Raw genomic sequence first — 49367 nt, 5'->3', positions numbered from 1 at the left:
CTCGTAGCGCATCGTCAGGGTGAGCGTGACCGGTTCGCCGCCGTGCTCAGGTAGCTGGTCGGCGCGCAGCATCAGGTCGACCAGCTCGGCCAGGGCGTCGCCTTCGCGTTCGGTGCGCGAGCGCAGGTCCGGGCCTTCCCCTGGCGTGTCCGGGCGGGGCTTGGCCAGCGGGTCGAGCAGCGCCTCGTACTTGGCGCCGGTGACCGTGTCCAGCAACGCCCGGATCTCCAGCAGACCGTCCTTGCGCCACCGCTTCACGTGCTGGTTGACCAGCGGCACGGGCTCGGGGTCACGCGGCTCGGGGTCGTTCTGGTAGAGGCCGTACACGAGCGCCCGGCCCAGCTTGCGCACCGCGGCGGGCTCGAACTCCCGTGCGTAGCCCACGACCATGGCCTCGTGTTCGGCGGGCAGGTCCCGCATGACCTCGGCGACCACCGCGACATGCTCGACCGACAACACGCCCTCGGCCACCGCCTCAGCGGTCACCGGAAGCTCCGGGGCAAGCTCACTGCCGGTCGGCGTGATCTCCCGACCCAGCAACCCCGCGTTCGCCACCCACCGCTGAGCGGTCTTCAGATCCCACCGCACCACGTGCCGCAGCACCTGAGCCAGATTCTTGTAACCCAGCTCGGAAGCGGCACCGCGCCGATCCAACTCGGCAATTTTCTGCATCACCGAAGATTCGCGAACCCGGATTTCCATCACCTCGTCGACGATGCCGCGCAGCAGCACGTCGGTCGAGAGGAGTCGGGTTTCGATCACGTGTTCTACTCTACCGCAAGATCACGAAACAATAACGGCCCAGGACGAACACGACCGAGTGAACCGAGCCGGGACAGGCAATACCGACGCGGGAAACCGGTAATGACCGCACGCTAAACAACCCAACGCAACCACGCACGCCTGCGATTGGGGCTTGACTTTGGGATCGAGGTGCTACCCTTTCTGGATCAGGCGGGTGCGAAGCATCCGACCTTTTCCGCCCGACCAGCGCCTCGCAAGGGCCCCGAAGTCAAGCCCCAATCGCAATCGTCGCGCAGCGGCGATGACGCAACCCAAGCCCGTCCGGCCACCCACGCAAGGCGACCAGACGGTCCTGACTAGCTCTTGGCCACCAACGTCAAAACGTCGTAGCGAGCCACCGACTCGCCCTTCTGGTTCACCACGTCGGCGTCCCAGCGGACCTCGCCGTACTCCTGGTCCTCGCGCGGCGTGATCTGCTTGACCGTCAACGTCACGGTCAGCGTGTCGCCGGGGAACGTCGGCGTGAGGAAGCGCAGGTTCTCCAGCCCGTAGTTGGCCAGCACCGGACCGGGCTCCGGCGACACGAACAGGCCCGCCGCGAACGACACCACGAGGTAGCCGTGCGCGACCCGTCCGCCGAAGAACGGGTTGGCAGCCGCGGCTTCCTCGTCCATGTGCGCGTAGAAGGTGTCGCCGGTGAACGACGCGAAGTGCTCGATGTCCTCGAGCGTCACCTCGCGCGGCCCGGCCACCACCGTGTCGCCCAGTTGCAGTTCGGCCAGCGTCTTGCGGAACGGGTGCACGGCGTCGTCACGGCGCGGCGCACCGGTGACCCAGCGGTTCGTGACGGCGGCCAACACGCGCGGGCTGCCCTGCACGGCCGTGCGCTGCATGTGGTGCAGCACGCCGCGCATGCCGCCCATTTCCTCGCCGCCACCGGCCCGGCCAGGTCCGCCGTGCACCAGCATCGGCAGCGGCGAGCCGTGCCCGGTCGACTCGCCGGCGTCCTCGCGGTCCAGCACGAGCAACCGGCCGTGCCACGGCGCCACCCCGATGACGACATCACGCACGAAGTCGGTGTCCGCGGAAACCACAGAACCCACCAGGGATCCAGCGCCGCGAGCGGCCAGCTCCACCGCGTCGGAAACCGACGAGTAAGGCATCAGCGTCGACACCGGGCCGAACGCCTCGACCTCGTGCGGCTGCACCGCGTCAGCAGCAGCGCGCAGCAGCATCGGGGACATGAACGCCCCACGCGAAGCGTCAGCGTCCACAAGAGACAGAGGGCCGTCGCCGTAGACGACCGAAGCGTTCTCCTGCAACGCCTTCAGCGACCGGCGAACCTCCTCGCGCTGCTCCAGACCCGCCAGCGCACCCATGCGCACCGACTTGTCCGCCGGGTTGCCGATCACCACCTCGGCCAACCGGGCAGCGGTCGCCTCTGCCACCGCGTCCATCAGCGCCGCGGGCACCAGCGCACGCCGGATCGCGGTGCACTTCTGGCCGGCCTTGGTCGTCATCTCCGTCACCAGCTGACCCACGAAGAGGTCGAACTCGGGTGTGCCCGCGACGGCGTCCGGCCCGAGGATCGAGCAGTTCAGCGAGTCCGCCTCGGCGTTGAACCGCACGGACGACCGGATCACGGCCTGGTGCGTGCGCAGGTGCTGCGCGGTGGACGCGGAACCGGTGAACCCGACCAGGTCCTGCGGCGTGAGGTGGTCCAGCAGGTCGCCGGCGGAACCGCAGACCAGCTGCAGCGACCCCTCGGGCAGCAATCCCGAGGCGAGCATCAACGAGACCAGCTTCTCGGTCACGTACGCGGTCTGGGACGCGGGCTTGATCAGCGACGGCACCCCGGCGATGAACGCGGGCGCGAACTTCTCCAGCGGCCCCCACATGGGGAAGTTGAACGCGTTGATCTGCACGGCGACACCCTGAAGTGGCGTGCAGATGTGCTGGCCGACGAACGTGCCACCACGCCCCAACGGCTCCACGGGGCCGTCGACGAACACGCGGTCGTTCGGCAGCTCGCGCTTGGCCTTGGACGCGTAGCCCAGCAGCACGCCGAAGCCGCCGTCGACGTCGATCCACGAGTCGGAGCGAGTAGCCCCAGTGCGCGCGGACAACGCGTACAGCTCGGCCTTGTGCTCCTTCAGATAGAGCCCGAGCGCCTTCAAGATCTGCGCGCGCTGGTGGAACGTGAGCTCGCGCAACGCGGGCCCGCCGACCGAGCGCCCGTACGCCAGCGCCGCGCCCATGTCGATGCCCGCGGACGAGATCCGCGCGATTTCCTCGCCGGTGACGGCGTCGTGCAACGGCGCGCCCTCCGCGGAAGGCGTGTGCCACCGACCCGACACGTAACTGCGCAGCAAGCTCATCGAGCCAACCCCTTCTCACGAGGCCGACGGATCCTCATCGACCCTTCTACCGGCAACGTATCAGCCGACGTCGTGGCCGCGACCCGGCCGACGAGCCAGGAGCACGGGTGTGGCCGCCCGTCGACCGTGGTAGCCCGAGGCGTCACGAGATGATGCGGAGGAGACCGATGAGCGACACGACCACTGTTGACCGGTTGCGCATGGTGCTGGCGGACGTGACCTACCCCGCGGCCAAGGGGCAGCTGGTGGATCACGCCTCGCGCAACAACGCCGACGAGGACACCGTCCACGCGCTGCATGCCATCCCGGATCGGCCGTACGAGTCGTTCGAGGACGTGCTCGGCGTGGTCGCCCTCGACCAGAGCCGCGAGGCTTGAAAAACGTCCTGGTGGAACTCGAAGCCGGGATCACCTTCCGCGTTGGTGATCATGCGCCGCAGCACTTTCACCATCAGCACGCAGTCGTCCGTGCTCACCCGTCGTACACGTCGCCAACGCCTCCCCCACCGGCAGGCACGATCCCGGTAGGCGACGCGGTGCTGACCGTGGAGCGCTCGGCCAACCGCACCACTGCCTCGGCTCGGCGCTGGCACGGCGGGAACTCGCCACGGCGTTGACCGGGCTGCTCGGACGCTTTCCCCGCCTGCCGAACCGCGTGCTCTACACCGTGCCGGCCCTGCCGGTGACGTGGTGAGCCCCTTGCGCGCTGAACAGGGTGGTGCAGTGCTCGGCGAACGCTTGCGCCGTGCGCGTCAGCGGCCCGCCACCGGCCCAACCCAGCACGACCGGGGTGGTGGGCACCGCGTCGCGCACCGGCAGCGCGAGCACCTCCAGTCCCTCGTACGAAGAACTCACCACCGGTTGCTGCACGGTCATCGAATAACCGATGCCGCGGGCCACGAGTGACCGGGCTAGCTCAAAGCTGCGCGCCCGATGGGTCACGACCATGTCGACGCCCGCTGCCGCGAACACCGACCGGAAGTAGCGCTCGCTCGGCGGGACGTCCAACAGCACGAACGGGTCACCAGCAAGCTCCCGCAACGAGATGGCGCGCCGCCGCCGAAACCGATGTCCAGCAGGCAGCAGCACTTTCGGTGCCTGGTCGTACAACGTGCGCACGGCGATCCCCGGCAGGACGTCCTGGTCGTAGAGGAACGCGATCTCGCAGCGTCCGGCGAGCAGGTCCTCTTGGATCTCCGGCAGGCTGCCCTCGACGAACCGGACGGACACCGACGGGTGCTCGCGTTCGAACGTGGCGATCGCGGCCGGCAGGTGGAACGGCGCGATCGGGGCGTAGCAGCCGACGGTCAGCACGCCGCTGACGGTCTGGCTCAGGCCGCGTGCCTCCGCGCCGAGCTCGCCCATCGCGCTGACGACGCGGCGGGCATCGGCGAGAACCTGTGTGCCCGCCGCCGTCAGCGCGGCGCCCCGGCGTGGCGACCGGACGACCAGCCGGAGGTCCAGCGCGCTCTCCAACTCGCTCAACGCCAACGAGATCGCCGACTGCGAGACGTGGCACCGAGCGGCCGCACCCGTCAACGACCCGGCCTCGGCCACCGCGATCAGGTACTCGAGCTGCCGCACCGTCACGTTGGGCAGGTTCATCAGTTCAGCTTATGGCTCACACCAGAAACTTGAGCTGGTCAGAAGAGTGGAGAGACGGGCATCGTCGGTGACCGTGACCAGGACGCACCACCACCCGTTCCTTCCGTACACCCCGCCACGTCTGCCGATCGAGGAAGCACTCGACCGGGGCAGAGCCTTCCTCCAACTGCTCGACGGACGCCGTTCCGTGCGCTGGTTCTCTCCCGACGACGTGCCCGCCGAGGCGATCGAACTGGCAGTCCAGGCCGCGAACACCGCTCCGAGCGGCGCGCACCAGCAGCCGTGGCGGTTCGTCGCCACGAGGGACCCGGAGCTCAAACGCCGCGTCCGCACGGCGGCCGAGCAGGAGGAGCAGCGCTTCTACCACGAGCGCGACCTCCCGGACTGGCACGCGGCACTGGCGCGGCTGGAGACCGACGCGACCAAGGAGTTCCTGACCACCGCCCCCTGGCTGGTCGTAGCGTTCGCGCAGAAGCAGCAGAACGGCAAGAAAACCTACTACACCAACGAAAGCGTCGGCATCGCGTGCGGCTTCTTCATCGCGGCGCTGCACCAGATGGGCCTCGCGACGCTCACGCACACGCCGAATCCGATGACGTTCCTGAGCGATCTGTTCGGTCGTCCCGGTGAACGGCCGTACATCCTGTTCCCAGTCGGCTACCCAGCCGACGACTGCGAGGTACCGGACCTGCGCCGCAAACCGCTCGACGAAGCGCTCACGTTCGTCCTCTGACCTCCAGGTACACCGCGCGCACTTCCAGCGTCCGCTCGACCTTCTCCAGCACTGGCGCGAAGAACTGGCGGCGGTGCTCGGCGTCGCTCATCGAGATGACCGAGAAGTACATGCTGCCGAACGCCGCGAACAACGTGGCGTTGCGCAACATCGCCGACGGCACCCCGGGGATCATCGACTCCTTCGCCGGCTCCCCGATCCACTGCGCGGCGATCTCGGGCGTGACGACGATCAGGCCGAGCAGCACGAAGAACGCGAACAGCGCGAGCCCGACCACCGCGGCCTGCACGAGCTGCCGGATCGCGAGCATCACCAGCAGGTTGCGCAGCTGCCGACCGGTCAACCGCTTGGGCGCCAGCGGTTCGGCGATCTCGACCCCGGCCAGCGGTGTGCCCTTGCAGGCCGCGGACAGGATCTCCGGCCGCAGGTCCTGCTCGACCCGGCCGATCTCGTCGCGCAACCGGGCCGCCGCCGCCAGCACGGTGACCGCGGCGAACAGCAGCACGATCAGGCTGACCCGCGGCCACTTCAGCTTGTCCATCGCCTGCCACAGCTCACCGGTGAAGAACAGGAACAGCGTCACGAACAACATCGGCGGCAGCGCGCGGCCGAGCAGGTGCACGCTGTTGCGCAGGTCGGCGAGCACGTGCCGGATGGCGGCCTTCAGCAGCGCACCCAGGCCGTACGTGGTGGCCAGCATCGTGGCCACGAAAGCCAGGCCGAAGAAGGCGATGAACCAGAGCGCGTTGATCCACAACTCCGCCTTGGGATTCTCGGCTCCCGGCGTGATGATCTTGTCGTTCACCGCGTACTGCAGCAGCGGCACGATCACCGGCATCGCCGCGTACATGGTCAACAACACGATGGTCGTCTGACGCGAGAAACTCGGCAGCCGCCGCACGAACAACGAGAGCACGATCCACGCGGACACCGTCACCGCGACGATCACGCCGAGCAGCACCCACTTCGACAGCCCGGTGGACTGCAGCAACACGAGCCACGCGAGGCTGCCGACCGCGACGAACGTCAGTGCCGGCAACATCCGCGGCAGCACGTGCGAGCGGAAGCCGTAACCCTCGATCATCGTCGGCGCACCCTGCCGCACGAACCACTGTTCGGTTCGCCGCACCAACGTCTCCGGAGCCATGCCGGAGATCATCCCTCACCGTTCGAAGAGCCGCGCCATCACACTGAAGTAGTGCGTCGGAGCGATGCGGGCGAGCGCGTCGAACACGTACGCGTCCGGGCCGACCAGGATGCGCGACTTGCCCCGTTCGACGCCCCGGTGGATGACCTCGGCGGCCTTGTCCGGGGTGGTCAGCGCGACCTTGTCGAAGTCGGCCGCGATCTGCTCCAGCGACCTGCCCTGCTCGTCGAGCTCGGCGTGGATGCGGCCGTTGCGGACGATGTTGGTCTTGATGCCGCCGGGGTGCACGGTGACCGCCGAGACGCCGGTACCGCGCAGCTCCTGTCGCAACGAGTCGGTGAACCCGCGGACGGCGAACTTCGCGGCGCAGTACGCGCTGTTCTTCGGCATCCCGACCAGCCCGTACACGCTGGAGGTGTTCACGATGACGCCGTAGTTCTGCTTGACCAGCTTCGGCAGGAACGCCCGCGTGCCGTTCACCACGCCCCAGTAGTTGATGTCGAACAGCCAGGTGTCGTCCTCCGGGCGCGAGTTCAACACGGTCGTGGACGTGGCCACACCGGCGTTGTTGAACACCGCCGCGATCGGCAGGTCCAGCCAGTCCTGGACCTCGTCGGCGAACAGGTGGACGTCGTCCGCGTCCCGCACGTCGAGCACCCGGCTGAGCACCGGGCCGTGCAACGACTTGGCGGTCTCCTCCAGCCCCGTCCCGTCGACGTCGGCGATGACCACCGGTGAGCCGTGCCGGGACAGCCGCTGCGCGAGGCTGCGGCCGATGCCCGAGGCAGCCCCGGTGATCACCGCCGGGCGGCCCGCGATCTTTCGCACCATGTGACCAGTAGATCACCATGGGCAAGCGCCCTACTGGCGCAGTTCGGGGAACTGGTCGTCCCGCCAGTCGTCCGCGGCGCCGCCGGCCTCCTCGCGGGTGCGCAGGTCGACGCGGCGGATCTTGCCGGAGACGGTCTTGGGCAGCTCGAAGAACTCCAGCCGCCGGATCCGCTGGAACGGCGCCAAGTTCTCGCGGGCGTGCTTCAGGATTGCGAGCGCGGTGTCTCGACTGGGTTCCCAGCCCGCGCTCAACGCCACGTACGCCTTGGGCACGGCGAGCCGGAGCGGGTCCGGTGCCGGCACGACCGCCGCCTCGGTGACCGCCGGGTGCTCGATCAGCACGCTCTCCAGCTCGAACGGCGAGATCTTGTAGTCGGACGCTTTGAACACGTCGTCCGTCCGTCCGATGTAGAACAAGTAGCCGTCGTCGTCGCGCGAGGCGATGTCGCCCGTGTGGTAGTAACCGCCGGACATCGCCTCGGCATTGCGTTCGGGATCGCCGTGGTAGCCGACCATGAGCGACATGGGCCGTTCGTTCAAGTCGATGCAGATCTCGCCTTCTTCGGCCAGTTCGCCGCTGATCGGGTCGACGAGCACGACCGGCACGCCGGGAATCGGCTGTCCCATCGAGCCGAGTTTGACCGGCGCACCCGGCACGTTGCCGACCGACAGCGTGGTCTCGGTCTGGCCGAAGCCGTCCCGCAGCGTGAGGCCCCACTGCTGCCGGACCTGCTCGATCACCTCGGGGTTGAGCGGCTCACCGGCGGCCACGACCTCCCGCAGCGCACCGGGCCCGCCGCTCAGATCCGCCTTGATCAGCATCCGCCACACGGTCGGCGGCGCGCAGAACGTGGTGACGCCCTTGTCGCGGATCTGGCCGAGCAACGCGGCCGCGTCGAACCGGCCGTAGTTGTAGACGAAGATCGTCGCTTCCGCGATCCACGGTGCGAAGAAACAGCTCCACGCGTGCTTGGCCCAGCCGGGCGAGCTGATGTTGAGGTGCACGTCGCCCGGCCGGACGCCGATCCAGCGCATGGTCGTCAGGTGCCCGACCGGGTACGAGACCTGGGTGTGCTCGACGAGCTTCGGCCGGCTGGTCGTGCCGGACGTGAAGTAGAGCAGCAGCCGGTCGTCCGCCCTCGTCTTCGGGTGCGGCAACGCGTTGTCCGGCGCCTCCGCGGTCTCGGCGTAGTCCAGCCGGCCCGCGGTGGCGCCACCGACCGCGATCAGCACAGTGCTGTGCTCTTTGTTGGTCACGTCCTCGAACTTGTCGGCGTCCTCGGTGCGCGCGATGACGTGCCGGACGTTGCCGCGCTTGAGCCGGTCCGCGAGATCCGCCGGTCCCAGCGCGGTGGTGGTCGGCATGATCACGGCGCCGAGCTTCATGACGGCGAGCATCGACTCCCACAGCTCGACCTGGTTGCCGAGCATGATCATGACGCTGTCGCCCTTGCCGACGCCGTGCCAGGCGAGCCAGCGCGCGACCCGGTTCGACCGGGTGCGCAGCTCGTCGTAGGAGTAGGCGCGCTCGGACCCGTCCTGCTCGACGATGTGCAACGCCGTCGCGGAGTTGCCCTCGGCGATGACGTCGAACCAGTCGTGCGCCCAGTTGAAGCTGCTGTCGAAGCTCGGCCAGCGGAAGGACGCGGGGTCGCTGAGCATCAGGTCGCGGGCCGCGCGGTAGGTGTCGTGACTGGACATTCCCAGAGCGTGCGGAGACTCCGGGCGCCGGTATACCCCCGAAAAGGGGTGCACCCCTTTTCGAGGGTGCGCGGAGTGGGTGACACTGCGAGACGTGCTGCCAGACCGTTTCCAGGCACTGCTGCCGCAACGCCTGGACATGCTCCGCCGAGCCACCGGGTTGCCCGTCGTGTTCGGCGGCGCCGTCACGCCCGGCCGCGACCTGTTGCTCACCAGCTTCTTCGGCACGCACGGCACCTCGTTGTACGGCCTGCGCATCGGTGCCGGACGCGGCCTCGGCGGCACGGCGATCGCGATGCGCACGCCGGTGCGGGTGAACGACTACGCCTCGACCCGTGCGATCACCCACGAGTTCGACCAGATGGTGGTCGTGAACGAACGCCTGACCTCGGTGTTCGCCTACCCGGTCACGGTCCGCGGCACCGTGCACGGCGTGCTCTACGGCGCGGTGCGCGGGCAGACGACCGTCGGTGACCGGGCGATCAGGATGGCCGGCGCCGTCGCGCAGGGCTTCGCGGGGGACTTGGAAATGCCGTCACTGCACACTCAAGCCGCTCTGCGCGAGCTCGCCGAGGTCACCCGGCTCGTCGGCGATCCGGCGTTGCGCGAGCGGTTGCGCCGGGTCCACCAGGATCTCGGCGGCGAAGCTCCCGTCACCGTCCCCAGCGGACTGACTCCGCGCGAACTCGATACGCTTCGCCTGGCCGCGGTCGGTGCGTCCAACCGGGAGATCGCCGCCGAGCTCGGGTTGGGCACCGAAACCGTCAAGGCCTACCTCCGGGGCGCGATGCGCAAGCTGGGGGTGCACAACAGAACCGCCGCGGTCCACGCGGCGAGGTCGACGGGAGCGCTCTGAGTGTCGTGGTTCGAGAAGGCCGTGATCGGCACCGACCGACTGTTGTACAAGCTGACCGGCGGCAAGCTGATGACCGTGTCGTTCAGCAAGCAGACCGGCCTCACTCTGATCACCGTGGGCGCCAAGTCCGGTGAGCGGCGCGAGAACCAGGTCCAGTACGTGGCCGACGGCTCCTCGATGCTGGTCGTCGGGTCGAACTGGGGCAAGCCGCACCACCCCGGCTGGACCGCGAACATCCTCAAGAACCCGGACATCCAGGTGAACGTCCGCGGCGACGTTCGGGACGTGCGCGGCACGCTGCTGGCCGGTGCCGAGCGCGAGGCCGCCTGGCGCAAGATGGTGGCGGCCTGGCCGGCGTTCGAGGACTACGTCAAGCGGTCAGGCGGCCGCGAGCTGCGGGTCTTTCGCCTCACGCCGCGCTGAGTCCCAGGCGAGCCAGACGCAGCCGACGATCATGAGCACGCCGTGCGCGATCCGGACGGCGGGCGGCGTGAAGAACTGCGGCAGGAACAACGCGAACCCGGCGGCGAACAGGATCGCCGCGGTGGTGCGGAGCTTGACCGCGACCATGATCGCCGCGGCGCCCATGGTGAGCAGTCCGACGGCGAAAGCCGTGACAGCGAACGGGTTGTAGCGCACGGACTCGGCCAGTTCGAGGACGTTCGGCTGCGCGGCGATCTCGTGCAGGCCGAAGTCCTCGGCGCCGTAGTACGGCAACGTCAGTCCCGCGCCGACCCAGAACGTGATCGCGGCCGTGCGGTGGATCTCCAGCAGCGCGATCGGCACGAGGATGAAGCCGATCATGGCGAACAGGTGCGACCAGACCCACGCCGGGGAGCCCATCGCGGCAGCGGCTCCTGCCGTTGTCGTCTCGTCCTCCCACGGTCTGGTCACGGGGTACAGCAGGAAGAGCAGGCCGGCGGCGGTGAGCGTCCACTTCATGATTGCCCCCTGAGATCGGTGAGGTACATCCGGACGAGCTGGTCGTAGGTGTCGTCGAGTCCTTCCGGCAGGCCGAACCCGCCGCCGGACTCGATCGACGCGAAGCCGTGCACGATCACCCGCAGCCGCCGCGTGGCGTGGATGGCCTCCGAGCCCTCCAGGCCGTAACTGCGCAGCGTCGCGAGCATGACCTCGATGAGCTTCAGGCCGGCCGCCTGCTGCAGTTCGTCGTGCAACGGGTCCATCGGCATGGCCGCGTAGCGCTTCGGGTGCTTTTTGACGTACGCGCGGTAGGCGTGCATCAGCGCTGTCACGGCCTCGTCGCCTGCCCGGCCCAGCACCGCCTCGGTGAACCAGGCGGTCATCTCCTCCAGCAACCGCACGCCGACGTGAGCGCGCAACTCGCCGAGGCTCGCGATGTGCTTGTACAGCGAAGGCGTGGCGACGCCGGTACGGGCGGCGACGGCAGCGAGCGTCAGTCCCTCGACGCCCTGCTCGTCGATCAGCTCCAGTGCGGCGTCCACGACCTTGGCGGTGGTGAGACGTGGTCGAACAGCCATAGCTCAAAAGCTAATGCCATTAGCTCTTCACGTCAAGGTGCCTGACCACGACGATGTGGCGTGCGAGGGCAGCTGCGGCCATGAGGGCGACGAGTCCGCACACGCCGCGCCAACTGAACTGGGCGTACGCGCGCACTCCCAACCACGACCCGACCGCGCCGCCGAGGTACGCGCACGTCATGTAGGCGGTGTTGAGCCGACCGCGGTGGGTGTCGCTCAACGCGTACATCCGGATCGAGTTCGCGACCATCCCGCACTGCATGGCCACGTCGAGCACGAGCGTGCCGATCACCAACGCGACCAGCCCGGCGGGGCCACCTGCGGACCCGCCCACCAGCACGGCCGCCGACGCGATCACCGCGAGCATGCACACCAGGTTGACCGGATCCGACCCGCGGCGGTCCACGATCCGCCCGGCCAACGGGGTCGCGAGCATCGTCGCGGCGTTGACCAGCGCCAGCAGCCCAACAGCTTGCGCGCCATAGCCGTACGTCGGTCCGGCGAGCAACAACGCGACACTCCCCCACACCGCGCTGAACGCCCCGAAGATCATGGCTTGGTACCAACAGGAACGCCGCAGCTCAGGCTCACTTCGCAGCAGCCGCAACGGTTCCAGCAACAGGTCCGGATAGGACTGCCGGGTGTGCGGCTCCGTGCGCGGCAAGGCCCGCCACAGCGCCACGGCCATCACGAACGCGAGCCCGGCCGCCGCCAGGTACGGCGCCCGCCAGTCCAGCCGCTCACCGAGCACCCCGCTGAACGTGCGGGCGAGCAGCATCCCGCCGATCGAGCCGGCCAGCATGGTCCCGCTGGCCGCGCCCCTGTTCTCCGGTGCCACCATCCCGGCGACCATCGGCCCGATGATCGGTGCGATCACCGTGGTCACGCCGACCGCGACCCCGGCGGCGAACAACGGCCCGAGCGACGGCGCGAACCCGGCCACGGCGAGCCCCAGTCCCGTGACGGTGAACAGGGTGGCGATCAGCGGCCGGTACGGCACCCGGTCCCCCAGCGGCACCAGCAGGAAGATCCCGCAGGCGTACCCGATCTGGGCGGCGGTGACCACGAGCGCCGCCCGGTCCACGGGGATCCGCAGGCCGTCCGCGACCAGCGGCGTGACCGCCTGCGGGAAGTAGACGTTGCCGACCGCCACACCGCACGCGACCGCCAGCAACCAGAGCATCCCCCGAGTCATGGTCTGAACCTCCAACGCAGCCCGTTGAGCCGCAACTCGATTTCTTCGGCGAGGAAAGCGCTGGTACCGCCGTAGATCACTTGAGAGCGCTCTCATCTGCCAACAACGTGAAAAGGTTTACACGTTGACCGAGAGTCACGGGGTGACAACACTTCCGAACCACTGGGCGCACAACTAAATCCCGGAAAGGTCGGTTCGATGCATCGACGCATCGGGACGGCCCTCGCTGCCGCCGCTCTGGTCGCCGCGGGGATCACCGTCGCCACCACCAGCCAAGCTCCCCCTGCCAACGCGGCGGTGACCTGGGCCGACGAGTTCAACGCCCCCGCCGGCACAGGTGTCGACGGGAGCAAGTGGCAAATGGAAGTCGGCAACAACAACGGCAACAACCGAGAGTCTCAGTGGTACCAGGCCGGCACCTCGAACGCGGTGCACGACGGCCAGGGCAACCTCGTGATCACCGCCAAGCGCGAGAACCCCGGCAACTACCAGTGCTGGTACGGCCGGTGCGAGTACACGTCCGCCCGCATCAACACCGCGGGCAAGTTCACCCAGACCTACGGCCGGTTCGAAGCGCGCATGAAGATGCCGCGCGGCAAGGGCATCTGGCCGGCCTTCTGGATGCTGGGTGCGGACATCAACACCGGCAACCCGTGGCCGGGCTCCGGCGAGATCGACGTCATGGAGTTCCTGGGACACCAGCAGAACACCGTGTACGGCACCATCCACGGCCCCGGCTACTCCGGCTCGGGCGGCCTGCTGCACCAGTACAACGGCCCGAACTTCGCCGACGGCTTCCACAACTTCGCCGTCGACTGGCGTCCCGGTGAGATCGTGTGGTCCGTCGACGGCCAGGTCTACGGCCGCAAGACGCCCGCCGACCTCGGCGGCCGCCAGTGGGTGTTCAACAAGCCGTTCTTCATCATCATCAACCTCGCGGTCGGTGGTGAGTGGCCGGGCTACCCGGACGGCAGCACGACGTTCCCGCAGCAGCTCGTGGTCGACTGGGTCCGCGTCTCGAACGACAGCCCGCCGCCCAGCGGTGGCACGGAGATCCGCGGCATCGGCGGCAAGTGCGTCGACGTGCCCTGGGCGAACACCGCCAACGGCACACCCATCCAGATCACCGGCTGCAACGGCAACGCAGCCCAGAAGTGGAGCCGTCCAGGCGACGGCACCATCCGCGCGCTGGGCAAGTGCCTCGACGTCAACGCCGGCGGTGTCGCGAACGGCACCGTGGTCCAACTGTGGGACTGCAACGGAACCGCTGCCCAGCAGTGGGCCGTCAGCGGCGCACAGGACATCGTGAACCCGCAAGCCAACAAGTGCCTGGACACCGTGGGAGGTTCCTCGGCCGACGGCACCAGACTCCACATCTGGGACTGCCTCGGCGTCGCCAGCCAGAAGTGGCAGGTGTGAGACTTCGCGCTGGACGTTCGAACCCTTGCGGCGGAAGGGTTCGAACGTCCAGCGCGTTCTTCACGCCAGCAGCCTCGCCACGGCCCAGTCCTGCACGGCCACGCCGACCGACTTGAACACGGTCCGGCCTTGCTTGAGCGGCGGATTCCCCAGCGCCGCACCGAGCTCGACGAGCGACTCCAGCCGGAGCACCCCTGACTGCACCGCCCGGATGATCTCCCCCGCCTCGCTCAACGCGGCCTCGACCTGGTCCACCACCACGACTTCGGCGCACTTGAGCAGCTCTTCCGGCAGCTCCCGCATCACCGGCCGGTACGACCCGATCGCGTTGACGTGCACCCGTTCCTTGAGCGCATCGCAGGAGAACAGCGGCACCGTCGACGCCGTCGCGCAACACACGACGTCCGCGTCTTGAACGGCTTCCTCCGCGTCGACCGAGATGTCCAGCACGGTGTCCGGCAGCTCGTCCTTCAGGCTCTCCAACAACGCCTCCGCACGACGCGCGTTGCGGTTGAACACCACGAGCTTCTTCAACGGCCGCACCGCGTGCACGGCCCGCACCTGGTCCGCGGCCTGCGCCCCGGCCCCGAGCAACGCGAGGTGCGACGCGTCCTCGTCGGCCAGCAGATCCGTCGCCACCCCGACCACCGCGCCGGTTCTGAGCGTGGTCAGCGGCACCGCGTCCGTGACGAACTGCCCGCCCGGATGCGAGTAGACGACCGTGCCGGTGATCACCGGGTCGCGCTCGACCTCGATGCTGATCACCTTGACCGCCGTGGACGCCGTCGGCAGGTGGTGCACCGTCATCACGAGCGACCGGCTCTCGCTGAACGCCTGCCGCGGCGGCAGCTCGAACTCCCCCGCCGCCAGCCCGGCGAACGCGGCGCGGACGGCTTCGATCGCTGCGGGCATGGTCATGGTTCGGATCATAACGAGCTGGCCGTGCCGGGTTCCCCGGTAACGTTGCCCGTCGACACTTCGGCCGGCCCCGATGCGCGACGAGAACAGGTGGCCGATCTGGGACCACGTCGAAAACGGCATGTACGACGCCGGGTTCACGAACGCCGAGTTGGCCCTGCGCTCGATGCCGACCGTAGGTGCGTTGACCGCCGCGGACCCGCACTACAGCCTCGTCTGGTACGACCACTGGAACCTGAACCCGAAGAGCACCGTCCGCCTGACGATCGCGGCCGCACTGCACCTGGACGAGTACCGCGCTGTGGCCGACAACTTCATCGATGCTCTTCAGGCACTCGTCCGGAAGGCCGCGCAACACCGGACATCGCCCTTCGAGGTCACCGAACCCGAGTTCACCTCAGCCGAGCTGAAAATGGTGAACATCCACTTCACCGACGAGTTCATCCGAGCGTTCCCACGGCTCGTGCGCTACGAGCCGTTCGGGCTGGCGCGCGCGACGTGGATGCCGCCGGGCAGCGAGGAGTGGTTCATGCCGCTCAAGCGGCGCGTCCTGCGGAAATACGCCGGCATCACCACGGTTGAGGAGTACGTGCGGAAGGTCGTGGAACTCGTCGGACTCTGCACCACCGCAGCTGCACCGGCGACGTCGCCCATCGGTGTCACCGGCTTGAACGAGCTGACGGGGCCGGTCAGCGGAACTGCCGTTCAGGTGAACTCGGTGCACGGCGACGTGATCATCCATCCGGTCGCATCCCCACCGAGCGACGATTCTCAGTGATCTCGCTTCACCGAAGTCAGGAACGCGGTCCACGCCCCGTCGCCCACCTCGACACATGTGGCCGGCGCCTTGCTGTCGCGGATACCGGTGCCCGTGGCGACCTCCACGCAATTGCCGGCGTTCCCGCTCCGGGAGCTCCTGCGCCACTCGGCCATCGGTCTCTCCTCATGTCAGCAGCCGCTTGATCAGCTCCTTCGATTGTTCCGCATCCAAGGCGATCTCCTCGAGCGCCTCCAGCACGCGCTCGTACGACTTCACCGCGTACGGCGCCTCGATGATCAGACTCGAGTTCTCGCTGTCCAGGAACACGACAGGCTCGTACTTGTCGAACGCCAACATGTCGAACGCCCCGGCAAGTCCCGCATGGGCGCCGACCCCGAACGGCACGATCCGGAGCTCGACGTACGACCGCGCGGCCATCTTCAGCAGGTGCTCCAGCTGCGCCCGCATCGCCTCGTCGCCACCGATCGGCGCCAGCAGCGCCGCCTCGTGGAGGTAGAAGAGACACTTCAAGCCCTTGCCCAGCACCACTTGCCGCGCGATGCGGACCTGCACGCGCTCCTCGACCTCGTCGTCGGGCACGTTCGCACACGACGCGATGACCGCCCGCGCGTACTCCGGCAACTGGACCAGCGCGTGCACGAGCGAGACCTGCCAGCTGATCAGCTTGTTCGCGGCGCGCTCGTGCTCGATCAACGTGCGGGGCCGGATCGGCGTGCACGCCCCGTGTTCCTGCCACCAGCCCTTGAGGTTGGCCTCGTTGAACAGCGCCAGCAGGTGGTCGCGTTCGGCCGGCGGCGTCCGGCAAGCCCCCAGCAACATCGCCACTTCGAGCTCGGTCGCCCCGCCCTTGCCGTTCACGAGGTCCGACAACTTCGCCTCCTGCCAGCCCACGAGCTCGGCGACAGCGCGCGAGGTCATGCCGGTGTTCGCGATGGCCGCACGCAGGCCGTCGCCGAACTCCCGCCCCCTTGCTGTGGAGAATCTTTTTGGCATGACGAGAACGGTAGACCCATTCCTGAGCATTCCAGAACGTTTGGTGACGACACAACCCGAAAGGGCGTTAGCTTGGAGGTCTTCCAAGTCGCACAATAATTCTGTGAGGTTCAGATGGGCACCCCACGGGGGACTCAGGCACGCCATCCCCGACGAGCTGGCCAGAGGGCAGCTCGTCGAGACGCTGTGCGGCGATCCCTTTGTGCCGCAAGAGTTCAGCCTGTGGCGAGACAAGATCTGCTGGCCGACGTGCTGGGAGTGCGACGGCGTCTGGCGAGAGAGCGAGGGGATCCTGCCATGGCCGCGGAAATCCTGACGGAGGACCTGCTCCGCATATCTCTTCAACGGCTCTCGCGTGAGGTGGTGAAAACTTATCCACAGTTCGGGGAGATGCTCGCACAAAATATGTTGCGCACGTGCGGCCTGATTCCCGACGTACAGCGCGCGGAGCACTATCGGGAGCTTGGGACGCTTCTCATCGACCTCGGCCGCCTGTACCTGGCCGAGGCCGACGTGCTGTCGACGGTCGAGATGCCGCCGACTTGAAGGACTAGGACATCACGACGGCGCGGCCGTTCGTGTCGAACTCGTGGGCGAGCACGGTCAGGGCCTGCCCACCGGCGGCCCACGCCGCCGTCCAGGTGAGGCACTCCGCCGCACCGTTGCCACCGCGCTCGACCAGGTCAACGCCGATCTCGTCGAGCCATTCCCACGACGTCCCGCCGACACCGGCCAGGAAGGCCTCGTCCCACGTGCGCACCAGCTCGCGGATCGTGCCTTCCGCACGCGCTCGTTCGTTGACCGACTTGATCCACGCCTGGCGCTCCTCCTCCGTGAGCACCTCGCCCGTCTCGGGCTCGCGGAAGCCCGGCAGGTCGTGCGCCAGGCCGCCCGAACCCACGTACAACACGCGACGATCAGCGAAGAACTCGCCGACGCGGCGTCCCAGTGACGCCGCGCGGCGGAAGGTCGCGTGCGGCGGCGAGGCGCAGTTGATGAAGACGGGCAGCACGGGCTTCGCGGAGATCGAACCCAGCAGGTCGCGGGCCGTGTGGCCGAACGCGTGGTCAAGCGCCACCGAGTAAGCCGTCGCGATGTCGAACTCCCCGGCCACCAGGTCCGCCACCAGCTCGCGGCCGAGTGAGGAAGGGACGTCGTAGGAACCGGACGGCCCGGCGACGTCGCCCTGAGCGGTGGCCGACAGCACCACCGCGAAGGTCGGCACGACGGAGCGGAACGCACGGCGGTGGTCCGTGCCGAAGAAGACCACGAGCTCCGGGTCGAAGGCCGAGACCGCGTCGCGTGCCACCTCGACCGCCGCGCGGACCGGGCCGAAAGGTGCGCTCGGCAACGTGATCAGGTGCGAGGCGCAGACCGTCAGGCTTTTCTTCACCGGACCAGTTTAGGTTCCGGCGCGTCACGAGGCGTGCACTTGCGGTGATCATCCCTGGCAACGGTATCTCCGAGTCCACGGCGGACCCCTGTGCAAGCAAGGAGGTCCGTTATGGACCAGAACACGGGCGTCGAGGCCATGCGCAGAGGGGCGGGAGTCCGATGAACAACACACCCGAATGGAAGCCGTCAACCAAGATCGTGGGCGGTGGCGTGGCCGGCGCGGTCACGACGATCGTGCTGTGGCTCGTCGACGAGCTCACGCCGCTGTCGCCGCCGGCGGTTGTCGCCGGCGCGATCAGCCTTCTCGTCACCACCGGTATCGCCTACCTCATCCCGAGCAGTCCGGCCGCCGATTGATCCGAAGCTCCACAGTGGACTGCAATCCAGTCCACTGTGGACGCAAAGGAAACCGCCTGCGAACCAGGGTTCGGGGTAACTCACCCGCGTGCTGTGGGAAGGGTCACCCCTGTCTGCACGTGGTCAGCGATAAGGCCAGGTCAGCTCGAGATCCAACGGCGAGACGAGCAGCGCCGACGTGCAGGGCGGCCTCCACGAGGTGCCGTGACGTGGTCTGAGTGAGTGCGATGTCGGGCGGTGGGGGAAGATACTCCCCATGACCACCGCCGACAACGGTTTCGCCGACCTGGGGCTGCGGCCCGACATCCTCAACGCGCTCACCACGCTGGGCTACGAGGAGCCGACGCCGATCCAGAGCGAAGCGATCCCGCCGCTGCTCGCGGGCAACGACCTGCTCGGGCAGGCCGCCACGGGCACGGGCAAGACGGCGGCGTTCGCGCTCCCGCTGCTCGAACGCATCGCCGACCGGATCGGCAAGGGCGAGAAGCCTCTCGCCCTCGTGCTCGCGCCGACCCGTGAACTGGCGGTGCAGGTGTGCGAGGCCGTGCACCGCTACGGCCGGCACATGGGCGCTCGGGTGCTGCCGATCTACGGCGGCCAGCCGATCGGCCGTCAGCTGCGCGAGCTGTCCCGCGGCGTCGACGTGGTGGTCGCGACCCCCGGCCGTGCGATCGACCACCTGCAGCGCGGCACGCTGCAGCTCAGCGAGCTGCAGATCGTCGTGCTCGACGAAGCCGACGAGATGCTCGACATGGGCTTCGCGGAGGACATCGACGCGATCCTCGCCGAGGCGCCGGCCGAGCGGCAGACCGTGCTGTTCTCGGCCACGATGCCGCCGCGCATCAACCGCATGGCCAAGAGCCACCTGCGCGAGCCGGTGCTGATCCAGATCGAGCGCGAGAAGACCGAGCCGGGCGAGGCCCCGCGCGTCCGCCAGACCGCATACCTGGTGCGCCGCGAACACAAGCCCGCCGCCCTCGGCCGCGTGCTGGACGTCGAGGCGCCGACCGCCGCCGTCGTCTTCTGCCGCACCCGTGACGAGGTCGACCAGCTCACCGAGACGCTGAACGGCCGCGGCTACCGCGCCGAGTCGTTGCACGGCGGCATCAGCCAGGAGCAGCGCGACCGAGTGATGGCCCGCCTGCGCGGCGGCACCGCCGACCTGCTGGTGGCCACCGACGTCGCGGCCCGCGGCCTCGACATCGAGCAGCTCACGCACGTCGTCAACTACAACGTGCCGTCCGCGCCGGAGGCCTACACCCACCGCATCGGCCGCGTCGGTCGCGCGGGCCGCGAGGGCGTCGCGATCACCCTGGTCGAGCCGCGCGAGAACTCGATGCTCAAGACGATCGAGCGCGTCACCAAGACCAAGATCCCGATGGAGAAGGTGCCGACGGTCGCCGACCTGCGCGCCCGGCAGCTGGAGCTGACCCGCTCGTCGCTGCAGGAGTCGCTGATGGAGGACGACCTCAGCCGGTTCCGCGTCGTCGTCGAGACGCTCGCCGACGAGTTCGACGTCATGGACATCGCGCTGGCCGCCGTGAAGCTCGCCCACGAGGCCTCCGGTGCCGCCGCGGACGAGGAGGAGATCCCGGAGGTCCGTCCGCGTGAGGACCGCCCGCGCCGCGACGGTGCCCCCGCGGGTCCGCGCCGCGAGCGCCGTGGCCCGTCCGAGGGCATGACGAGGCTGTTCCTGGGTGCGGGCCGTTCGTCCGGCATCCGCCCGCAGGACATCGTCGGCGCCATCACCGGCGAGACGAACCTGAAGGGCCGCGACATCGGCGCGATCGAGATCGCGGACCGGTTCTCGCTGGTCGAGGTTCCCGGCCCGGCCGCGAACGACGTGATCGACCAGCTGCGGGACGCCACCATCAAGGGCAAGCGCATCACGATCCGCCGCGAGCGCCAGCCCCGCTAGCCAGACGATGAACGGCGCTTTTGTTCACCTCAGGTGCACAAAAGCGCCGTTCATCGCTTCAGGAACGCGCAGGGCAGGCCCATCTCCCAGCCCTCCGTCACCGGCTCCTGGGCGATCCGGCCGACCGACTCGCCCCGCGCACAGCTCTCCCTGGCCTTGGCCACGCCCGGAGCCCACGCCGGCCCGTCGAGGCGGCCACCCAACGCCGTTCCGTGCACGCGCCCCGCGGGAGCCGTGGTGTGCAGGTAGATGCTCGCCAGCACCGACAACGTGACCAGGACCCTGGTCGTAAGCACGGTGCCGCGAGCCCACCGGGGCCGGCGCACGGTGTCGAGCCCCACCGCCAGTGCGGCGAAGAGGAACAGGCACGGCGCGATGCTGTACCGCTGCCCGAACATGACCGCCCAGACGTAGTGCACCTCCAGCCCGCCCATCCAGTTCGCGACGAGGCTCGCTCCCAGAACCAGCCCGTGCAGGGTGACGGCGCTGACCGCGACGAAGCGGTGCGCCGGGCTGCCCCAGACCAACGCGAACACGATCGGCACCAGGAACACCAGCACGGCCGCCAGCGCCGGCCAGAAGCCGAACCGCGGGAAGAACTTCGCGACCCCCTCCGACCCCGTGAGGGCCACCAGGGGACCGCGGAACGCCGCGGCCAGCACCAGCTGCAGCGGGTCGACCGCTTCCTTCGAGTAGGCCCTGCCCTCCGACAACAGCACGGCGCAGGCCTGCGCCGCCGACCCGAGGAAGAACCCGATGGTGATCATCCGGCCCGGCAGCACCAGCCGCAGCAACGCGATGGGCGCCAGGAAGACGACCATCGGCGTCGACGCGGCCGCCAGCGCGACGAACACCGCGCCCGCGACGTTCTGCCACCGCGCCGCCGGGCGCCACAGCAGCGCCCAGAACACGCCGTAGAGCAGGAACCAGTGCAGGTTCGCCATGTTGTTGATCGTCTCGGTGTTGCCCGCCGGCAGCACGATCACAACTGCGGCCAGTGCGAATCGCACTGGAAGTGACCGCAGGACGCCGCCCGACGCGGCGAAGACGATCAGCGCGACGACCGCGCGCAGGCAGGCCGCCGCGATCGCGAACCCGGCCGCGGCCCACTCCAGCGGCAGCAACGACACCAGCTCGGCGACCAACCGCGGCAGCGTGTGCAGGTAGCCCGCGTACGGGTCGAACACGGTCGCCGCGAACGGTTTCGTGATGCTCTCCAACAGGAAGAGCGCGCCGTCCTCGGCCCACACGTGGTCGAGGTGCGACCGGCCCGCCGGGATGAGCAGCAGGAAACCGACGGCGGCGACGAAGGCGGCCAGATACCCCAGCGCCGTGCGCTTCCCGGTGGCAGCGGGGGTCGCGGGGAGCAACCGCTCGACGAGCCGGGGAGCGTCTTCCGGTTCGACCGTGTCCCGGGACGCCACCAGCGCAGCCCTGCTCATCGCGTTACCTCGCACAGACGTGATTTCACCGAACGGTGTTGCGGGTTGACGGTCCCCGTTGACCATGGGAGCGCTCCAGCGAAGTGCGGCTCCCGAAGGTCGTTATCGTGTCATACCGCTCGCGCGCGCCTCGATCAGGAACCGGGTCGACGTGCAGGCGAACTCGCCGTGTTCCTGAATGTGCTGGTGCATGGCCAGAAGCCGGTCCCGGTACCCCTCCACGGTGAACCCCGGCACCGTCCACAGCACCTTGCGCAGGAAGTGCACGACCGCGCCGACGTCGAAGAACGCCACCCGCAGCGCCACTTCCTCCAGTTGCAGCACTTCCAGTCCGGCGGCTTCGGCCTCCGCACGGGCCCGCGCGGTGCTGCGGAAGTCGTTCACCGGCTGCGGCCCCATCATGAACTCCGTGAGCCCGCGGTTCGTGCCGTCACCGATCTGCTGGGAGAAGTAGGTGCCGCCGGGCTTGAGCACCCGCGCGATCTCCGCCCACGGCGTCACCACCGGGTGCCGGCTGATCACCAGGTCGAACGTCTCGTCGTGGAACGGCAGTGGCCCGTCGTCCGGCGCCTGGACCACCAACGGCAACCGTTGCGCGGCCACGAGTGCGTTCGGCGGCCAGGATTCCGTGGCGGCCAGCAGCAGCGGCCGCACCGGTGCGGAGGCGGTGACCTCGCCGCCACCGGTCTGCAGGTCGAGCGCCGAAGACACGGTCGCCAGCCGTGCCGCGATCTGCTCCGCGTAACCCCACGGCGGGCGTTCCTCCGTCGCACGGCCCTCGAACCAGGAGAAGTCCCAGCCCTCCAGCGGTACAGCGGCCCCCTCGGCCACCAGATCTTCGAAAGTCCCCATGAGCCGAACATATAGCGGCGGCACCTGCCCGGCCGCCGCGAGACGCCGCGTCCTTCTTCGTCTCGCGCAAAACCAGGCAGGTGCCGCAGGGAACTACAACGACCGAACGGCCGGAGGGTTACGCCCGAAGGCGGTAGGCCCGCAGGACCGTTTGGTCGACCTTGTTGCCGTCGGTGTCCTCAGCCACCACGCGTAGCGACACGTAACCCCCAGGCGCACCACCAGGGGGCACGATCGACTTCACCTGCACCCAGTTGGCACCGTCGTCAAACGACGCGTAGGCACGCAGTTCACGCAAGGTGGACGACGGACGCGACGCGGTGAACTTCGCCGGCATCGGCACACCGGCCTTCCAGCTGTTCCGCAGGTCCACCGGCAGCGTGTAGTCGACCTCCAACAACGGCAACCGGCCGTCAACGGCAGCGGAGAACTCCCACGCCGTTTGCACGCTGGTCGACAACGCCGACGTGTCGCGAGCCGCGTCCAGCGTCAGCTTGTACCGGCCGTCCCGTGCGGGCGCCAAAATCGACCCCTGCCGGGCATCGGAGTAGCCCACGACCTCGTCGTTCCGCCGCAGTTCCACCCAGCCGTAGCCGGTGTACGTCCAGTTCTCCACCCAGCCGGAGCCGCCGAACGGCGAGATCCGGACGTCGATCAGGTCGCCGGTCCGCGTCACACCACCGCCCTGCGACCACGTCACCTGCGTCGGACGGCCGAAGCGGGGTGACGAGACGGCGCGGAGGTTCGAGTGCTCGTAGCGCTTGCCCGCCGCGAAGGTCACCGGTGCGAGGTCGGCCCACGAGGTGACCGGCGGGTCGTCGCCCGCGCCGGAACTGCGGCCGTCGAAGCCCTCCTGGAACCACGTGCCCGGCGTGAAGTACTCGGTGCGCTGGGCTGGAGCCGTCAGTCGTTCGTCCAGCACGCCGACGTTGTGGTCGATCAGGCCGTCGACCATCCGGTAGTTCCTGGTCGTGACGAAGCCGTCCGCACCGGACGTGTGGTAGCGCGCCTTCACCTCGGCCAGCTCGGAACGCCGGATGTGCTTGGTACCGGACGGCAGCTTTCCCTTCTCCGCCAAGTACAACGTGTACGACACCGGCGAGCCCGCGATGGCGCGCAACGTCAGCCGGGCAGGTGTCGTGGCGACGTGGTGCTCCGCCACCGCGATCACCGGGATGACCGTCTGCTCGTCGTACCCGAACGGCACGGGACCGGCCCAGAGCACGGCAACGGCACCGGCCGCCTGCATCTCCCGCGCGACGGCGTACGGGTCCTCCCCCGCCGTGCGGACGAGAGCCAGCTTGCCGCGCACGTCGGCACCGCGTTCGGCCACGTCGAGCCGGTGCTCGCCCACCGGCAGGTACTTGCTGCCTTCGTAGTACCGCACCGGGAACCCGCCGACGACCGTGAGCAGCGGCTGCCCCGCCTTGAGGCCCGAGTCGTAAGTGAGCTCCGGCAGCGGCGACCCGAACGACAGGCTGTACAGCGGAACCCTGCCGTCGATGGTGCTGGCGACACCGCTGATCTTGCCCGGCTGGAACGGCACGGTCAGCTCGGCGTTGCGGTACCAGACCTCGGCGTCACCGACGTCGACCCTGATCTGCTTGCCCTGCCTGGCGTCCAGCGCGAGCGACACGTCGGCCCGCAGCGACACCCGGCCGGCCACCTCGGTCGCGGACACCGGCGTGAACCAGGCGTAGTTCGGCGTCAGCTCGTCGATCCGGCCGAGCACCGCGTAGTCCGCGACCGGCAGGCGGGCCGACCCGGTGCCGTCCGCGATGCTGAGCAGCGAGGCTTCCCGCGTGGACATGTTGACCACCACCAGGAACTCGCTCGGCACGGGCTTGCCGTCCCGGCCGGTCATCGACACCGTCAGGGTGTGGCGCTCCTCCTCCACGTACGCGCCGACCGCGGTCGTCACCGAGACACCGTCGGCGGAAGCAGTCAGGTGCCCGAAGAAGGTGCCGTTGCCCTTGCGCGGGTCCAGCACGACCTCCACCGGTGCGGTGCCGCCCGCCGGAACCGTGACGGACGCCGGCACCGAGAAGTCCGCGCCGAGGTTGTGCTTCAGCGACAGGGAAACCGGCTCCGCGCCGTCGTTGCGGTAGGTGACGGTCTTCGTGAACGTCTTGGTGTGCGGCCATTCCAGCAGCCCGAACGACAGGCTGCCGACGTCGGCGCGCACCTTCTGCGTGACGGCTCGGCCGGCGTCGAGCAGTCCGGTGCCGACGTTCGCGGACGTGTCGGCGATCGGCTTGACCGTCGCCATCAGGTGCGCCTTCAGCTCGGCGGCCGACCAGGACGGGTTGCGCTGGGCCAGAATGGCAGCGGCACCGGCGACGTGCGGCGCGGCCATCGAGGTACCGGTCAGCCGCGCGTGCAGGTCGTCGACGTAGTGGTCCCACAGCGTGCCCTCGGCGCGTGCGGCCACGATGTCCGTGCCCGGAGCGGCGATGTCCGGCTTGACCGCGAAGTCGTTCAGCCGCGGTCCGCGCGACGACCACTCGTTCACCGTGCCGGACTTCGTCAGGTTCGCCACCGCCAGCGCAGAGTCGGCCGACGCAGGTGCGCCGACCTTGCGGCGCTCGCCCGAGTTGCCCGCCGCCACCACGAACAGCGCACCGGTCTCTGCGGTCAGCTCGTTCACCTTGAGCGACAACGGGTCCGTGCCGTCGGACTGGTCACCGCCCAGCGACATGTTGATCACCTTGGCCCTGACCTCGCGGGCGGCCCACTCCATGCCGGCCAGAATCGCGCTGTCGAGGCACCACTCGGCCTCGCAGACCCGGCCGACCGCGAGCTTCGCGCCCTTGGCGACACCGGTGTACTGCGCGCCGCGGCCGGCGATGGTCGACGCGACGTGCGTGCCGTGGCCGATGTTGTCCTGGATGCCCGCCGGGGTGAAGTCCTTCGACGTGGCGACCACGTCCTTGAGCTCCGGGTGGTTCTGGTCGTAGCCGGTGTCGAGCACGGCGACCGTGACTCCGGTGCCGTCGAACCCGGCCTGCCACGCTTGCGGCGCACCCACCATCGGCACGCTCTGGTCCAGCAGCAGCCGCGACTTGCCGTCCAGCCACAACTTTCCGGCACCGCGGGCGTTGACCCGCTGCTTCCACCGCTGTGCGGCTTCCTTCTTCGGCACCGCCGCGGTGGCGCGGAAACCGCTGTCCAGCAACGGAATCCGGTCGATCTTGTCGTCGGTGTAGCCGAACTCGTTCAGCGCGGTGACGTCGAACAACCGCTTGTCGAGGCGATCCTGCCCAACCGCCTCGACCGCGTCCGCCGGCACCACGTACTGGTGGTCGTTCTGCACGTACTTCGCGAACTGCATGCCGGGCCGTCCCTCGACACCGGCGAGTTCGCCCCGCTCGTTGACGACGACCTTGTCACCGCTGATCAGCGTGATGGTCTTGGTCGCCGTCGGCTGAGCTCTCGGTGGAGCCGCGTGCGCCACCGGGCTGAGCAGCCCGGCGGCGAGCACGGCGACGGTCAAACAACTGGCAAGGCGCACGTGTCCTCCCCTGGATGTGAACCTCTCACCCAGGAGACTCCAAACCTCGTGTGCAGGTTGCGTCACGCACCGCGATAGGTGCCGAAGCTCCAGCGGTTGCCCTCGGGGTCGGCGACGGTGAAGCCGCGCGAGCCGTAGTCCTCGTCGCGCAGTCCGCGAATTTCGGTCGCCCCAAGCGCCATGCACTGCGCGTGGATCTCGTCGGGCCGGTCGGTCACCACGTAGATGGACCCCGCGCCGACGGCGGTCGCCTCGACCTCGCCGACCGAGCGCTCGGCGGATCCGAGCATCACGCCGCCGCCCTCCGGCCAGACCATCTCGCAGTGCACGACCTCGCCGTCAGCCTGACCGGGCACGACGAGATGTTCCTTGAAGCCGAACCCTTCCACGAGAAAGCGGATCGCGGCGGGGGCGTCCCGATAGGACAACGTGGGCCAACAGGTAGGTGCAGGTGTAGTCATGGCTACAACTCTGCGACTCCCCGGGGTTCGCTGCCTTGTACGAATGGAAGCTCGGCGTCCATCCACTCGGTCGGGGTGGCCCCGACCAGCGCCCGCCAGTCCCGGTTGAAGTGCGCCTGGTCGGTGTAGCCGCAGGCAGCGGCCACCTCGGTGAGCGTCGGCCTGGTCTCGCCGCGCAGCATCCGGTTGGCCCGCTCGAACCGCATCACGCGCGCCATGACCTTGGGCGTCAGCCCGTACTCCGCCGCGAACCGCGCGCTAAGGTGCTGCCGGCTCCACCCGACCTCGGCGGCGATCTCCCCCACCGGCCTGCCCTCGGCGAGCCGCTGCCACGCCCACGCCACCTCGACCTGCTGCTCGACCGGCCGCAGCAACCGCCCCAGCACGAGGTCCAGCTCGGCGAACCGGTCCGTCCACGTCGTCGCGGTCTGCAGCCGTTCGCGCAGCTCACCGGCGGGTGCGTCGAGCGTGTCCAGCCCGACCGTGGTCGCTGCCAGAACGCCTGCGGGCATGCCGAAGAGCGCCCGCATCCCCAACGGCGTGAGGTCGCACTGGACGCCGTGCTGGAAACCGTCGTGCGTGATGATCACGGCCTCGTCGTACAGGCCGCCGCACAACGTGGCGAACCGGCCGTCGGCGAGGTCGACGGTGCCGTCCATCGTCACGACCAGGGTGAGCGAGCGCGACGGCAGGCCGCGGTGAATGCCGGGCTCGGTGCGCATCCGATACCCGGAGTACCGCGTCACGAACGGCCGCAGCCTCGGGTGCGGCAGGCCGACGACGTGCTCGACGTCCATGCCACCGATGCTAGTGGTGTGGCCCGGAACGTTGCCGGGGGAATTCGCGGTCAGACGGGTGCATCGTGGTGCCGCCCCCGCGTCCTCGTACTGGTTGTACGGGGGCGCGGGGGCGGTGCCGCGAGGCGCCCTGCTGAGCGTGGATCACCTCGCCTACGTTCCGGGACGCGCCACTAGAACAACTCCCCCAGCACCAGCAGCCCGGCGCCGACCGGCACCAGATCAGCGCCGTACGAGGTGACGCTGACGTCCACGTCCGGCATCGCCGCCAGGTAGGCGTCCTGTGCCTCCAGCACCGACCGTCCACTCAGGACGATCTGGTCCAGGTCCAGCAGCTGCACCAGGTTCGTCACCGCCGCACCGAGGACCTTCGGCGCGTCCACCCCGGCAAGAGCGTGCACCGCCTCCACGCACCCGCGCCGCCCGCACACGCAGAGCGGTCCGTCGAGCTGGATCGTGGTGTGCCCGAACTCGCCCGCACCCGACCGGGCGCCGCGGTGCACCTCACCGCCCAGCAACAATCCCGCGCCCAGGCCCGTGCCCGCGTACACCACCGCCGCGTCCCGCATGGGCCGTTGCCACGCCTCGGCGAGCACGGCCGCGTTCGTGTCCTTGTCGACGACGACAGGCAGCCCGAGCCGTTCCTCGGCCAACGCCCGCAGCGGCACGCCCTTCCAGCCGGGCAGGCCGTTCGGGTCGACCACGCCGCTCGGGAAGTCCAGCGGCCCGGCGATCCCGATGCCCAGCCCGAGCACCCGCTCCCCCGGCTGCACGAGCGGGACCAGCGCGTCCAGCACGTCGTCCGGCGTGAACAGCGCGGGCAGCGGCACGACCGAGGACGACACCACCTCACCGGTCAGGTCGAGCAGCACCACTCTCAGCTCGTCACGGTCGACGTGCGCGCCGTATGCCCGCGCCCCGTCCGCGCGCAGTTGGAGTGACATCCGGGGCTTGCCGCGGCCGCCGGCTCGAACCGCACCGGTCTCCTCCAGCAGGCCCTCCTCGATGAGCCGCGCCACGATCTTCGAGACCGCCTGCGGGGTCAGCTGCACGGAGACGGAGATGTCCGCCCTGCTCAGAGCCCCTTTGCGAACCAGGCCGAGCACGGTCCGGTTGTTGTGCGAACGCAGCGAGGTGAGGTCCACGTGGCAATTATGCAACAGCGTTGCTTTAATGAGAAGCATGACACGAGTCGGACTGCTGGGCTACGGCATCGCGGGACGGGTGTTCCACGCCCCGCTCATCTCCTCGACCGACGGCATGGACCTCGTCGCGATCGTCACGGCGAACCCCGAGCGGCAGGCACAGGCCAGTGCCGCACACCCGGACGCCAAGATCGTGACCGCCGACGAGCTGTTCGAGCTGGACCTCGACCTGATCGTCGTCGGCTCCCCGAACCGGACGCACGTCGAGTACGCCCGGCGAGCGATCGACAAGGGTGTCGCGGTCGTCGTGGACAAGCCGTTCGCGCCGACGAGCGCCGAGGCGAAGGATCTCGTGGCCGCCGCGCAGGCCAAGGGCGTGCCGCTCACGGTCTTCCAGAACCGCCGCTGGGACAGCGACTTCCTGACCGTGCGCAAGATCATCGGCCAGTTGGGCGACATCAGGCGGTTCGAGTCTCGATACGAGCGCTGGGTGCCCGAGATCTGGGACAACTGGCGCGAGTTCGGCGCTCCGGAAGAGGCCGGCGGCCTGCTCTACGACCTCGGCGCGCACCTCGTCGACCAGGCGCTGCAGCTGTTCGGTCCGGTCAGGAGCGTCTACGCCGAACTGGACCTGCGCAGGCCCGGCGCGCAGGTCGACGACGACGTGTTCGTGGCGTTGACGCACGAGAACGGCGTCCACTCACACCTGTGGGCCAACGCGCACGCCGCCAACCACGGGCCGCGGTTCCGCGTGCTCGGCAGCGAGGGCGCATTCGTGATCAACGGCCTGGACGAGCAGGAGGACGCGCTCGACGCCGGCCGCCGGCCGACCGACCCCAACTGGGGTTACGAGACCCGCAGCGGCCAACTGGGCGTCCTCGGCGAGACGGTCGAGGTCCCCGTCGAGCTCGGCGCCTACGAGACCTTTTACGCCGAGCTGCAGGCCGGGCGGATCCCCGTCGACCCGGCCGGCAGCGTGTCCGCGCTCGAGGTCATCGAGGCCGCCTTCACGTCCGCGCGCGAGAACCGGGTGGTGGAACTGTGAACCCCACCAGCGAAGAGTTGCTCGCCCAGGAGCGGCGCCTGCAGTTCACCAGGTTCGGCAACGACGTCGCCATCGAACTCGGCCTGCACCTGCTCGACGCTGCCCGCGAGCAGGGCCTGCCGATCGCGATCTCGGTGCAGCGCAACGGACACCGGCTCTTCCACGCCTCGCTGCCGGGCACCGCGCCGGACAACGACAGCTGGCTGGAGCGCAAGGCCCGCGTCGTCGACCGGTTCGGCCACAGCTCGTTCTACGTCGGCACGACGTTCCGCGAGAAGGGCAAGGCGTTCGAGGACGAGGCACACCTCGACCCGGCCCTGTACGCGGCGCACGGCGGCGTCTTCCCGGTCATCGTGCGCGGCACCGGCCCGGTCGGCACCGTCGGCGTCTCCGGGTTGCCGCAGGCCGAGGACCACGCGTTCGTCGTCACTCAGCTGGAATCGTTCCTGAACTCCCGCGACGCGCAATAGCACGAATAGTCCTTGGTACAAAGTCCGAGTCTCGGCTACCACTAGCACCAAGAGGCGGAACGTTGTATTGATACACACCACTTCGAGTGGATTCCGACCCACTCGGAGTGGTGTTGTATAGCAGCCGAGCACGCCTCACCAATGCGCACAAAAGAGTGATCTTACTGGACCAAACGAGTGGCCAATTCCACAGGCAGACGAATAGCGACAGGTCACCCGGCTGCCGATACAAAGGTTCTTGCGTAGTGCACCAGTTGTACGCTCCGTAGCACCTACAGGCGTAAGACACCCACCCGAATGTCGCCTTTTTGGCCCCTTCACAGCTCTCAATTGCGCGAACTAACGTCCTTTCCGGCTTATCGGATTGGTCCATTAGCGCATTGAGATAGGTGGGTGCAGGGTTGTGACTGTGACGGATTCTGACCTCAATGAGGGCCGTCAGCAGCTGAGTTTGGGCACGGCCGCCGCACGTAATCTGGCCACTACCACCAAGTCCGTCCCGCAGATGCAGGGAATCACTTCCCGCTGGCTGCTCAAAGTACTGCCCTGGGTCCAGGCCGCGGGCGGTGCGTACCGCGTCAACCGCCGTCTCACCTACACGCTGGGCGATGGCCGTGTCTCGTTCACCAACGTCGGCGCGGACATCCGCGTCGTGCCTGCCGAGCTCACCGAACTGTCGCTGCTGAAGGGCTTCGACGACGAGGCGGTCCTCGCCGCGCTGGCCGGCCGGTTCCAGCAGCAGGAGTTCGGCATCGGCGACCTGATCGTCGAGAAGGGCCGGCCGAAGGACACCGTCGTGCTGATCGCGCACGGCAAGGTCGACAAGATCGGCACCGGTGAGTACGGCGGCGAGACCGTGCTCGGCAACCTGGCCGACGGCGAGTACTTCGGCGAGACCGTGCTGGCCGGGCCGCAGGGCGAGTGGGAGTACACCGCCAAGGCCGTCACCCCGGTCACCGTCCTCACGCTGTCCTGGGAGGACTTCCAGGCCCTCAACGGCGAGGCCGGCGGCCTGCGCGCGCACATCCAGCAGGCCTTCAACAGCCGCAACAAGCCGCAGAACGACTTCGGCGAGGCCGAGATCGGCATGTCCGCCGGCCACGACGGCGAGCCGGTGCTGCCCGGCACGTTCGTCGACTACGAGCTCTCGCCGCGCGAGTACGAGCTGAGCGTCGCGCAGACCGTGCTGCAGGTGCACACCCGCGTCGCCGATCTCTACAACAACCCGATGGACCAGGTCGAGCAGCAGTTGCGGCTCACGATCGAAGCCCTGCGCGAGCGCCAGGAGCACGAGATCGTCAACAACCGGTCGTTCGGCCTGCTCCACAACGCGGACCTCAAGCAGCGCATCCACACCCGGTCCGGCCCGCCCACCCCGGACGACTTCGACGAGCTGCTTTCGGTGGTGTGGAAGGACCCCGGCTACTTCGTCGCTCACCCGCGCACGATCGCGGCGTTCGGCCGCGAGCTGAACAAGCGCGGGATCTACCCGCAGCACGTCGACTTCAACGGCCAGTCCATCCCGGCGTGGCGCGGCATCCCGGTGCTGCCGTGCAACAAGATCCCGATCTCGGACACCCGCACGTCGTCGGTGATGCTGATCCGCACCGGCGAGCAGAACCAGGGCGTCATCGGCCTGCACCAGACCGGCATCCCGGACGAGTACCAGCCGGGGCTTTCCGTGCGGTTCATGGGCATCAACGACCAGGCGATCATCAACTACCTGGTCAGCGCCTACTACTCGGCCGCCATCATGGTGCCGGACGCGATCGGTGTGCTGGAGCACGTCGAGCTCGGTCGCGAAGGCTGATGACAACGTTCACCATGCCGGAGTTCTACGTGCCGCACCCGGCGCGGATGAACCCGCACCTCGAGCGCGCCCGCGTCCACTCCACGCAGTGGGCGCGGGACATGGGGATGCTCGACACCGGGGTGTGGACTCCGGAGATCCTCGCGGGCGACGACTACGGGTTCATGTGCGCGTGGACCCATCCCGACGCGCCCGCGGAGATCCTCGACCTCATCACGGACTGGTACGTCTGGGTCTTCTACTTCGACGACGAGTTCTTCGCGGAGTTCAAACAGAACACGGACGTGGCTGGCGCCAAGGCGTATCTCGACCGGCTGCCGGCGTTCATGCCGATCAACGGCACGGACCCGACGCCGGAGCCGGTCAACCCGACCGAACGCGGCCTCGTCGACCTCTGGCAGCGCACGATTGGGCTGATGTCGGAGGACTGGCGGCGCCGGTTCACCACGAGCACCCACAACCTGCTGCTCGAGTGCATGTGGGAAATCAAGAACATGGCGTCCGGCACCGTCGCCAACCCGATCGAGTACATCGAGATGCGCCGCAAGGTCGGCGGCGCGCCGTGGTCGGCGAACCTGGTGGAGGTCTCCGAGGCTGCCGAGCTGCCCGCGTCCATCGCGGGCACCCGACCGCTGCGGGTCCTCTCCGACACGTTCTCCGACGCGATCCACCTGCGCAACGACATCTTCTCGTACGAGCGGGAAGTGCAGCGCGAGGGCGAGAACTCCAACGGTGTCCTGGTGTTCGAGAAGTTCTTCGGCCACGACACGCAGACGGCGGTCGAGGCCGTGAACAACCTGCTGACGTCGCGGCTGCACCAGTTCGAGAACACCGTGTTCACCGAGCTGCCGATGCTGTTCTCCGAGCACGGCGTCGGCCCGTTGGAGCAAGCTCGCGTCCTCAAGTACGTGAAGGGCTTGCAGGACTGGCAGTCCGGCGGGCACGAATGGCACCTGCACGCCGGCCGCTACACCAAAGTGGACGGTGGCGCCGGGAACTCCGCGTTCTTCCGCACGATCCTGCGCGGGCCGACCGGTCTGGGCACTTCCGGCGCATGGCTGGGGGTCTCGCGTGGTTGACTTCGACATGCCGTTCGCGGCACGGCTTTCCCCGCACGCGGATCGCGTGCGCCAGCACACCAAGGCGTGGGTGCGGGACATGGGGATGCTGGGCGGCACGCCGTGGACCGAGGCGTTCTACGACGCGGCCGACTACGGCGGTTTCGGCCCGCTCACCCACCCGACAGCCTCTCTCGACGACCTGAAGCACATCAACGACTGGCACACGTGGGGCTTCTACCTGCACGACGCGTTCCGCGAGGGGTTCCTGCGGCCGCGCAACGTGCCGGGCGGCAAGGCGTTCGTCGCGCGGCTCAGGTCGATCCTGTCGGATTCGTCGGTGCTGCCGCTGAACCCGGCCGAGAAGGGCCTCGCCGACCTGGTCTCGCGGTCCACTTTGGACGACGATGACCGGGCAGGGGTGCTCGACCTGCTGGAAGGAATGTTGTGGGAGCTGCACAACACCTCCCAGGGCCGGGTGCCCGACCCGATCGACCTCGTCGAGATGCGCCGCAAGACCAACGCCGGTGAGCTGTCCGCAACGCTGGCGTTGAAGTCCGTGGGCGCCGAGCTGCCCGCGGAGTTGTTGCGCAACTCCACGATGAAGGCGCTGATCGACTCGTTCGGCGACGTTCCCGGTCTGCGCCAGGAGATCCTCGGGTTCGACGCCCTCTACGGCTCCGGTGCCAGCACGACCAGCGCGGTGCTCGCGGTGCAGCAGTTCTTCGAGTGCGAGCGGCAGCAGGCCGTCTCGGTGGTCGCCGACCTGGTGGCCGCGCGGTTGCGGCAGATCGGTTCGATCATCGCCGAGCTGCCGTCGATCGCGGACGAGTACGCGCTGGACGAAGCCACTCGTGCCGGGCTGCACCGGTACGTGGAGGCGTTGAAGTCCTGGCTCGCCGGCGAGCTGCTCTGGTCGCAGAGATCCGGCAGATTCAGCTTCTCCCCCACCCCCACCCGGAAGTCGTTCCACTCCCCCACTGGACTCGGCACTGCCGCAGTCCTGGTTCGTCAATAGATTGGATTCGCAGTGACTGTTACCGATCCGGGCGTTGGGGTCGAGGATCAGCAGATGAGCCTGTCGCGGGCCGCTGCGCGCAACCTCGCGACGACCACCAAGTCCGCACCGCAGATGCAGGGCATCTCGCCCCGCTGGCTGCTGCGCATGCTGCCGTGGGTCGAGGCCAAGGGTGGCGCGTTCCGGGTCAACCGGCGCCTGAGCTACGCCGTCGGTGACGGTCGGGTCACGTTCACCAGCGTCGGTTCCGAGGTGCGGGTGGTGCCGCAGGAGCTGTGCGAGTTCCCGTTGCTGCGCGGGTTCGACGACGAGGCCGCGCTCACCGCGCTCGCCAACCGCTTCGAGCAGCGCGAGTACGAGCCGGGTGAGGTGATCGCGGAGCGCGGCGACCCCGCCGACTCGATCGTCGTCATCGCGCACGGCAAGGTCACCAAGACCGGCCGCGGCGAGTACGGCGACGAGGTGGCGCTCGGCACCGTCGCGGACGGCGAGCACTTCGGTGACAACGAGGTCCTCGCCGGTGTCGAGGCGACGTGGGACTTCACCGCCCGCGCGTTGACGCCGACGACCGTGGTGGTGTTGTCCAGGGCGGTGTTCAACCAGCTCAACGGCCAGATCGAGCCGTTGCGCGACCACATCGCGCAGCAGCTGGCCAGCCCGTCCGGCGCGGCGAACAAGCACGGTGAGGCGGAGATCAAGCTCGCGTCCGGCCACGACGGCGAGCCGACGCTGCCCGGCACGTTCGTGGACTACGAGCTGCGGCCGCGCGAATACGAACTGTCGGTGGCGCAGACGATCCTGCGCGTCCACACCCGTGTGGCGGACCTCTACAGCCAGCCGATGGACCAGGTCGAGCACCAGTTGCGGCTGACGATCGAGGCGCTGCGCGAGCGGCAGGAGTTCGAGCTCGTCAACAACAAGGAGTTCGGCCTGATCGCCAACGCCGACCTCAAGCAGCGGGTCAGCACCAGGTCCGGTCCGGTGACGCCGGACGACATGGACGAGCTGATCTCGCGGCGCCGCAACACCAAGCTGATCCTGGCGCACCCCAAGGCGATCGCCGCGCTGGGCCGGCAGCTGTCGGCGCGCGGTCTGTACGCGCCGACGGTCGAGGTCGAGGGCCAGCAGCTGCAGTCGTGGCGCGGCATCCCGATCGCGCCGTGCGACAAGATCCCGGTCAACAAGAACGGCACCACGTCGATCCTCGCGATGCGGCTGGGCGAGGAGAAGCAGGGTGTCGTCGGCCTGCGCCAGACCGGCATCCCGGACGAGTACGAGCCCGGCCTCAACGTGCGGTTCATGGGCATCGACGAGCACGCGATGCTCAAGTACCTGGTGTCGACGTACTACTCGGCCGCGATCCTGGTGCCGGACGCGCTGGGCGTGCTGGAGAACGTGGAGATCGGTCTCTAGCGATGACTGCGGAACTCACCGAACCTCTCGCGGCGGGCAGACCTGCCGGCGAGGTGCTCGCGTGGAGCCGGGGGCTCGTGCTCCCGGCTCTGCGCAAGGCCGTCGAACAGTTGCCGCCGTCGCTGCGCACGATCGCGGAGTACCACCACGGGTGGCGCGACGAGTACGGCAACCCGGTGCTGGAGAACGGCGGCAAGGCGATCCGCCCGGCGTTGGTGCTGCTCGCGGCCGAGGCCGTCGGCGGTGCCGCGTCCTCTGCTGTCCCGGCGGCGGTGGCAGTGGAGCTGATCCACAACTTCTCGCTGCTGCACGACGACGTGATGGACGGCGACACGACGCGCCGGCACCGGGCGACGGCCTGGACCGTGTTCGGCGTGAACGCGGCGATACTGGCGGGCGACGCGTTGCAGACATTGGCCGTGGATGTGCTTGCGGCGTCAGGACATCCACGCGCTCTCGAAGCGATCCGGACGCTGGGCGACGCCGTCGTGGCGTTGCTCGACGGGCAGGCGTTCGATCTCGACTTCGAGACGCGTTCCGATGTCCGCGTATCCGAGGTCGAGCAGATGGCGCGCGGCAAGACCGGTGCTTTACTCGGCGCTTCAACGGCTTTGGGCGCGCTCTACGGCGACGGCACCGACGAGCAGATCGAGGCCATGCGCGGCTACGGCGCCGAGCTCGGTCTGGCGTTCCAGCACGTGGACGACCTGCTCGGCATCTGGGGCGACCCGGCGGTGACGGGCAAGGCCGTGCACTCGGATCTGATGAGCCGCAAGAAGTCCTTACCCGTCGTGCACGCGCTGACCGCCGGTGTGCCCGCGTCCGCCGAGCTGGCGTCGTTGTACTTCGGCTCGGCCGAGATGAACGCGGAAACGCTTGCGCGGGCTGCTGCTCTGGTGGATCTGGCCGGTGGCCGCGCGTGGAGCCAGACGCAGGCCGACGAGCTGCACACACAGGCCCTGGTTCACCTCGGCGAGGCCTCTCCGACGGCACGCGCGGCCGTGGAACTGGGCACGCTCGCCCAACTGGTCACCCATCGAGACCATTGAAAGGCACCCGATGACGGAACATCCGCCGCGCTCGGTGCTGCTCGCGTCACCCCGGTCGTTCTGCGCCGGGGTGGAGCGCGCCATCGAGATCGTGGAACGGCTGCTCGACCAGCGCGGCGGCCCCATCTACGTGCGCAAGCAGATCGTGCACAACCTCCACGTGGTCCGGGCGCTGGAGGCTCGCGGCGCGGTGTTCGTGGAGGAGCTCTCCGAGGTGCCCTTCGGTGCCACAGCGGTGTTCTCCGCGCACGGCGTCTCTCCCGCCGTGCGCGCGGAGGCCGTTTCCCGGTCGTTGGACGTGCTGGACGCGACCTGTCCGCTGGTGGCCAAGGTGCACGCCGAGGCTCGGCGCTTCGCCGAGCGCGGCGACACGATCGTCCTCATCGGACACGCGGGTCACGAGGAGGTCGACGGGACGCTGGGCGAGGCACCCGGCCAGATGGTGCTGGTGGAGACCGTCGAGGACGTGCAGGCTCTGGAGATCACCGGACCGGTCTCGTATCTGACGCAGACGACGTTGGCGGTGGACGAGACGGTCGAGGTGATCGAGGCGCTGCGGCGGAAGTTCCCGCAGCTGCGCGGTCCCGGGTCCGACGACATCTGCTACGCCACCACGAACCGGCAGATCGCCATCCGGGAGGTGGCCGAGCAGTCGGACCTGGTGCTGGTGGTGGGCTCGAAGAACTCGTCCAACTCGGTGCGGATGGTGGAGCTGGCCGCCCGCACCGGCACGCCGGCCCACCTGATCGACGACGCCTCGGAGATCGATCCGGCGTGGCTCGTCGGAGTGACCTCGGTGGGTCTGTCGGCAGGTGCGTCGGCTCCCCCGTCGTTGGTCGACGAGGTGGTGTCCGCGTTGCAGGCCTTGGGTTCCGTCACGGTTTCCACGCACACGACGGCCGTCGAGACGATCGCCTTCACGTTGCCGCTGGCGGTGCGCCGTGCTGGCTGACATCACCTCGCCCGCTGACGTCCGGGCGCTTCCTTCTTCTTCGCTTTGCTCGCTGGCCGAGGAGATCCGGTCGTTCCTCATCGCCAAGGTGCATCGGACCGGCGGGCACCTGGGGCCGAACCTCGGCGCCGTCGAGCTGTCGATCGCGGTGCACCGGGTGTTCTGCTCGCCTGTCGACGTCGTGCTGTTCGACACCGGGCACCAGTCGTACGTGCACAAGATGCTGACCGGGCGGGTTTCCGACTTCGACTCGTTGCGTCAGGCCGGTGGTCTGTCCGGTTATCCGTCGGCGGCCGAGTCCGCGCACGACGTGATCGAGAACTCGCACGCGTCCACCGCACTGTCCTATGCGGACGGTCTGGCGAAGGCCTTCGAGCTGGCCGGTGCCGATCGCCGGGTCGTCGCGGTCGTCGGCGATGGCGCGTTGACCGGTGGCATGTGCTGGGAGGCGTTGAACAACATCGGCGGGTCTTCTCGGCCGGTCGTGGTGCTGTTGAACGACAACGGCCGCTCCTACGACCCGACTGCGGGCGGATTCGCCGCTTCGTTGCTGGCCGGCACGGCGCGCGGGCTCTTCGAGGCGCTGGGTCTTGCCTACATCGGCGAGGTCGACGGCCACGACGTTCACGCGGTCGAGAACGCCCTGTGGGAGGCCAAAACTCTCGGACGCCCGGTCGTGGTGCACTGCAAAACCGTGAAGGGCAAGGGTTACGAGGCCGCCGAGACCGACGAGTCCGATCGCATGCACGCGGTCGGCGCGTCCGGTTCGTCCGGTGGCCGCACCTGGACCGACGCGTTCTCCGACGAGATCGTCGCGATCGGCTCCGAACGTCCGGACGTCGTCTGCCTGACCGCGGCGATGCTGGAACCGGTGGGGCTGCGGCCGTTCTCGCTGAAGTTCCCTTCGCGCGTCTTCGACGTGGGCATCGCCGAACAGCACGCCGTGACGTCCGCCGCGGGCATCGCGATGGGCGGGCTGCACCCTGTCGTCTGTGTTTACGCGACCTTCCTGTCGCGTGCCTTCGACCAGCTGCTGATGGACGTTGCGCTGCACCGGTTGCCGGTGACGTTCGTGCTGGACCGCGCCGGCGTGACCGGCCAGGACGGCGCGTCGCACCACGGCATGTGGGACGCGTCCGTGCTGCCCGTCGTGCCGGGCCTGCGGTTGGCGGCTCCGCGCGATCCCGCGTCGTTGGCCGCGTTGCTGCGCGAAGCCGTCGACGTGTCCGACGGCCCGACGGTCGTGCGCTACCCGAAGGCCACCGCAGGCCCGGACATCCCCGCGCTGCGCCGGGTGAGCCACTTCGACGTGCTGCGCGAAGTCCCGGAGGCCGACGTACTACTTTTGGCGGTCGGCCCGATGGCGGGTCCCTGTTTGGCCGCGGCAGAGGAGCTAGCTGGACATGACGTGCGCGTCAACGTGGTCGACCCTCGCTGGACAGCTCCGCTCGACCCGCACCTCGTCAAGTACAGCGGCCGCCATCGACTGGTTCTCGCCGTCGAAGACACGACGTCAACGGGTGCACTGGGCGCACGCCTCGGTCAAGCGCTGACCGGCACAGCCTCCTGCGTAGCAACGTTCGCGCTACCACCACGCTTCCTGCCCCACGACTCCCGCGCCCGCATCCTGCGCGCGCACGGCCTGGACGCGGCCGGCATCACGACGAGCGTGCTGAAGCGCCTCGGCGCGAAGTGACGTACCAGCCGATCGCGAAACTGATCGCGATCGCCCCCGCACCAACTAGTGGGGCCTTGACCTCGGCGGGGAGTTGCAGCGGGCGCATGGCCGTGGCGAGGCTGAGCAGAATCGGCCCCTGCACGATGAACGCAACGTAAGCAGACCGCGCCAGCCCTTCAGCGAAGGCCCCCTGCCCGGTCAGCCGCCGCTGCGCCAGCCCGATGAGCCACAAACTGCCCGCCACCACCAGAATCCCCTCGGTGAGCGCGAGCGCCGCCGCCTGCCACCGCCAACCACCGAGGAACGGATCGGCGTTGTTCGCGAGATCCAGCACGCCCAGGAACGCCGCCGCGACCGGAAGCATCGCGATCGTGGCGATGACGACGTTGCGGCTCGCCTTGTAAATGTCGTCCGGCACCCGCTCGGCCAGCTTCCGCCCACCGATAGCCCCCAGCACGAACATGCCGATGCACTGCGGCCACCACCACAGGTGCAGGTCGCCAACCTGCCCGCTCCTCGCTGGAAACACCAATCTCGTCAGGAACGTCGTCCCCGCCACCAGCATCGTCATGCCCACCACGGTCCGCGTGGTGAGGACGCGCTGTTTGATCGGCGGCGCCAGCGCGAGCGCTATCGAAAAGATCAGCAACGCCCCCACGAACCACAGCGATCCGCTGTCCAGCAACGGATCCCGATGCGTGAACGCGTGCCACCAGCTGACTGGTCGTCCCGCACCGTTGTAGGCGATCCACACGAACGTCGGCCAGACGACGACCGCGCTGAGAATCCAGGGCGTGCCGAGCCGGACGAGCCGGTCAGCGACGAATCTCCTGGTGCCTTTGCGCTCGATCGAGTCCGGCGTGAAGATCCCGGCCATGAAGTAGAACGTGCCCATGAAGAACAACCCGGACGGCCCGATCAACGCCGCCAGCACGGTCTCCACGCCGGGATGGAACGTGACCTCGTTGACCTCGTCGTACGGCCAGCCCCCGACCGCGGCGTAACCGAGCAGCGCGTGGCCACCGATGACCCACGCCACGAGGATCACCTTCAAGTTGTCCACAGCGGACAATCTCATGCTTCCGATGGTCCGCTTCCCGCTGCAGGAACGCCAGCGGCCGTTCGCGGCGCTCTACGTCCCGGTACCGCAATCCCTGGGATCCGCGTCCCACCACCCGAACCCCACTCCGCGCTACGGCCGATCCCCCGTGTAGACGCCCAGCGCGCGGAACCGCAGCCCCGGCTCCTGGTACTCCTCCATCGCGTGCGCGATCCACCCCACGATCCGGGCGATGGCGAAGATCGCCTCCCCGGCGTCCGGCGGCATCTGGAACGTCAGACCCAGCTGCGCCAGCGCGAGGTCGATGTTCGGGAACGTCAGCGGCTGCGTCTCGATGATCCGGTCCGCCACCAGCGAGCCATGCGGGCGCAACTGCGACAGCAGGTGCTCGGCGCGCGGATCCCGCGCCTGGTAGATGCGGTGCCCGAAGCCGGGAATGCGCTGGCCGGTCCGCAAGCGCTCGGCCACCGCGCCCATCGGGTCGGCCTCGGCCTGCGCCAGGAACCGGTGCGCAAGCGTCGTGGCGGTGCCGTGCTTCTGGCCCTCCATCGCGCCCAACCCGGCCGACACCACGGCGTATGGATGCGCACGGGCCGAAGCCGCCACACGAGCAGCCATCGTCGAGACGGCGAGGTCGTGGTCGGCCAGCAGGATCAAGGCCGCGTTCAAGATTTCCGGCTGAGGCGGCAGCGGGGACAGCCGGGCCCACAGCCGGTCGGCGATGTCGGTGCCCTGCGGCTTGCCCACCAGCGGCAGCGACTCGACGACGTCGGCGATCAGGGCCTTGGCCGTGGACACGGACCGCTCGAGGTCGAACCGCAAGGGGTCGCCGGCGCTGGCCAGAGCGACGGCCACGCGGATGCGGTCGGTGAGGGTGGCGCTGTCCGGGAGAGCCATCCAGATCTCCTGGCCCTCGGGGAACTGCAGGCCGACGGTGTCGACCGACGTCCACAGCCAGTGCGCCACGTCCTCGAAGCGCTTGGAAGCCGAAAGCTCCGTCACCGAGCGGCCGCGGTAGTAGAGGCGGTCGTGCTCCAGCAGCGAGATGCGGGTGCGGATGCGATCGGTCACAGCCGCCACTGCTCCGCGCGCACCAGTGCGTTGCGCCAGGGCTTCCACCTCGGCGACGTCGAACATGCTTTGCCTGTTCAGCTTTTCGCTGGTCAGGAGGCCGCGGCTGACGTAGGCGTACACCGTCGCCGGTTTGACGCCCAGGCGGCGGGCAGCTTGATTCGTCGTCAACATTGATTCCATCAACATTGACTGTACATGACATGTTGACGGAGCCTGTTGTACATGTTGATTGATGCACCCAAAGGGCTTAAAGACGTCGTCGTCACCACGACCCTGATCGGGGACGTGAACGGGGCCGCGGGCTACTACCACTACCGCGAGCACGACGCGATCGAGCTGGCCAGGACGCGGACGTTCGAGGACGTCTGGTTCCTGTTCGTCGAGGGCCGGCTGCCGAACGCCGAAGAGGCCGCGCTGTTCGCCGCGCAAGCCGCAGCGTTGAGGCAACTACCAGCGACTATCAGCGACGTGCTGCCGGCGATCGCGCGGTCGGGGTGCACGGCGCTGGCCGGGCTGCGCACCGCGCTGTCGATGCTGCCGGCGCAACCGATGTGGGACGCGCCGATGAGCAGCAGGAAGGCGGACGCGCTCAGGGTCAGCGCGATGACGCCGACGATCCTGGCGGCACTGCATCGACTCAAGCTCGGACTTGATCCCGTCAACCCCAGGGTTGATTTGTCAACGTCGGCGAACTGGTTGTACATGTTGACTGGACGGGAGCCGTCAACATGGACGAGCCGCGCCGTCGAGCAGTACTTGATCGCCACGATCGACCACGGCTTCAACGCGTCAACGTTCACCGCGCGCGTTGTCGCGTCAGCGGGTGCGGACGTCGTGTCGGCGGTGACGGCGGCGATCGGGACGTTCTCCGGGCCTCTGCACGGTGGCGCACCCGACCGGGCGTTGGAGGCGTTGGACCTCATCGGCACGCCGGACAACATCGACCCGTGGGTCCGCGAACGGATCGAGCAGGGCGACCGGATCATGGGGTTCGGCCACGCCGTCTACAAGACGGAGGACCCGCGGGCGCGCCTGCTCAAGGAGATCGCACTGGAGCAGCCGACCCCGCTGACCGAGTTCGCGGTCACGGTCGAGCGCAGGGTCACCGAACTGCTGGCCGAGCTGAAGCCCGGCCGGCAGCTGTACGCGAACGTGGAGTTCTACGCCGGCGTGGTGATGGAGCAGTGCGGGATTCCGCGCGAGATGTTCACGCCGACGTTCGCGTGCAGCCGGGTGATCGGGTGGTGTGCCAACGCGCTCGAGCAGTCCGAGGACACGAAGATCATCCGCCCGGTCGCCCGGTACACGGGGCCGGCACCCCTCATCAAGTGAGGTACCGCAGGTCGTCGCGCACGCGGATGCGGTCACGGTCGTTGACGTCGGACGAGCCGGCCAGACCGGCGTTGCGGTCGCGGTGGCGGTCGAGCCAGACGGAGATGACTGCCAGGACTAGGACGATCGCTGCAAGTGTCATGCGTAAAGTTTGCGCCCAGCAAAATCCCGCCAACAGTGGCAGATCTGACGAGGCGCGATAAAATCCTGCCATGCTGCGATCGGTGGCGGTTCCGCTCATCGACGGCGTCGCGCCGTTCGAGTTCGGCCTGCTCTGCGAGGTGTTCGGCGTCGACCGGACCGAGGAGGGCGTGCCTCTGATCGACTTCCGCGTGTGCGGCGAGCTCCCCAACCAGCCGGTGCCGACGAGCATTCGAGGCGTCAGCATCACGCCGGAGTACGGGTTCGACGCGCTGCTGGACGTCGATCTGGTCGCCCTCCCGGCGGCGCGGATCCGGGACGTTTACCCGGAGAAGCTGCTCAAGACCGTCCAGGAGACCGACGCGACCCTGCTGAGCGTGTGCAACGGGGCGTTCATCCTCGGCGCGGCCGGCCTGCTCGACGACCGCCGCTGCACCACGCACTGGCGCGAGACGAGGGAGTTCACAGCCAGGTTCCCGAAGGCCCACCTGGACCCGGACGTGCTGTTCGTGGACGACGGCAACATCATCACCAGCGCCGGCACCGCCGCGGGCATCGACGCCTGCCTGCACCTGGTCCGCAGGGAGCTCGGCACGAAGATCGCCAACATCATCGCCCGCCGGATGGTCGTGGCGCCGCAACGCGACGGCGGTCAGCGGCAGTTCGTGGACCTCCCGATCCCCGAGTGCAGCTCAGACAGCCTCGAACCGGTGCTGGAGACGGTGCTCGACACGATCGCGGACAACCACACTGTGGCGTCCATGGCGAAGCTGGCCGTCATGTCGGAACGGACGTTCGCGCGGAAGTTCGTCGCGGAGACCGGCACCACGCCGAACAAGTGGCTTTCACTCCAACGAGTGCTGCACGCGCGCAGGCTGCTTGAAGAGACCGACCTGGACGTCGACGCCGTCGCCGCCAGGTCAGGCTTCGGGACAGCCGCCCTCCTCCGACACCACTTCCATCGGGTCGTCGGCGTCGCACCGAGCGATTACCGCCGCACATTCGCCTGTCGTTAGGCGCGTGAAGATCTTCTCCGAGATCTCCTCCAGCGCCTTCACCTCGGCGTCGGAGAGCTGGTCGAACACCAGCGCGCGCACGGTCTCGGCATGCGCGGGCGCGGCCGCCTCGATCGCGGACCGGCCCAGGTCGGTCAGCACGACGAACGACCCGCGCCCGTCACTGCGGCAGTTCTCCCTGCGCACCAGGCCGCGCTTCTCCATCCGGGCCACGTGATGTGAGATGCGACTCTTCTCCCAGTGCAGGAACCGCGCGAGCTCCAGCACGCGCACGCGTTCGTCAGGCGTGTCGGTGAGCTGCACCAGCACGGCGAAGTCGGTCATCGAGATCTCCGAGTCGACCGACATCTGCCTGCTCAGGTGCGCATTGAGTTCCCCCTGCATGCGGACGTAGGCACGCCACGCCCGCTGCTGCTCGGGTTCCAGCCATCGTGTCACCTGCTCAGCATACGGGAATAGTTGACACATCATCCAGGTTCAGGCAAGGTGGATGACACTTCAACCAAATCGAGCAACCGAAGGACTGAGCACCATGACCACCGCCACCAACCTCTCCGAACTGACCGGCGCCTACGTCATCGACGCCTCGCACTCCCGCATCGGCTTCGTCGCGCGCCACGCGATGGTCACCAAGGTTCGCGGTGCGTTCAACGAGTTCGACGGCAAGATCTCGATCGACGGTGACAAGCCGGAGAACACCACCGCCGAGGTGACCCTGAAGGTCGCGAGCATCGACACGCGCAACGCGCAGCGCGACGGTCACCTGACCACCAACGACTTCCTCGCCGTCGAGACCTACCCGGAGATCAAGTTCGTCTCGACCTCCGCGAAGCAGGTCGACGAGGACAACTTCGAGATCACCGGCGACCTCACCATCAAGGACGTCACCAAGAGCATCACCATCCCGTTCGCCTTCGAGGGCGTGGCCGTCGACCCGTTCGGCAACACCCGCGTGGGCTTCGAGGGCTCGCACACCATCAACCGCAAGGACTACGGCGTGACCTGGAACGCCGCGCTCGAGACCGGCGGCGTCCTGGTGAGCGAGAAGGTCGTGCTCGAGTTCGAGATCTCGGCGATCAAGCAGGCCTGACGACGGCCACCGGGCACGGGGCGTGGTAGATCAGGGCCTGCGAGGTAGACCCGAGCAGCATCCCGGCGAATCCGCCACGCCCCCGTGCACCGACCACGAGAAGCCCGGCCCGTTCCCCGAGTTCCAGCAGCAACGGAATCGGCCGCTCCCGCACCACCAGCTGTTCCACCGCGACGTCCGGGTACTTCTCCAGCCACCCGGACATTCGCGTGTTCAGCAGCGCAGACTGCTCGTCGTGGTGTGCCATCGCCGCCACCAGCGGCACCTCTCTTGCGGCGGCCTCCTCGAACCCGAAGCCGATCGCCGGGTCTGACTCTGGCGAGAGATCGACGCCCACCACCACGGGCCCCTCATGGTGATTGCCTCTCACGACCACAACAGGGCACTCACCATGGTTAGACAGTGAAACAGCCGTTGAGCCCACTAACGCTCCGGTGAACCCGCCCAGCCCGTGCGACCCCAACACCACTTCCCGCGCGCGTGCCGACTCCGCGAGCAACACGGGCGTGGGATGTTCCATCCGTAGGTCGTGCTCCACCGACACGTCAGGCGCCTCTGCCCGTGCGACGGCAACAGCCTGAGAGAGCCACATCCGCCCCTGGTCGTACATGGCCGACCGCAACTCACGCGCCGACGAGATGACCTCGGGATACCCGCGCGTCGGCAACGTGTACGCGTGCACCAGCCGCAACGGCGCGTCGTGCAGCACACACGCGCGAGCGGCCCACGCCACCGCCGCGAGCGCGGACGAAGACCCGTCGACACCGACCACCACAGGCAGTGCGCTCATGATCCCAAAGTAGGCCCGATCGTCGCAGCGAGCCGCGTGTCGTTGGTCCCCTCCTTGCAGGGTCTTTGGGCTACCGTGTCACGAATGGCGACGCGTGTTTTCCTCGTCGATGACCACGAGATCGTCCGCCGCGGCATAGCGGACCTGCTCGGCGAGGAGTCCGACCTCGAGGTGGTCGGCGACGCCGCGTCGGTCGCGGAGGCCCTGGCCAAGATGCCGACCGCCGAGGCCGACGTGGCGGTGCTCGACATCAGACTCCCCGACGGCAACGGCATCGAGCTGTGCCGCGAGCTGCGCAGCCGCATCCCCGGCCTGCAATGCCTGATGCTGACGAGCTTCGCGGACGACGAGGCCCTGTTCGACGCGATCATGGCCGGCGCTTCCGGTTTCGTGCTGAAGCAGATCCTGGGCGCCGACCTGGTCAACGCGGTCCGCACGGTAGCCGCCGGCCAGTCCCTCCTGGACGCCCGCACCACGTCCGCCCTGCTGAACCGCATCCGCCGCGAACGCGAGGAAGGCGACCCGCTGCGCATGCTCAGCGAGCAGGAGCGCACGGTCCTCGACCTGATCGGCGAGGGCCTGACGAACCGGCAGATCGCCGAGCGCATGTTCCTGGCCGAGAAGACGGTCAAGAACTACGTCTCGCACCTGCTGGCGAAGCTCGGCATGCAACGCCGCACCCAGGCCGCGGTGTTCGCCTCCCAGTTCCGCAAGGACGGCGACAAGCCCCGCTAGCTCATTCGAGTGAACCTCTGTCTCGTGGTTCACGTTCGGCCGCTGCGGCGCCCCTTCTCCCCATGGACCCCGCGGTGATCGTGTTGATGGGCGGGCTCGGCAGCCAGGTGCTGGCGGTCGTGGCGCTGGCTGTGCGAGCAAGACAGAAGCGGCGACGGCAGGTGATCCACCTGCGCGTGCGCATCACGCGGGACGGCGATGTCTGACGACAAACCCGCGCGCACCACCCCGCAGGTGCGCGCGGGTTCGGAGTCAACGGATGAGTTCGCGGCCTTCTACCGGACCAACTTCAAGCCCCTGACCGCATTTGTGCTGATGCACGGCGCTTCTCTGGTCGAAGCCACCGACATCGTCCAGGACACGATGATCGAGGCCTACCGGTCATGGGACCGAATCGACCACCACCGAGCTTGGGCTTACCGGGTGGCGTCGAAGACGTTCGGGCGCAGGCAGTTCGCGGCGGTGGAGGACGTGGTCGCTGTTCCTCCCGAACCGGCACTGCCGCTGTGCGGTGACATCGAGAACTGGGAGCAGCAACAGGACCTCCTGACCGCTCTCGCGGTGCTGCCGCCGCGGCAACAGCAGGTCATGGCGTGGACGTTGTCCGGGTTCCGGCCGACGGAGATCGCGGACGAGCTCGGCATCACGCCTGAGGCGGTGCGGTCCAGCCTGGCGAAGGCCCGCCAGGCCCTCAGTGCGCGAGGTGACCGATGAACATCGACCAGCAGCTGGCCGCGCTGCTCACTTCGCTTGACGACGTGCTCGACCTCGAACGCGGCCTCGCGGACGCCACGCTGTCCCGCGCTCACGCCGAACTGGTGGCCGGGCTCGCCGACGCGCTGGACCTCGCGGCTGGCCTCGCAGACGTGGTGCAGCCCCCGCCGCTGGCACCACTCGAGCGTCTTGCCGCCTTCGCCGATGAACTCGCCGCACGTCCCGCCGCCGAGCGACTGGCTGCCCGTTCGTGGCTGTCGGTGAGCCTCCCCACCGAGGCGTACGCCCTCACCACGCTGATCCCGACCGTCCGTGATCTCACTGTCAAGGCCTTCTCCTTCAAGAGCGGCCGCAAGTTCCGCAGCTCGGCTCAACCGGAGCTCTGGAGGCTCGTACACGGACTCGAAGTCGCCGGCCTCCAGGGCACACAGCTCCACCAGTTCGCGCACGCGTTCCTGGACACGCTCGGGCACTCGCTAACCATCGTCGAAGCCCGCCGGCATGCTCTTACGCTCAACCAAGGCTTCGCCGAGAGGCATGCGAACCTGCTCAGGGAGATCGACCGCCGGGCACACGGCTCCGCCCTTGCTCAACGGGTGCACAGCGGACTCGTCGACGTCGCTTTCGCGGGCGCTTTGCTGGGGCCGCTCAGCCAACTGGTGTCGGCGCTGACGAGCGTGGTCGGAGCCGACCTCACCTCGGCAGACCTCGCTGGCCTTTCGCTCGACGGGGTGCGCTGGTCGTCGGACACGCGCTGGCCGGAAGACTGGGAGGCGTGGGTGCGCGACAACTCGGTTCCCATCACGGACGACGTCTTCGAGATCCGTCCGGGAAAGGCGGGGAGCTGGTTGCCTACGTGACGACCGGCAGCGGAACCCGCCACACCACGCACGCGCCGCCACCCTCGGTCCCGCGCACCGCGAACGTCCCCCCGAACTTCGCGGCACGACTCGCCAGGTTGCGCAGTCCGCTGCGCGAAGCCTCCGCCGGGATGCCGATCCCGTTGTCCTGCACCGTGATCACGACGTCCTCACCGGCGTCGATCAGCACGGTCAGCTCCGTGGCGGAGGCGTGCCGCACGGCGTTCGTGACGGCCTCCCGGACGACAGCCTCGACGTGTTCGGCGAGTTCGGGCGGCACCGAGTTGTCGACGGTGCCGGACATGCGCACGGCCGGCGACAGGTGCGTTGACTCGGTCAGGCCGGCCACCAGGTCGAGCAGCCGGCGCCGCAACGAGGTGTTGTCCGTCGAGTGCAGGTCGAAGATGGACGTGCGGATCTCGCGGACGGTCTCGTCCAGCTGCTCGACGGCGGTCTGCAGGCGGGCGGCCACCTCGGGCTCGGTGATGCGGCGCATGGTGGCTTGCAGGGTCAGGCCGGTGACGAACAGCCGTTGGATGACGTGGTCGTGCAGGTCGCGGGCGATGCGGTCGCGGTCCTCCAGCACGTCGAGCAGGCGCTGCGAGCGTTGCTGCTCGGCGAATTCCAGGGCGACGGCCGCCTGGTCCGCGAACGACGCCAGCATCGGCACCTGGTCGGGCAGGAAGCGCGTCTCGCCACCGCGGCGCAGCACGACCAGGGCGCCCGTGACGCCCGCGCCGGAACGCAGCGGGACGGCCAGTGCCGGGCCGAAGCCGGAGCCCGGGTCGTCCACCAGCAGGGGGATGCCGGAGCGGATGACCTCGTCGACGGCGTGGTCGGCGGCGTTGAAGTTGTCGATCTTCACGCCCGCGCTCGCCGCCACGGACAGCGGGGTGTGCTGGCCGTCGCCGAGCACGACCAGCGCGGAGTCGGCGCCGGCCAGTTCGACGGTGCGCTGGGTGATCAGGCGCAGCGCGTACTCGCCGGACGCGCCGCCGAGGAGTTCGGAGTTGACCTCGCCGATCGCCTCCAGCCACCGCTCGCGCATCCGGGAGCGCTCGAAGAGCCTGGCGTTCTCGATCGCGATGCCGGCGGCCGCGGCAAGCGCTTGCAGCACGGCCTCGTCGTCGGCGGTGAACTCGGCGGCGTCGATCTTCTCGGTCATGTAGAGGTTGCCGAACACCTCGTCGCGCACGCGCACGGGCACGCCGAGGAAGCTGTGCATCGGCGGGTGGTTCGGCGGGAAGCCGACCGACATGTCGTGCTGCGATAGGTCACGCAACCGCAGCGGGGTCGGGTCCTTGATCAGCAGGCCGAGCAGGCCCTTGCCCTCCGGCAGGTGGCCCATCGAGGCGCGGGTGCGTTCGTCCACGCCCACGTAC

At 68.6% G+C, this 49367-nt stretch carries 51 protein-coding genes (1 of these 51 only partly in view); 26 read left to right on the top strand and 25 right to left on the bottom strand.

The genetic code is table 11. The features are described from left to right. Both DI276_RS30680 and paaZ read right to left on the bottom strand, forming a co-directional pair. Window positions 1–762: DUF222 domain-containing protein (locus DI276_RS30680; protein ID WP_119724491.1), on the bottom strand; the 762-nt coding region annotated here is incomplete at its 3' end. Between the two features lie 338 nt (window positions 763–1100). Next, window positions 1101–3122 (bottom strand): phenylacetic acid degradation bifunctional protein PaaZ, encoded by a 2022-nt coding sequence (paaZ, locus tag DI276_RS30675; RefSeq protein WP_112269701.1) that lies wholly within the window; start codon window positions 3120–3122, stop codon window positions 1101–1103. Between the two features lie 167 nt (window positions 3123–3289). On the opposite strand from paaZ, the gene DI276_RS30670 reads away from it, so the two are divergent. Then, on the top strand, window positions 3290–3499 hold the full coding sequence (locus tag DI276_RS30670) for a DUF2795 domain-containing protein (protein WP_157985044.1): 210 nt from the start codon (window positions 3290–3292) through the stop codon (window positions 3497–3499). 282 nt (window positions 3500–3781) lie between these two features. Here the strand turns inward: DI276_RS30670 and DI276_RS30665 are convergent, their stop codons facing one another. After that, on the bottom strand, window positions 3782–4726 hold the full coding sequence (locus DI276_RS30665; RefSeq protein WP_112269697.1) for a LysR family transcriptional regulator: 945 nt from the start codon (window positions 4724–4726) through the stop codon (window positions 3782–3784). 73 nt (window positions 4727–4799) lie between these two features. Here DI276_RS30665 and DI276_RS30660 point away from each other — a divergent pair, with 73 nt between their 5' ends. Continuing rightward, entirely contained in the window at window positions 4800–5459 is a 660-nt protein-coding gene (locus DI276_RS30660; protein WP_112270006.1) for a nitroreductase family protein, read from the top strand. On the opposite strand, the gene DI276_RS30655 is transcribed toward DI276_RS30660, so the two are convergent. The 3 genes from DI276_RS30655 to DI276_RS30645 are packed head-to-tail and all read right to left on the bottom strand — an operon-like array spanning window position 5443 to window position 9138. Beyond that, window positions 5443–6606, bottom strand: a complete 1164-nt coding sequence (locus DI276_RS30655; RefSeq protein WP_157985043.1) for a hypothetical protein — start codon at window positions 6604–6606, stop codon at window positions 5443–5445. The genes DI276_RS30660 and DI276_RS30655 overlap by 17 nt on opposite strands. Window positions 6607–6621: 15 nt before the next feature. Beyond that, entirely contained in the window at window positions 6622–7437 is an 816-nt protein-coding gene (locus DI276_RS30650) for an SDR family NAD(P)-dependent oxidoreductase (RefSeq protein WP_112269693.1), read from the bottom strand. A 30-nt stretch (window positions 7438–7467) separates the two neighbouring features. Further along, on the bottom strand, window positions 7468–9138 hold the full coding sequence (locus DI276_RS30645; RefSeq protein ID WP_112269691.1) for an AMP-binding protein: 1671 nt from the start codon (window positions 9136–9138) through the stop codon (window positions 7468–7470). A 79-nt stretch (window positions 9139–9217) separates the two neighbouring features. Here DI276_RS30645 and DI276_RS30640 point away from each other — a divergent pair, with 79 nt between their 5' ends. Together DI276_RS30640 and DI276_RS30635 are read left to right on the top strand one after the other, a co-directional pair. Further along, window positions 9218–9994: a LuxR C-terminal-related transcriptional regulator gene (locus tag DI276_RS30640; protein WP_198681002.1), complete on the top strand. Its 777-nt coding sequence runs from the start codon at window positions 9218–9220 to the stop codon at window positions 9992–9994. Next, window positions 9995–10417, top strand: coding sequence for a nitroreductase family deazaflavin-dependent oxidoreductase (locus DI276_RS30635; protein WP_112269689.1), 423 nt, complete (start codon window positions 9995–9997; stop codon window positions 10415–10417). Here the strand turns inward: DI276_RS30635 and DI276_RS30630 are convergent. Genes DI276_RS30630 through DI276_RS30620 form a run of 3 tightly spaced genes read right to left on the bottom strand, consistent with a single transcriptional unit; the run spans window position 10373 to window position 12691 of the window. Then, entirely contained in the window at window positions 10373–10936 is a 564-nt protein-coding gene (locus DI276_RS30630) for a hypothetical protein (RefSeq protein WP_112269687.1), read from the bottom strand. The two genes, DI276_RS30635 and DI276_RS30630, sit on opposite strands and share 45 nt — an antisense overlap. Continuing rightward, window positions 10933–11496 carry a TetR/AcrR family transcriptional regulator gene (locus DI276_RS30625; RefSeq protein WP_112269685.1) on the bottom strand — a complete coding sequence of 188 codons (564 nt, stop codon included), beginning with the start codon at window positions 11494–11496 and terminating at the stop codon, window positions 10933–10935. The genes DI276_RS30630 and DI276_RS30625 overlap by 4 nt, the downstream gene beginning before the upstream one ends. 19 nt (window positions 11497–11515) lie before the next feature. Then, window positions 11516–12691 carry an MFS transporter gene (locus DI276_RS30620; protein ID WP_232837031.1) on the bottom strand — a complete coding sequence of 392 codons (1176 nt, stop codon included), beginning with the start codon at window positions 12689–12691 and terminating at the stop codon, window positions 11516–11518. Window positions 12692–12889: 198 nt separating this feature from the next. Between DI276_RS30620 and DI276_RS30615 the strand changes: the two genes are divergently transcribed. After that, window positions 12890–14110, top strand: coding sequence for a family 16 glycosylhydrolase (locus DI276_RS30615; protein ID WP_112269681.1), 1221 nt, complete (start codon window positions 12890–12892; stop codon window positions 14108–14110). Window positions 14111–14170: 60 nt separating this feature from the next. On the opposite strand, the gene DI276_RS30610 is transcribed toward DI276_RS30615, so the two are convergent. Beyond that, the gene (locus DI276_RS30610; RefSeq protein WP_232837030.1) at window positions 14171–15028 is read right to left on the bottom strand and encodes an ornithine cyclodeaminase family protein; all 858 of its coding nucleotides are present in this window, start codon (window positions 15026–15028) and stop codon (window positions 14171–14173) included. A gap of 73 nt (window positions 15029–15101) precedes the next feature. Here DI276_RS30610 and DI276_RS30605 point away from each other — a divergent pair, with 73 nt between their 5' ends. Further along, entirely contained in the window at window positions 15102–15806 is a 705-nt protein-coding gene (locus DI276_RS30605; protein ID WP_112269677.1) for a hypothetical protein, read from the top strand. On the opposite strand, the gene DI276_RS30600 is transcribed toward DI276_RS30605, so the two are convergent. Continuing rightward, window positions 15800–15961 (bottom strand): DUF397 domain-containing protein, encoded by a 162-nt coding sequence (locus DI276_RS30600; protein WP_112269676.1) that lies wholly within the window; start codon window positions 15959–15961, stop codon window positions 15800–15802. The two genes, DI276_RS30605 and DI276_RS30600, sit on opposite strands and share 7 nt — an antisense overlap. Window positions 15962–15971: 10 nt before the next feature. Further along, a complete protein-coding gene (locus DI276_RS30595) occupies window positions 15972–16802 on the bottom strand; it encodes a helix-turn-helix domain-containing protein (RefSeq protein WP_157985042.1) in 831 nt (276 codons plus the stop codon). On the opposite strand from DI276_RS30595, the gene DI276_RS30590 reads away from it, so the two are divergent. Together DI276_RS30590 and DI276_RS30585 are read left to right on the top strand one after the other, a co-directional pair. Beyond that, complete coding sequence (locus DI276_RS30590; protein WP_332874718.1) at window positions 16726–17118, top strand: zinc finger protein; 393 nt, start codon at window positions 16726–16728, stop codon at window positions 17116–17118. The genes DI276_RS30595 and DI276_RS30590 overlap by 77 nt on opposite strands. Next, window positions 17100–17348, top strand: a complete 249-nt coding sequence (locus DI276_RS30585) for a hypothetical protein (RefSeq protein ID WP_112269672.1) — start codon at window positions 17100–17102, stop codon at window positions 17346–17348. Before DI276_RS30590 ends, DI276_RS30585 begins: the two co-directional genes overlap by 19 nt. 4 nt (window positions 17349–17352) lie before the next feature. Here DI276_RS30585 and DI276_RS30580 read toward each other — a convergent pair whose 3' ends face one another. Further along, the gene (locus tag DI276_RS30580) at window positions 17353–18195 is read right to left on the bottom strand and encodes a DODA-type extradiol aromatic ring-opening family dioxygenase (protein ID WP_112269670.1); all 843 of its coding nucleotides are present in this window, start codon (window positions 18193–18195) and stop codon (window positions 17353–17355) included. A 161-nt stretch (window positions 18196–18356) separates the two neighbouring features. On the opposite strand from DI276_RS30580, the gene DI276_RS30575 reads away from it, so the two are divergent. After that, a complete protein-coding gene (locus tag DI276_RS30575; RefSeq protein ID WP_112269668.1) occupies window positions 18357–18554 on the top strand; it encodes a hypothetical protein in 198 nt (65 codons plus the stop codon). Window positions 18555–18810: 256 nt separating this feature from the next. Continuing rightward, the gene (locus DI276_RS30570; RefSeq protein WP_112269666.1) at window positions 18811–20472 is read left to right on the top strand and encodes a DEAD/DEAH box helicase; all 1662 of its coding nucleotides are present in this window, start codon (window positions 18811–18813) and stop codon (window positions 20470–20472) included. A gap of 50 nt (window positions 20473–20522) precedes the next feature. Here the strand turns inward: DI276_RS30570 and DI276_RS30565 are convergent, their stop codons facing one another. The 6 genes from DI276_RS30565 to DI276_RS30540 all read right to left on the bottom strand — a co-directional run bounded on the left by DI276_RS30565 (window position 20523) and on the right by DI276_RS30540 (window position 28680). Further along, entirely contained in the window at window positions 20523–21914 is a 1392-nt protein-coding gene (locus tag DI276_RS30565) for a hypothetical protein (protein WP_112269664.1), read from the bottom strand. Window positions 21915–22016: 102 nt separating this feature from the next. After that, window positions 22017–22766 carry a methyltransferase domain-containing protein gene (locus DI276_RS30560; RefSeq protein WP_112269662.1) on the bottom strand — a complete coding sequence of 250 codons (750 nt, stop codon included), beginning with the start codon at window positions 22764–22766 and terminating at the stop codon, window positions 22017–22019. A gap of 118 nt (window positions 22767–22884) precedes the next feature. Further along, a complete protein-coding gene (locus tag DI276_RS30555; RefSeq protein ID WP_157985041.1) occupies window positions 22885–26277 on the bottom strand; it encodes a S8 family serine peptidase in 3393 nt (1130 codons plus the stop codon). A gap of 62 nt (window positions 26278–26339) precedes the next feature. Further along, window positions 26340–26738: a VOC family protein gene (locus DI276_RS30550; RefSeq protein WP_112269658.1), complete on the bottom strand. Its 399-nt coding sequence runs from the start codon at window positions 26736–26738 to the stop codon at window positions 26340–26342. 2 nt (window positions 26739–26740) lie between these two features. Next, complete coding sequence (locus tag DI276_RS30545; RefSeq protein WP_112269656.1) at window positions 26741–27535, bottom strand: helix-turn-helix domain-containing protein; 795 nt, start codon at window positions 27533–27535, stop codon at window positions 26741–26743. A 173-nt stretch (window positions 27536–27708) separates the two neighbouring features. Beyond that, window positions 27709–28680: an ROK family transcriptional regulator gene (locus DI276_RS30540; RefSeq protein WP_232837029.1), complete on the bottom strand. Its 972-nt coding sequence runs from the start codon at window positions 28678–28680 to the stop codon at window positions 27709–27711. A 28-nt stretch (window positions 28681–28708) separates the two neighbouring features. On the opposite strand from DI276_RS30540, the gene DI276_RS30535 reads away from it, so the two are divergent. The 9 genes from DI276_RS30535 (at window position 28709) to DI276_RS30500 (ending at window position 39191) form a co-directional block, all read left to right on the top strand. After that, window positions 28709–29725 (top strand): Gfo/Idh/MocA family protein, encoded by a 1017-nt coding sequence (locus DI276_RS30535; RefSeq protein ID WP_198681000.1) that lies wholly within the window; start codon window positions 28709–28711, stop codon window positions 29723–29725. Further along, the gene (locus DI276_RS51325) at window positions 29722–30195 is read left to right on the top strand and encodes a heme-degrading domain-containing protein (protein WP_198680999.1); all 474 of its coding nucleotides are present in this window, start codon (window positions 29722–29724) and stop codon (window positions 30193–30195) included. Before DI276_RS30535 ends, DI276_RS51325 begins: the two co-directional genes overlap by 4 nt. Window positions 30196–30598: 403 nt before the next feature. Next, window positions 30599–32005, top strand: a complete 1407-nt coding sequence (locus DI276_RS30530) for a family 2B encapsulin nanocompartment shell protein (protein ID WP_198680998.1) — start codon at window positions 30599–30601, stop codon at window positions 32003–32005. Then, window positions 32005–33084 (top strand): terpene synthase family protein, encoded by a 1080-nt coding sequence (locus DI276_RS30525; RefSeq protein WP_112269649.1) that lies wholly within the window; start codon window positions 32005–32007, stop codon window positions 33082–33084. Before DI276_RS30530 ends, DI276_RS30525 begins: the two co-directional genes overlap by 1 nt. Continuing rightward, entirely contained in the window at window positions 33077–34081 is a 1005-nt protein-coding gene (locus tag DI276_RS30520; protein ID WP_112269647.1) for a terpene synthase family protein, read from the top strand. The genes DI276_RS30525 and DI276_RS30520 overlap by 8 nt, the downstream gene beginning before the upstream one ends. A 54-nt stretch (window positions 34082–34135) precedes the next feature. Then, the gene (locus DI276_RS30515; protein WP_112269645.1) at window positions 34136–35494 is read left to right on the top strand and encodes a family 2B encapsulin nanocompartment shell protein; all 1359 of its coding nucleotides are present in this window, start codon (window positions 34136–34138) and stop codon (window positions 35492–35494) included. 2 nt (window positions 35495–35496) lie between these two features. Continuing rightward, window positions 35497–36543: a family 2 encapsulin nanocompartment cargo protein polyprenyl transferase gene (locus tag DI276_RS30510; RefSeq protein WP_112269643.1), complete on the top strand. Its 1047-nt coding sequence runs from the start codon at window positions 35497–35499 to the stop codon at window positions 36541–36543. Between the two features lie 10 nt (window positions 36544–36553). Further along, window positions 36554–37495 (top strand): 4-hydroxy-3-methylbut-2-enyl diphosphate reductase, encoded by a 942-nt coding sequence (ispH, locus tag DI276_RS30505; RefSeq protein WP_112269642.1) that lies wholly within the window; start codon window positions 36554–36556, stop codon window positions 37493–37495. Further along, a complete protein-coding gene (locus DI276_RS30500) occupies window positions 37485–39191 on the top strand; it encodes a 1-deoxy-D-xylulose-5-phosphate synthase (protein WP_112269641.1) in 1707 nt (568 codons plus the stop codon). Before ispH ends, DI276_RS30500 begins: the two co-directional genes overlap by 11 nt. On the opposite strand, the gene DI276_RS30495 is transcribed toward DI276_RS30500, so the two are convergent. Together DI276_RS30495 and DI276_RS30490 are read right to left on the bottom strand one after the other, a co-directional pair. After that, the gene (locus tag DI276_RS30495) at window positions 39154–40251 is read right to left on the bottom strand and encodes an acyltransferase family protein (protein WP_112269640.1); all 1098 of its coding nucleotides are present in this window, start codon (window positions 40249–40251) and stop codon (window positions 39154–39156) included. The two genes, DI276_RS30500 and DI276_RS30495, sit on opposite strands and share 38 nt — an antisense overlap. A gap of 114 nt (window positions 40252–40365) precedes the next feature. After that, on the bottom strand, window positions 40366–41487 hold the full coding sequence (locus tag DI276_RS30490; protein ID WP_112269997.1) for a citrate synthase: 1122 nt from the start codon (window positions 41485–41487) through the stop codon (window positions 40366–40368). Between the two features lie 42 nt (window positions 41488–41529). Here DI276_RS30490 and DI276_RS30485 point away from each other — a divergent pair, with 42 nt between their 5' ends. Beyond that, window positions 41530–42639, top strand: coding sequence for a citrate/2-methylcitrate synthase (locus DI276_RS30485; protein WP_112269638.1), 1110 nt, complete (start codon window positions 41530–41532; stop codon window positions 42637–42639). On the opposite strand, the gene DI276_RS50295 is transcribed toward DI276_RS30485, so the two are convergent. Further along, window positions 42632–42781 (bottom strand): hypothetical protein, encoded by a 150-nt coding sequence (locus tag DI276_RS50295; RefSeq protein WP_157985040.1) that lies wholly within the window; start codon window positions 42779–42781, stop codon window positions 42632–42634. The genes DI276_RS30485 and DI276_RS50295 overlap by 8 nt on opposite strands. Before the next feature lie 70 nt (window positions 42782–42851). On the opposite strand from DI276_RS50295, the gene DI276_RS30480 reads away from it, so the two are divergent. Beyond that, on the top strand, window positions 42852–43796 hold the full coding sequence (locus DI276_RS30480) for a helix-turn-helix domain-containing protein (protein ID WP_112269636.1): 945 nt from the start codon (window positions 42852–42854) through the stop codon (window positions 43794–43796). Here the strand turns inward: DI276_RS30480 and DI276_RS30475 are convergent. Beyond that, entirely contained in the window at window positions 43701–44234 is a 534-nt protein-coding gene (locus DI276_RS30475; protein ID WP_112269634.1) for a MarR family winged helix-turn-helix transcriptional regulator, read from the bottom strand. The genes DI276_RS30480 and DI276_RS30475 overlap by 96 nt on opposite strands. 94 nt (window positions 44235–44328) lie before the next feature. On the opposite strand from DI276_RS30475, the gene DI276_RS30470 reads away from it, so the two are divergent. After that, window positions 44329–44886: a YceI family protein gene (locus tag DI276_RS30470; RefSeq protein WP_112269632.1), complete on the top strand. Its 558-nt coding sequence runs from the start codon at window positions 44329–44331 to the stop codon at window positions 44884–44886. Here the strand turns inward: DI276_RS30470 and DI276_RS30465 are convergent. Next, complete coding sequence (locus tag DI276_RS30465; protein WP_112269630.1) at window positions 44873–45676, bottom strand: universal stress protein; 804 nt, start codon at window positions 45674–45676, stop codon at window positions 44873–44875. The genes DI276_RS30470 and DI276_RS30465 overlap by 14 nt on opposite strands. Before the next feature lie 84 nt (window positions 45677–45760). Here DI276_RS30465 and DI276_RS30460 point away from each other — a divergent pair, with 84 nt between their 5' ends. From DI276_RS30460 to DI276_RS30450, 4 genes are all read left to right on the top strand, one after another. Then, window positions 45761–46411, top strand: a complete 651-nt coding sequence (locus tag DI276_RS30460) for a response regulator (protein WP_112269628.1) — start codon at window positions 45761–45763, stop codon at window positions 46409–46411. Window positions 46412–46473: 62 nt separating this feature from the next. Continuing rightward, window positions 46474–46617 (top strand): hypothetical protein, encoded by a 144-nt coding sequence (locus DI276_RS50290; protein WP_157985039.1) that lies wholly within the window; start codon window positions 46474–46476, stop codon window positions 46615–46617. Further along, entirely contained in the window at window positions 46610–47125 is a 516-nt protein-coding gene (locus DI276_RS30455; protein WP_112269626.1) for an RNA polymerase sigma factor, read from the top strand. The genes DI276_RS50290 and DI276_RS30455 overlap by 8 nt, the downstream gene beginning before the upstream one ends. Further along, a complete protein-coding gene (locus DI276_RS30450) occupies window positions 47122–47985 on the top strand; it encodes a hypothetical protein (protein ID WP_112269624.1) in 864 nt (287 codons plus the stop codon). Before DI276_RS30455 ends, DI276_RS30450 begins: the two co-directional genes overlap by 4 nt. Here DI276_RS30450 and DI276_RS30445 read toward each other — a convergent pair. Further along, window positions 47978–49367, bottom strand: partial view of a sensor histidine kinase gene (locus DI276_RS30445; protein ID WP_232837046.1) — the 3' portion only. Its footprint extends 185 nt past the window's final position; only the last 1390 of its 1575 coding nucleotides appear in the window; its start codon lies off the right edge, out of view; it ends in the stop codon at window positions 47978–47980. The two genes, DI276_RS30450 and DI276_RS30445, sit on opposite strands and share 8 nt — an antisense overlap.

The organism is Lentzea terrae, from assembly GCF_003265345.1.
GTDB lineage: Bacteria > Actinomycetota > Actinomycetes > Mycobacteriales > Pseudonocardiaceae > Lentzea > Lentzea terrae.
The sequence above is the reverse complement of the archived record's forward strand: the minus strand, read 5'-3'. Positions and strand labels throughout refer to the sequence as shown.

What these genes read in the sequence shown, in the direction of transcription:
- DI276_RS30630 (WP_112269687.1), bottom strand. Translation starts at nt 10,936, where the DNA reads ATGAAGTGGACGCTCACCGCCGCCGGCCTGCTCTTCCTGCTGTACCCC.
- DI276_RS30465 (WP_112269630.1), bottom strand. Translation starts at nt 45,676, where the DNA reads ATGAGCGCACTGCCTGTGGTGGTCGGTGTCGACGGGTCTTCGTCCGCG.
- DI276_RS30470 (WP_112269632.1), top strand. Translation starts at nt 44,329, where the DNA reads ATGACCACCGCCACCAACCTCTCCGAACTGACCGGCGCCTACGTCATC.
- DI276_RS30595 (WP_157985042.1), bottom strand. Translation starts at nt 16,802, where the DNA reads ATGCCAAAAAGATTCTCCACAGCAAGGGGGCGGGAGTTCGGCGACGGC.
- DI276_RS30495 (WP_112269640.1), bottom strand. Translation starts at nt 40,251, where the DNA reads ATGAGATTGTCCGCTGTGGACAACTTGAAGGTGATCCTCGTGGCGTGG.
- DI276_RS30610 (WP_232837030.1), bottom strand. Translation starts at nt 15,028, where the DNA reads ATGACCATGCCCGCAGCGATCGAAGCCGTCCGCGCCGCGTTCGCCGGG.
- DI276_RS30535 (WP_198681000.1), top strand. Translation starts at nt 28,709, where the DNA reads ATGAGAAGCATGACACGAGTCGGACTGCTGGGCTACGGCATCGCGGGA.
- ispH (WP_112269642.1), top strand. Translation starts at nt 36,554, where the DNA reads ATGACGGAACATCCGCCGCGCTCGGTGCTGCTCGCGTCACCCCGGTCG.
- DI276_RS30560 (WP_112269662.1), bottom strand. Translation starts at nt 22,766, where the DNA reads ATGGGGACTTTCGAAGATCTGGTGGCCGAGGGGGCCGCTGTACCGCTG.
- DI276_RS30570 (WP_112269666.1), top strand. Translation starts at nt 18,811, where the DNA reads ATGACCACCGCCGACAACGGTTTCGCCGACCTGGGGCTGCGGCCCGAC.
- DI276_RS30485 (WP_112269638.1), top strand. Translation starts at nt 41,530, where the DNA reads ATGTTGATTGATGCACCCAAAGGGCTTAAAGACGTCGTCGTCACCACG.
- DI276_RS30650 (WP_112269693.1), bottom strand. Translation starts at nt 7,437, where the DNA reads ATGGTGCGAAAGATCGCGGGCCGCCCGGCGGTGATCACCGGGGCTGCC.
- DI276_RS50295 (WP_157985040.1), bottom strand. Translation starts at nt 42,781, where the DNA reads ATGACACTTGCAGCGATCGTCCTAGTCCTGGCAGTCATCTCCGTCTGG.
- DI276_RS30450 (WP_112269624.1), top strand. Translation starts at nt 47,122, where the DNA reads ATGAACATCGACCAGCAGCTGGCCGCGCTGCTCACTTCGCTTGACGAC.
- DI276_RS30460 (WP_112269628.1), top strand. Translation starts at nt 45,761, where the DNA reads ATGGCGACGCGTGTTTTCCTCGTCGATGACCACGAGATCGTCCGCCGC.
- DI276_RS30490 (WP_112269997.1), bottom strand. Translation starts at nt 41,487, where the DNA reads ATGGAATCAATGTTGACGACGAATCAAGCTGCCCGCCGCCTGGGCGTC.
- DI276_RS30615 (WP_112269681.1), top strand. Translation starts at nt 12,890, where the DNA reads ATGCATCGACGCATCGGGACGGCCCTCGCTGCCGCCGCTCTGGTCGCC.
- DI276_RS30625 (WP_112269685.1), bottom strand. Translation starts at nt 11,496, where the DNA reads ATGGCTGTTCGACCACGTCTCACCACCGCCAAGGTCGTGGACGCCGCA.
- DI276_RS30605 (WP_112269677.1), top strand. Translation starts at nt 15,102, where the DNA reads ATGCGCGACGAGAACAGGTGGCCGATCTGGGACCACGTCGAAAACGGC.
- DI276_RS30655 (WP_157985043.1), bottom strand. Translation starts at nt 6,606, where the DNA reads ATGGCTCCGGAGACGTTGGTGCGGCGAACCGAACAGTGGTTCGTGCGG.
- DI276_RS30600 (WP_112269676.1), bottom strand. Translation starts at nt 15,961, where the DNA reads ATGGCCGAGTGGCGCAGGAGCTCCCGGAGCGGGAACGCCGGCAATTGC.
- DI276_RS50290 (WP_157985039.1), top strand. Translation starts at nt 46,474, where the DNA reads ATGGACCCCGCGGTGATCGTGTTGATGGGCGGGCTCGGCAGCCAGGTG.
- DI276_RS30525 (WP_112269649.1), top strand. Translation starts at nt 32,005, where the DNA reads ATGACAACGTTCACCATGCCGGAGTTCTACGTGCCGCACCCGGCGCGG.
- DI276_RS30670 (WP_157985044.1), top strand. Translation starts at nt 3,290, where the DNA reads ATGAGCGACACGACCACTGTTGACCGGTTGCGCATGGTGCTGGCGGAC.
- DI276_RS30545 (WP_112269656.1), bottom strand. Translation starts at nt 27,535, where the DNA reads ATGGACGTCGAGCACGTCGTCGGCCTGCCGCACCCGAGGCTGCGGCCG.
- DI276_RS30515 (WP_112269645.1), top strand. Translation starts at nt 34,136, where the DNA reads ATGAGCCTGTCGCGGGCCGCTGCGCGCAACCTCGCGACGACCACCAAG.
- DI276_RS30575 (WP_112269668.1), top strand. Translation starts at nt 18,357, where the DNA reads ATGAACAACACACCCGAATGGAAGCCGTCAACCAAGATCGTGGGCGGT.
- DI276_RS30480 (WP_112269636.1), top strand. Translation starts at nt 42,852, where the DNA reads ATGCTGCGATCGGTGGCGGTTCCGCTCATCGACGGCGTCGCGCCGTTC.
- DI276_RS30665 (WP_112269697.1), bottom strand. Translation starts at nt 4,726, where the DNA reads ATGAACCTGCCCAACGTGACGGTGCGGCAGCTCGAGTACCTGATCGCG.
- DI276_RS30455 (WP_112269626.1), top strand. Translation starts at nt 46,610, where the DNA reads ATGTCTGACGACAAACCCGCGCGCACCACCCCGCAGGTGCGCGCGGGT.
- DI276_RS30510 (WP_112269643.1), top strand. Translation starts at nt 35,497, where the DNA reads ATGACTGCGGAACTCACCGAACCTCTCGCGGCGGGCAGACCTGCCGGC.
- DI276_RS30590 (WP_332874718.1), top strand. Translation starts at nt 16,726, where the DNA reads ATGCCGGTGTTCGCGATGGCCGCACGCAGGCCGTCGCCGAACTCCCGC.
- DI276_RS30620 (WP_232837031.1), bottom strand. Translation starts at nt 12,691, where the DNA reads ATGACTCGGGGGATGCTCTGGTTGCTGGCGGTCGCGTGCGGTGTGGCG.
- DI276_RS30645 (WP_112269691.1), bottom strand. Translation starts at nt 9,138, where the DNA reads ATGTCCAGTCACGACACCTACCGCGCGGCCCGCGACCTGATGCTCAGC.
- paaZ (WP_112269701.1), bottom strand. Translation starts at nt 3,122, where the DNA reads ATGAGCTTGCTGCGCAGTTACGTGTCGGGTCGGTGGCACACGCCTTCC.
- DI276_RS30550 (WP_112269658.1), bottom strand. Translation starts at nt 26,738, where the DNA reads ATGACTACACCTGCACCTACCTGTTGGCCCACGTTGTCCTATCGGGAC.
- DI276_RS30565 (WP_112269664.1), bottom strand. Translation starts at nt 21,914, where the DNA reads ATGAGCAGGGCTGCGCTGGTGGCGTCCCGGGACACGGTCGAACCGGAA.
- DI276_RS30585 (WP_112269672.1), top strand. Translation starts at nt 17,100, where the DNA reads ATGGCCGCGGAAATCCTGACGGAGGACCTGCTCCGCATATCTCTTCAA.